Source organism: Kribbella sp. NPDC003505, assembly GCF_040610875.1.
In the GTDB taxonomy this organism is placed as follows: Bacteria; Actinomycetota; Actinomycetes; order Propionibacteriales; family Kribbellaceae; genus Kribbella.
Genome location: NZ_JBEXNA010000011.1, coordinates 225391 through 280719, shown reverse-complemented (window position 1 = coordinate 280719; position 55329 = coordinate 225391). Strand labels below are relative to the sequence as shown.

The 55329-nt window shown below is 69.5% G+C and carries 57 protein-coding genes (1 of these 57 only partly in view); 24 read left to right on the top strand and 33 right to left on the bottom strand.

Going from position 1 to position 55329, the window contains the following annotated elements; translation table 11 throughout:
- Nucleotides 1–1081: 1081 nt before the first annotated feature.
- Both ABZX12_RS32810 and ABZX12_RS32805 read right to left on the bottom strand, forming a co-directional pair.
- The gene (locus ABZX12_RS32810) at nt 1082–1714 is read right to left on the bottom strand and encodes a response regulator transcription factor (RefSeq protein WP_355699325.1); all 633 of its coding nucleotides are present in this window, start codon (nt 1712–1714) and stop codon (nt 1082–1084) included.
- Nucleotides 1711–2835: a DUF5931 domain-containing protein gene (locus ABZX12_RS32805; RefSeq protein ID WP_355699324.1), complete on the bottom strand. Its 1125-nt coding sequence runs from the start codon at nt 2833–2835 to the stop codon at nt 1711–1713. The genes ABZX12_RS32810 and ABZX12_RS32805 overlap by 4 nt, the downstream gene beginning before the upstream one ends.
- A 187-nt stretch (nt 2836–3022) precedes the next feature.
- Between ABZX12_RS32805 and ABZX12_RS32800 the strand changes: the two genes are divergently transcribed.
- On the top strand, nt 3023–5398 hold the full coding sequence (locus ABZX12_RS32800; protein ID WP_355699323.1) for an immune inhibitor A domain-containing protein: 2376 nt from the start codon (nt 3023–3025) through the stop codon (nt 5396–5398).
- 51 nt (nt 5399–5449) lie between these two features.
- On the opposite strand, the gene hflX is transcribed toward ABZX12_RS32800, so the two are convergent.
- Complete coding sequence (gene hflX, locus ABZX12_RS32795) at nt 5450–6928, bottom strand: GTPase HflX (protein WP_355699322.1); 1479 nt, start codon at nt 6926–6928, stop codon at nt 5450–5452.
- Nucleotides 6929–7001: 73 nt separating this feature from the next.
- Complete coding sequence (gene dapF, locus ABZX12_RS32790) at nt 7002–7844, bottom strand: diaminopimelate epimerase (RefSeq protein WP_355699321.1); 843 nt, start codon at nt 7842–7844, stop codon at nt 7002–7004.
- A 23-nt stretch (nt 7845–7867) separates the two neighbouring features.
- On the opposite strand from dapF, the gene ABZX12_RS32785 reads away from it, so the two are divergent.
- Entirely contained in the window at nt 7868–8143 is a 276-nt protein-coding gene (locus tag ABZX12_RS32785) for a hypothetical protein (RefSeq protein ID WP_355699320.1), read from the top strand.
- A gap of 74 nt (nt 8144–8217) precedes the next feature.
- Here ABZX12_RS32785 and ABZX12_RS32780 read toward each other — a convergent pair whose 3' ends face one another.
- From ABZX12_RS32780 to ABZX12_RS32765, 4 genes are read right to left on the bottom strand one after another with little or no spacing between them, the layout of a single operon-like run.
- Nucleotides 8218–9798: an amidohydrolase family protein gene (locus ABZX12_RS32780; protein ID WP_355699319.1), complete on the bottom strand. Its 1581-nt coding sequence runs from the start codon at nt 9796–9798 to the stop codon at nt 8218–8220.
- Nucleotides 9799–9802: 4 nt separating this feature from the next.
- Nucleotides 9803–10933, bottom strand: coding sequence for an o-succinylbenzoate synthase (gene menC / locus ABZX12_RS32775; RefSeq protein WP_355699318.1), 1131 nt, complete (start codon nt 10931–10933; stop codon nt 9803–9805).
- Nucleotides 10923–11567: an SIS domain-containing protein gene (locus ABZX12_RS32770; protein ID WP_355699317.1), complete on the bottom strand. Its 645-nt coding sequence runs from the start codon at nt 11565–11567 to the stop codon at nt 10923–10925. Before ABZX12_RS32770 ends, menC begins: the two co-directional genes overlap by 11 nt.
- Complete coding sequence (locus ABZX12_RS32765) at nt 11560–12222, bottom strand: hypothetical protein (RefSeq protein WP_355699316.1); 663 nt, start codon at nt 12220–12222, stop codon at nt 11560–11562. Before ABZX12_RS32765 ends, ABZX12_RS32770 begins: the two co-directional genes overlap by 8 nt.
- Before the next feature lie 69 nt (nt 12223–12291).
- On the opposite strand from ABZX12_RS32765, the gene ABZX12_RS32760 reads away from it, so the two are divergent.
- A complete protein-coding gene (locus tag ABZX12_RS32760; protein WP_355699315.1) occupies nt 12292–13374 on the top strand; it encodes a M20/M25/M40 family metallo-hydrolase in 1083 nt (360 codons plus the stop codon).
- On the opposite strand, the gene ggt is transcribed toward ABZX12_RS32760, so the two are convergent.
- From ggt to miaA, 4 genes are all read right to left on the bottom strand, one after another.
- Nucleotides 13361–15172 (bottom strand): gamma-glutamyltransferase, encoded by a 1812-nt coding sequence (gene ggt, locus ABZX12_RS32755; RefSeq protein ID WP_355699314.1) that lies wholly within the window; start codon nt 15170–15172, stop codon nt 13361–13363. The two genes, ABZX12_RS32760 and ggt, sit on opposite strands and share 14 nt — an antisense overlap.
- A 90-nt stretch (nt 15173–15262) precedes the next feature.
- A complete protein-coding gene (locus tag ABZX12_RS32750) occupies nt 15263–15955 on the bottom strand; it encodes a hypothetical protein (protein ID WP_355699313.1) in 693 nt (230 codons plus the stop codon).
- Nucleotides 15956–15962: 7 nt separating this feature from the next.
- Nucleotides 15963–16466, bottom strand: a complete 504-nt coding sequence (locus ABZX12_RS32745) for a SigE family RNA polymerase sigma factor (protein ID WP_355699312.1) — start codon at nt 16464–16466, stop codon at nt 15963–15965.
- Nucleotides 16453–17457, bottom strand: a complete 1005-nt coding sequence (gene miaA / locus ABZX12_RS32740) for a tRNA (adenosine(37)-N6)-dimethylallyltransferase MiaA (RefSeq protein ID WP_355699311.1) — start codon at nt 17455–17457, stop codon at nt 16453–16455. The genes ABZX12_RS32745 and miaA overlap by 14 nt, the downstream gene beginning before the upstream one ends.
- Before the next feature lie 121 nt (nt 17458–17578).
- Between miaA and ABZX12_RS32735 the strand changes: the two genes are divergently transcribed.
- The 6 genes from ABZX12_RS32735 (at nt 17579) to ABZX12_RS32710 (ending at nt 20308) form a co-directional block, all read left to right on the top strand.
- Nucleotides 17579–17815, top strand: coding sequence for a hypothetical protein (locus ABZX12_RS32735; protein WP_355699310.1), 237 nt, complete (start codon nt 17579–17581; stop codon nt 17813–17815).
- A 123-nt stretch (nt 17816–17938) separates the two neighbouring features.
- On the top strand, nt 17939–18181 hold the full coding sequence (locus tag ABZX12_RS32730; protein ID WP_355483677.1) for an antitoxin: 243 nt from the start codon (nt 17939–17941) through the stop codon (nt 18179–18181).
- A gap of 64 nt (nt 18182–18245) precedes the next feature.
- Nucleotides 18246–18992 (top strand): MBL fold metallo-hydrolase, encoded by a 747-nt coding sequence (locus ABZX12_RS32725; protein WP_355699309.1) that lies wholly within the window; start codon nt 18246–18248, stop codon nt 18990–18992.
- A gap of 45 nt (nt 18993–19037) precedes the next feature.
- On the top strand, nt 19038–19616 hold the full coding sequence (locus ABZX12_RS32720; protein WP_355699308.1) for a GNAT family N-acetyltransferase: 579 nt from the start codon (nt 19038–19040) through the stop codon (nt 19614–19616).
- Nucleotides 19617–19653: 37 nt separating this feature from the next.
- Nucleotides 19654–20106, top strand: coding sequence for an NUDIX domain-containing protein (locus tag ABZX12_RS32715; RefSeq protein WP_355699307.1), 453 nt, complete (start codon nt 19654–19656; stop codon nt 20104–20106).
- Nucleotides 20107–20170: 64 nt separating this feature from the next.
- Nucleotides 20171–20308, top strand: a complete 138-nt coding sequence (locus tag ABZX12_RS32710) for a hypothetical protein (protein WP_355699306.1) — start codon at nt 20171–20173, stop codon at nt 20306–20308.
- Nucleotides 20309–20312: 4 nt separating this feature from the next.
- On the opposite strand, the gene ABZX12_RS32705 is transcribed toward ABZX12_RS32710, so the two are convergent.
- Nucleotides 20313–20975, bottom strand: coding sequence for a phosphotransferase (locus ABZX12_RS32705; protein WP_355699305.1), 663 nt, complete (start codon nt 20973–20975; stop codon nt 20313–20315).
- Nucleotides 20972–22456 (bottom strand): tRNA (N6-isopentenyl adenosine(37)-C2)-methylthiotransferase MiaB, encoded by a 1485-nt coding sequence (gene miaB / locus ABZX12_RS32700; RefSeq protein WP_355699304.1) that lies wholly within the window; start codon nt 22454–22456, stop codon nt 20972–20974. Before miaB ends, ABZX12_RS32705 begins: the two co-directional genes overlap by 4 nt.
- A gap of 100 nt (nt 22457–22556) precedes the next feature.
- Between miaB and ABZX12_RS32695 the strand changes: the two genes are divergently transcribed.
- Nucleotides 22557–24077, top strand: a complete 1521-nt coding sequence (locus tag ABZX12_RS32695; RefSeq protein ID WP_355699303.1) for an amidohydrolase family protein — start codon at nt 22557–22559, stop codon at nt 24075–24077.
- A gap of 77 nt (nt 24078–24154) precedes the next feature.
- On the opposite strand, the gene ABZX12_RS32690 is transcribed toward ABZX12_RS32695, so the two are convergent.
- Entirely contained in the window at nt 24155–26830 is a 2676-nt protein-coding gene (locus tag ABZX12_RS32690; RefSeq protein WP_355699302.1) for a hypothetical protein, read from the bottom strand.
- Nucleotides 26831–27127: 297 nt separating this feature from the next.
- Here ABZX12_RS32690 and ABZX12_RS32685 point away from each other — a divergent pair, with 297 nt between their 5' ends.
- The 4 genes from ABZX12_RS32685 (at nt 27128) to ABZX12_RS32670 (ending at nt 30445) form a co-directional block, all read left to right on the top strand.
- Nucleotides 27128–27856 carry an amino acid ABC transporter ATP-binding protein gene (locus ABZX12_RS32685; RefSeq protein WP_355699362.1) on the top strand — a complete coding sequence of 243 codons (729 nt, stop codon included), beginning with the start codon at nt 27128–27130 and terminating at the stop codon, nt 27854–27856.
- Nucleotides 27857–27914: 58 nt separating this feature from the next.
- Nucleotides 27915–28841, top strand: coding sequence for a glutamate ABC transporter substrate-binding protein (locus tag ABZX12_RS32680; RefSeq protein ID WP_355699301.1), 927 nt, complete (start codon nt 27915–27917; stop codon nt 28839–28841).
- Between the two features lie 75 nt (nt 28842–28916).
- Nucleotides 28917–29564: an amino acid ABC transporter permease gene (locus tag ABZX12_RS32675; RefSeq protein ID WP_355699300.1), complete on the top strand. Its 648-nt coding sequence runs from the start codon at nt 28917–28919 to the stop codon at nt 29562–29564.
- Nucleotides 29564–30445, top strand: a complete 882-nt coding sequence (locus tag ABZX12_RS32670; RefSeq protein WP_355699299.1) for an amino acid ABC transporter permease — start codon at nt 29564–29566, stop codon at nt 30443–30445. The genes ABZX12_RS32675 and ABZX12_RS32670 overlap by 1 nt, the downstream gene beginning before the upstream one ends.
- Before the next feature lie 35 nt (nt 30446–30480).
- Here ABZX12_RS32670 and ABZX12_RS32665 read toward each other — a convergent pair whose 3' ends face one another.
- Nucleotides 30481–31134 (bottom strand): TetR/AcrR family transcriptional regulator C-terminal domain-containing protein, encoded by a 654-nt coding sequence (locus ABZX12_RS32665; RefSeq protein WP_355699298.1) that lies wholly within the window; start codon nt 31132–31134, stop codon nt 30481–30483.
- Between the two features lie 91 nt (nt 31135–31225).
- Between ABZX12_RS32665 and ABZX12_RS32660 the strand changes: the two genes are divergently transcribed.
- On the top strand, nt 31226–32710 hold the full coding sequence (locus ABZX12_RS32660) for an FAD-dependent monooxygenase (RefSeq protein ID WP_355699297.1): 1485 nt from the start codon (nt 31226–31228) through the stop codon (nt 32708–32710).
- Here the strand turns inward: ABZX12_RS32660 and ABZX12_RS32655 are convergent.
- Nucleotides 32694–33983, bottom strand: coding sequence for an aminotransferase class III-fold pyridoxal phosphate-dependent enzyme (locus tag ABZX12_RS32655; protein WP_355699296.1), 1290 nt, complete (start codon nt 33981–33983; stop codon nt 32694–32696). The genes ABZX12_RS32660 and ABZX12_RS32655 overlap by 17 nt on opposite strands.
- A 71-nt stretch (nt 33984–34054) precedes the next feature.
- Between ABZX12_RS32655 and ABZX12_RS32650 the strand changes: the two genes are divergently transcribed.
- The gene (locus ABZX12_RS32650) at nt 34055–35143 is read left to right on the top strand and encodes a Rossmann fold nucleotide-binding protein (protein WP_355699361.1); all 1089 of its coding nucleotides are present in this window, start codon (nt 34055–34057) and stop codon (nt 35141–35143) included.
- 11 nt (nt 35144–35154) lie between these two features.
- Nucleotides 35155–35862 (top strand): alpha/beta hydrolase, encoded by a 708-nt coding sequence (locus ABZX12_RS32645; protein WP_355699295.1) that lies wholly within the window; start codon nt 35155–35157, stop codon nt 35860–35862.
- A 6-nt stretch (nt 35863–35868) separates the two neighbouring features.
- Here ABZX12_RS32645 and pdxY read toward each other — a convergent pair whose 3' ends face one another.
- The gene (pdxY, locus tag ABZX12_RS32640) at nt 35869–36720 is read right to left on the bottom strand and encodes a pyridoxal kinase PdxY (RefSeq protein ID WP_355699294.1); all 852 of its coding nucleotides are present in this window, start codon (nt 36718–36720) and stop codon (nt 35869–35871) included.
- 77 nt (nt 36721–36797) lie between these two features.
- Here pdxY and ABZX12_RS32635 point away from each other — a divergent pair, with 77 nt between their 5' ends.
- Nucleotides 36798–37493, top strand: a complete 696-nt coding sequence (locus ABZX12_RS32635) for an alpha/beta fold hydrolase (RefSeq protein ID WP_355699293.1) — start codon at nt 36798–36800, stop codon at nt 37491–37493.
- On the opposite strand, the gene ABZX12_RS32630 is transcribed toward ABZX12_RS32635, so the two are convergent.
- The 4 genes from ABZX12_RS32630 to ABZX12_RS32615 all read right to left on the bottom strand — a co-directional run bounded on the left by ABZX12_RS32630 (nt 37477) and on the right by ABZX12_RS32615 (nt 40218).
- Nucleotides 37477–37989, bottom strand: coding sequence for a DivIVA domain-containing protein (locus ABZX12_RS32630; RefSeq protein ID WP_355699292.1), 513 nt, complete (start codon nt 37987–37989; stop codon nt 37477–37479). The genes ABZX12_RS32635 and ABZX12_RS32630 overlap by 17 nt on opposite strands.
- Nucleotides 37989–39107: a 23S rRNA (adenine(2503)-C(2))-methyltransferase RlmN gene (rlmN, locus tag ABZX12_RS32625; protein ID WP_355483639.1), complete on the bottom strand. Its 1119-nt coding sequence runs from the start codon at nt 39105–39107 to the stop codon at nt 37989–37991. Before rlmN ends, ABZX12_RS32630 begins: the two co-directional genes overlap by 1 nt.
- Before the next feature lie 41 nt (nt 39108–39148).
- Nucleotides 39149–39454: a SelT/SelW/SelH family protein gene (locus tag ABZX12_RS32620; RefSeq protein WP_355699291.1), complete on the bottom strand. Its 306-nt coding sequence runs from the start codon at nt 39452–39454 to the stop codon at nt 39149–39151.
- Nucleotides 39455–39537: 83 nt separating this feature from the next.
- Nucleotides 39538–40218 (bottom strand): C39 family peptidase, encoded by a 681-nt coding sequence (locus tag ABZX12_RS32615; RefSeq protein WP_355699290.1) that lies wholly within the window; start codon nt 40216–40218, stop codon nt 39538–39540.
- A gap of 302 nt (nt 40219–40520) precedes the next feature.
- On the opposite strand from ABZX12_RS32615, the gene ABZX12_RS32610 reads away from it, so the two are divergent.
- Complete coding sequence (locus ABZX12_RS32610) at nt 40521–41480, top strand: LLM class flavin-dependent oxidoreductase (protein WP_355699289.1); 960 nt, start codon at nt 40521–40523, stop codon at nt 41478–41480.
- On the opposite strand, the gene ABZX12_RS32605 is transcribed toward ABZX12_RS32610, so the two are convergent.
- The 6 genes from ABZX12_RS32605 to rpsB form a co-directional block, all read right to left on the bottom strand.
- Nucleotides 41470–42060 carry a GNAT family protein gene (locus tag ABZX12_RS32605; RefSeq protein WP_355699288.1) on the bottom strand — a complete coding sequence of 197 codons (591 nt, stop codon included), beginning with the start codon at nt 42058–42060 and terminating at the stop codon, nt 41470–41472. The genes ABZX12_RS32610 and ABZX12_RS32605 overlap by 11 nt on opposite strands.
- Nucleotides 42057–42905, bottom strand: coding sequence for a phosphatidate cytidylyltransferase (locus ABZX12_RS32600; RefSeq protein ID WP_355699287.1), 849 nt, complete (start codon nt 42903–42905; stop codon nt 42057–42059). Before ABZX12_RS32600 ends, ABZX12_RS32605 begins: the two co-directional genes overlap by 4 nt.
- Nucleotides 42905–43459, bottom strand: coding sequence for a ribosome recycling factor (frr, locus tag ABZX12_RS32595; RefSeq protein ID WP_355699360.1), 555 nt, complete (start codon nt 43457–43459; stop codon nt 42905–42907). Before frr ends, ABZX12_RS32600 begins: the two co-directional genes overlap by 1 nt.
- Before the next feature lie 94 nt (nt 43460–43553).
- Nucleotides 43554–44315, bottom strand: coding sequence for a UMP kinase (gene pyrH / locus ABZX12_RS32590; RefSeq protein ID WP_355699286.1), 762 nt, complete (start codon nt 44313–44315; stop codon nt 43554–43556).
- Nucleotides 44316–44364: 49 nt separating this feature from the next.
- Nucleotides 44365–45183, bottom strand: coding sequence for a translation elongation factor Ts (tsf, locus tag ABZX12_RS32585; RefSeq protein ID WP_355483623.1), 819 nt, complete (start codon nt 45181–45183; stop codon nt 44365–44367).
- Nucleotides 45184–45303: 120 nt separating this feature from the next.
- Nucleotides 45304–46248, bottom strand: coding sequence for a 30S ribosomal protein S2 (gene rpsB / locus ABZX12_RS32580; RefSeq protein WP_355699285.1), 945 nt, complete (start codon nt 46246–46248; stop codon nt 45304–45306).
- A gap of 285 nt (nt 46249–46533) precedes the next feature.
- Between rpsB and ABZX12_RS32575 the strand changes: the two genes are divergently transcribed.
- Nucleotides 46534–47127 (top strand): M23 family metallopeptidase, encoded by a 594-nt coding sequence (locus ABZX12_RS32575; RefSeq protein ID WP_355699284.1) that lies wholly within the window; start codon nt 46534–46536, stop codon nt 47125–47127.
- 3 nt (nt 47128–47130) lie between these two features.
- Here ABZX12_RS32575 and ABZX12_RS32570 read toward each other — a convergent pair whose 3' ends face one another.
- From ABZX12_RS32570 to ABZX12_RS32560, 3 genes are all read right to left on the bottom strand, one after another.
- Complete coding sequence (locus ABZX12_RS32570) at nt 47131–47529, bottom strand: VOC family protein (protein ID WP_355699283.1); 399 nt, start codon at nt 47527–47529, stop codon at nt 47131–47133.
- Nucleotides 47530–47580: 51 nt separating this feature from the next.
- The gene (locus ABZX12_RS32565; RefSeq protein WP_355699282.1) at nt 47581–48060 is read right to left on the bottom strand and encodes an Rrf2 family transcriptional regulator; all 480 of its coding nucleotides are present in this window, start codon (nt 48058–48060) and stop codon (nt 47581–47583) included.
- 84 nt (nt 48061–48144) lie between these two features.
- Nucleotides 48145–49086: a tyrosine recombinase XerC gene (locus ABZX12_RS32560; RefSeq protein ID WP_355699281.1), complete on the bottom strand. Its 942-nt coding sequence runs from the start codon at nt 49084–49086 to the stop codon at nt 48145–48147.
- Nucleotides 49087–49222: 136 nt separating this feature from the next.
- Between ABZX12_RS32560 and ABZX12_RS32555 the strand changes: the two genes are divergently transcribed.
- Nucleotides 49223–50851 (top strand): amino acid permease, encoded by a 1629-nt coding sequence (locus ABZX12_RS32555; RefSeq protein WP_355699280.1) that lies wholly within the window; start codon nt 49223–49225, stop codon nt 50849–50851.
- A 958-nt stretch (nt 50852–51809) separates the two neighbouring features.
- On the opposite strand, the gene ABZX12_RS32550 is transcribed toward ABZX12_RS32555, so the two are convergent.
- Nucleotides 51810–52409 (bottom strand): TetR/AcrR family transcriptional regulator, encoded by a 600-nt coding sequence (locus ABZX12_RS32550; protein ID WP_355699279.1) that lies wholly within the window; start codon nt 52407–52409, stop codon nt 51810–51812.
- Nucleotides 52410–52499: 90 nt separating this feature from the next.
- On the opposite strand from ABZX12_RS32550, the gene ABZX12_RS32545 reads away from it, so the two are divergent.
- Together ABZX12_RS32545 and ABZX12_RS32540 are read left to right on the top strand one after the other, a co-directional pair.
- A complete protein-coding gene (locus tag ABZX12_RS32545; RefSeq protein ID WP_355699278.1) occupies nt 52500–53309 on the top strand; it encodes a TIGR03620 family F420-dependent LLM class oxidoreductase in 810 nt (269 codons plus the stop codon).
- Nucleotides 53309–54049, top strand: a complete 741-nt coding sequence (locus ABZX12_RS32540) for an SDR family oxidoreductase (protein WP_355699277.1) — start codon at nt 53309–53311, stop codon at nt 54047–54049. Before ABZX12_RS32545 ends, ABZX12_RS32540 begins: the two co-directional genes overlap by 1 nt.
- 112 nt (nt 54050–54161) lie before the next feature.
- Here ABZX12_RS32540 and ABZX12_RS32535 read toward each other — a convergent pair whose 3' ends face one another.
- Nucleotides 54162–54374: a hypothetical protein gene (locus tag ABZX12_RS32535; RefSeq protein ID WP_355699276.1), complete on the bottom strand. Its 213-nt coding sequence runs from the start codon at nt 54372–54374 to the stop codon at nt 54162–54164.
- Between the two features lie 262 nt (nt 54375–54636).
- Between ABZX12_RS32535 and ABZX12_RS32530 the strand changes: the two genes are divergently transcribed.
- A protein-coding gene (locus ABZX12_RS32530; protein ID WP_355699275.1) for an NADP-dependent oxidoreductase crosses the window boundary here: on the top strand, nt 54637–55329 show its 5' portion. It continues 183 nt past the right edge of the window; the window shows 693 of its 876 coding nt (coding positions 1–693); its start codon is at nt 54637–54639; its stop codon lies off the right edge, out of view.

Sequence of the window (55329 nt, the reverse complement as noted above, 5' to 3'; positions counted from 1 at the left end):
GCTACCGCCGGGCGGTTACGGCTGCCGCCGGGCGGTTGCAGCTGGCGCCGTGTGGTTGCGGCTGGCGCCGAGTGTCTCGGCTGCCGCCGGGCGGTTACGGCTGCCGCCGGGCGGTTACGGCAGGCGCCGAGTGTCTCGGCTGCCGCCAGGCGGTTACGGCTGCCGCCGGGCGGTTACGGCAGGCGCCGAGTGTCTCGGCTGCCGCCAGGCGGTTACGGCAGGCGCCAAGTGTCTCGGCTGCCGCCGGGCGGTTACGGCGGGCGCCGTGTGGTTGCGGTTGGCGCCGCGGGTTCCGGCTGACGCCGGGCTTGTGGGCTGGCGCCGCGTGGTGCTCGCTGGCGCTCGCCTGCGACGCCCGGCTTTCGGAGATCCTGCCTGCGTGACGGGCGATTGTGGCGTGACGCCGCTCCTCGTCGGCCGCGTGCTGGAGTTAGGTCGTCGAGTCGTGGAGATTGGCTGTGAAATCCAACCGATATCCACGACTCGGCTCAGAGCCCGGGAGCCGAACGCCACGACTCGGGGTAGAAGGCCGCGACCAGCCAGACGCCGGCTCGACACGGGATCCGCGTTCGGCACCGCAGGGCTCAGGCCGTCCACCAGCGCCGGTGGGGACGTGGAGGTACACACGCGGTCTGACGCAGCGCTCCGCAGCTGACGGCGATCCAGCCATCTGCTCCGTCCGATCAGTTCCTCGAAGGGTGCGCAGCCTGCGGACGGTCGACCAGGTCGTCGCACACGAGCGCCAGCGGGCAACTCGCGGGCGCCAGCCCGCGCCGGTCCGCGGCACCCCGGATACGGTCGGCGCCAGCCCGCGCCGGTCCGCGGCAGCCGGATACGGTGGGCGCCAGCCCGCGCCGGTCGGCGGCAGCCGGATACGGTCGGCGGCAGGCGCAACTCCCCGACGGCAGCCGGAAGCCGATCTCCAACCGGGCGCGCGCGGTCTCCGCCCGCGACCTCACAGAGTCGCGTCGGAGCAGGATCTCGTCGGTCGCCTGTCTGTGCGCGCGCAGTGCCTCGAGGACGCTCCGGGCGCAAGCCCGGAGATGGGCGGGAGCGGGCCGTCTGAGGAGTGCGGGCCGGGCTACTCGCTGAATCCGTTTTCGATCGCGTACCGGACGAGTTCGGCGCGGTTGTGGAGTTGGAGTTTGCGGAGGGTGTTCTGGACGTGGTTCTCGACGGTGCGGTGGGAGAGGACCAGGCGGGTGGCGATCTGTTTGGCGGTGAGGCCGCGGGCGACCAGGCGGAGTACTTCGGTTTCACGGTCGGTGAGTCGGGGGACCTCGGGGCCGGCGCCGCCCAGGCGGCGGTACTCGCCCAGCAGCAGTCCGGCGAGGCCCGCGCTGAAGATCGCGTCGCCTTCGGCGGTACGGCGTACAGCGTCGTCGAACTCGTCCAGCGACGCGGATTTCACCAGGTAGCCGGATGCGCCGTTCTTCACGGCGGCGAGTACGTCGTCCTGCTCGGCGCTGGCCGACAGCACCAGGACGCGGGTGTCGGGGAGGGCCGTGGTGATCTCGCGGGTCGCGTCCACGCCGGAGCCGTCGCCGAGTTGAAGGTCCATGACGACCACGTCGGGACGGGTCGCCAGCGCGATCTTGACGGCGCCCGTGACGTCCGAGGCGGTCGCGCACACGTCGTACCCGCGACTGCCCAGGTCCCGGGCCACGCCTTCGCGCCACATCGGGTGGTCGTCGACGATCATCACACGCGTCATGCGGTCACCATTTTCAGTTCCCATTCGGTTCCTTCGCCGGGGGCGGTGCGGACGGTGACGGTGCCGCCGAGATCGGTGATGCGGCCGCGGATCGACTGGCTCACGCCGAGGTGCCCGTCCGCGTGGGCCTGCTCGAGGCGGGCGGGCGTCGTACCGATCCCGTCGTCGCGCACCGACACCACAACCTCCTCGCCGAGGTCCTCGACCACGACCCAGGACCGGGCCTGCGGGCCGGCGTGTTTCACCACGTTGCTCAACGCTTCTTTGACCGCGGCAACCAGTTCGGCGGCGGCCGGTGCGGGCAGCAGCACCGGTGCGGCCGGTACGACGACATCGACCCGGGTGGTGGCCAGCGGCAACAGGAGCCCGCACAGATCAACGCGATCCCCCTCGGCGACGGCCGGTCGTGTCGACATCAAGGTGCGGAGGGCAACTTCCTGTTCGGCGGCCAGCCGGGCCAGCTCGGTCGCCTCGCCGCCGATCGCCGTACCGCGCCGCTGTACCTGGGCGAGGACCTGCAGTACGCCGTCGTGGATCGAGCGACTGAGCCGCAGCCGTTCGGCGGTCGCGCTCTCCACGGCGATCGCCTCGCGCAGTCGCCGTCCCGCCTGCCGCAGGGTCGACGCGGCGTACCCGACAACCAGACCGGCCACCAGCAGCAGCTGAACATTGCTCAGGATCTTCGACGCGTGCTCGACACCGCGCAGCGAGAGCAGTGCCAGGCTGATCGTCGCCGCGCCGAGCAGGCCGCCGTCGCGTCCGCGGGAGATCGCCAGCGCGAGGACCGGCCCGGCGGCCCAGACCGACGTGAGCACGGAGGCGCCGGCGCGGATGTCGAGCAACGGTTGCGCCCACAACGTCGCGTACATGCAGCCGACCGTCACCACGAGATCCGCGAACGCGAGCCGGGTGTTGCGCCGGCCCCAGCGGCGGCTGTAGCCGTACGACGAGATCAGCGTCCAGGCGCCCATCACGGCCAGCTGGAGCACCGCGCCGTACGGGTGCACGATGCCGTCCCAGCGGGTCCAGACGCCGAAACAGGCGAACCCCCAGGTGAGGATGCGGAACACGACCAACGCTCGCCACAGCGGCTGCAGCAGGTCGACCGTCTCGCGTTCCACGCGCACAGTCTGCCAAGGCAAAGGGCTGGGAAGCGTGAGCGTTTCTACTCAGGCATGCAGGATTCCCCCCTGATTCACAGGTTTTTCTCAGGATCCACTTCAGCTGGGCGGATTTTCCCCGTACTGTCGCGCGCACACGCTCGGGGGAGCTACGAACACACTGCGTCATCACCAACGGAGGGGAATCGTGCGCAAGTTACCCGCCGGGCTGTTCAGCCTGGCCTTGGCGGCGACGACCGGGCTCGGCATCGCCGCGGCCTCGTCCGGGAACGCCGCCACACCGTCCACGCAGGGTTCGGCGCCCGCCGCCAGTGAGCCCGCACCGGTATCCGACGAGCTGCCCAGCCCGCTCGAGGACAAGCGTCGCGAGCTGCGGCAGGAGGCGCTCACCAAGGTCATCAACGGCCAGGCCACGCCTGAGCAGCGCAACGGCAGCACGGTCGTCAAGCTCGGCACCAAGGCTGCCGGCGCCAAGGGCGTCAAGAACGCGACGGGCAGGGTCGACCAGTACGTCGAGCTGTCCCGCGAGAAGACCGACAAGATCTTCGTCGTGCTCGCCGAGTTCGGCAACGAGCGGCACCCGAATTACCCGGACAAGGACCAGAACGCGAACATCCCCGGCCCGGCGACCTTCGAGGGCCCGCTGCACAACGCGATCCCGGCCCCGGACCGCTCGGTCGACAACTCGACCGTGTGGCAGGCGGACTACAACCGCCAGCACTACCAGGACATGTACTTCGGCGACGGCAACTCGGTGAAGAAGTACTACGAGAAGCAGTCCTCCGGCCGGTATTCGGTCGACGGTGAGGTCACCGAGTGGGTCAAGGTCAAGTACAACGAGGCCCGCTACGGCCGGTCGAACGGCTACCCGTGCGGGGGTAACGTCTGCAGCAACACCTGGGCACTGATCCAGGACGCGGTGAACCAGTGGGTCGTCGACCAGAAGGCGGCCGGCCGGACCACGGCGCAGATCGCGGCGGACCTGAAGTCGTTCGACCAGTGGGACCGCTACGACTTCGACGGTGACGGCAACTTCAACGAGCCCGACGGCTACATCGACCACTTCCAGATCGTGCACTCCGGCGGCGACCAGGCCGACGGCGACCCGCAGCAGGGTGAGGACGCGATCTGGTCGCACCGGTGGGCGGTGCAGGTGCCCGGCGGCCCGAGCAACAACCCGTCCGGCGGCGCCCAGATCGGCGACACCGGCATGTACGTGTTCGACTACACGATCCAGCCGGAGAACGGCGGCATCAGCGTCTTCGCGCACGAGTACGGTCACGACCTCGGTCTGCCGGACCACTACGACACCTCGGGCGCCGCGGTGGAGAACGGCGTCAACTGGTGGACGATCATGGCCCAGAGCCGGGTCGGCAAGCCGAGCGACGGCGGCATCGGCGAGCAGGCGGCCGACTTCGGCGCCTGGGACAAGCTGCAGCTCGGCTGGCTCGATTACGAGATCGTGGCGGCCGGTCAGAACCGGACCGTCGAGCTCGGCCCGCACGAGTACAACTCGACGAAGGCCCAGGGCCTGGTGGTGACGCTGCCGAAGAAGGAGGTCACACACCAGCTCGTCCAGCCCGCGACCGGGACCAAGTCCTGGTGGAGCGGCCAGGGCAACCAGTTCACGCACACGATGAGCCGCCAGGTGACGCTGCCGGCGGGTCAGCCCGCGAGCCTCACGTTCCAGGCGAACTGGGACATCGAGGACTGCGGCCCCGACGCGTGTGACTACGCCTACGTCGACGTGAACGACGGAACCGGCGCGAAGCCGATCAAGGGCAGCATCACCAAGGACGCCGAGGGCAACGGTATCGACGGCAAGAGCGCCGGTTGGGTGCCCGCGACGTTCGACCTGTCCGCGTACGCCGGCAAGACGATCACCCTGCAGTTCCGCTACGCCACCGACCCGGCGGCCGGCGGCATCGGGTTCTTCGCCGACGACATCAAGGTGACGTCAGGCTCCACCACGGTCGTCGACTCCGGTGCGGAGACCTCTCCCGAGGGCTGGACGCTGAACGGGTTCAGCTCGGTCGGCGCCTCGTACACGAGCCTGCACGACAACTACTACCTGGCGTCCAACATCAACTACGTCGCCTACGACAAGCACCTGCAGACCGGGCCGTACAACTTCGGCTGGGCGAGCACGCTCGGCGACAAGGTGGAGCACTTCCCGTACCAGGACGGCCTGCTGGTCTGGTACTGGGACACCTCGCAGGAGGACAACAACACCAACGAGCACCCCGGCGAGGGCCTGGTCCTGCCGATCGACTCGCACCCGACGCCGATCAACCGGATCGACGGTCAGCTCTGGCGTCCGCGGGTCGCCGGGTACGACGCTCCGTTCGGCCTGGAGAAGGCGGACTCGTTCACCCTGCACATCAACGGGCAGGCGAGCTACATCCGCGGCCAGAACGCCGTACCGACCTTCAACGACAGCAAGTCGTACTGGACCGCGGACCAGCCGACGAGCAGCGTGAAGATCCCCAACAACGGCGTCAACATCAAGGTCCTGTCGAAGACCGGCACCTCGATGACGGTCCAGGTGACCAAGCGCAAGTGACCGCATGACAACAGCCCCCGAAGTCACTGACTTCGGGGGCTGTTGCTTTGCTCAGACAGCCGCGTACGGCGTGAGGTCGCCGGCCAGGGCGGGATGGACCCTGGCGGTGATGCGGGTGCCGTCCGCGGTGTGCTCGAGGTGTTCGACCGAGCCTTCGGAGTGGATCCGGGAGACCAGGTCGCCGCGGTCGTACGGGAGCAGGACGTCGAGGGCGATGTGCGGCTGCGGCAGCGCGCCCTCGATCAGCTCGCGGAGCTTGTCGATGCCCTCGCCGGTGCGCGCGGACACGACGATCGCGTTCGGTTCCCGGTGCAGGATCGGGGCCAGCGCCAGCGGGTCGGCGGCGTCGGCCTTGTTGATCACCACGATCTCCGGCACGTCGGTCGCGTTGATCTCGGCCAGTACCTCGCGGACCGCCTGGATCTGCGCGATCGGGTCCGGGTGCGAACCGTCGACCACGTGCAGCAGCAGGTCCGCGTCGGTGACCTCCTCCAGCGTCGACCGGAACGCCTCGACGATGTCGTGCGGCAGGTGCCGGACGAACCCGACCGTGTCGGTCAGCGTGTACACGCGGCCGTCCGCGGTCGTCGTCCGGCGGGTCGTCGGGTCCAGGGTCGCGAACAGCGCGTCCTCGACCAGCACGCCCGCGCCGGTGATCTGGTTCAGCAGCGAGGACTTGCCGGCGTTGGTGTACCCCGCGATCGCCACCGAGGGAACCAGGTTCCGGCGGCGCTCCTGGCGCATCGTCGACCGGGTGCTCTTCATTTCCTTGAGCGTCCGGCGGAGCTTCGCGATCTTGGTGTTGATCCGGCGCCGGTCGGTCTCGATCTTGGTCTCACCGGGACCACGGCCGCCGATACCGCCACCGGCAGCACCGACGCGGCCACCGGCCTGGCGGGACAGGTTTCCACCCCAGCCACGCAGGCGCTGCTTCATGTACTGCAGCTGGGCCAGCTCGACCTGGGCCTTGCCTTCCTTGCTCTTCGCGTGCTGCGCGAAGATGTCCAGGATCAGCGCGGTCCGGTCGACGACCTTGACCTTGAGCTTGTCCTCCAGGTTGCGCAGCTGCGCGGGCGCCAGCTCGCCGTCGGCGATCACGGTGTCCGCGCCGAGCGACGCGACCAGGTTGCGCAGGTCGGCCACCTTGCCGGAGCCGATGAAGGTCGCCGGGTCGGGCTTCTTGCGGCGCTGGATCACGCCGTCGAGCACCTCGGAGCCGGCCGTCTCGGCGAGCAGCTTCAGCTCGGCCAGCGAGTTGTCCGCGTCCTCGGCGCTGCCCTCGGTCCAGACGCCGACCAGCAGCACCCGCTCCAGCAGCAGCTTGCGGTACTCGACCTCGCTGATATCGGTCAGCTCGGTCGACATACCGACCACGCGGCGCAACGCCTGGCGTTCCTCGAGCTCGAGGCCCTCGGTGGTCAGATCCTGGTCATACTCGTCGTGACCCGTCAACGAAGCGCCGGAGTCATCGCCCTCGATGAGGTCGGTTTCGACGTCGGTGGTCTCGTATGCCTGTGAATGGGTCGTCATATACCTTCCATGGTGGCACGGGCTCCTAAGTACAGGCGACCCGTTTACCAGGAGTCAACGCCCCACGCAGGAATCAGATTCCCAACCAGGCCCGATCGAACTCCCCGCGCGCGTGCAGCACTGCCGGCCCGGTCAGTTCCAGATGATTGTCGGCACGCCACGTGACCGACACTTCACCGCCTGGTACGCCGACGCGGTACGTCACCGGCAACTCGTCGCGCGCCGCCCGCGCGGCCGCCACCGTGACGGCACAGGTACCTGTCCCGCAGGACCGGGTCTCCCCGGCGCCCCGCTCGTGCACCCGCATCTGGACGTCGTGCGCGCCCCGGCGTACGACGAACTCCACGTTCACACCCTCCGGAAACGCCTCGGCCGGAGACCAGCCGGGCTGATCGCAGAGGTTGCCGGGCTCGTGGAGGCTGTCGACGAACGCGACGGCGTGCGGATTGCCCATGTCCACGGCCACAGCGGGCCACTGGTGACCGTTGGCCTCGACCACGATTCCGGCCGCGGCGGGGATCGTCGGTTCGCCCATGTCCGCGGTCAGCGTGCCGTCGTCGTTCTGCCGGACCTCCTTGACGCCCGCGCGGGTGCCGACCCGGACCGGTTTGCCGTCGATCAGGCCCGCCTCGGCCAGGTACTTCACGAACACCCGGACACCGTTCCCGCACATCTCCGCGATCGAACCGTCCGCGTTGCGGTAGTCCATGAACCAGTCGCCGCCGTCCGCGACGTACGACTGCTGGTCGCCCCGGATCACCCGCAGCACCCCGTCCGCGCCGAGCCCCGCGTGCCGGTCGCACAGGAACCGCACCACGGCCGCGTCCAGCTCGCCGTGCACGGAACCGTCCGGGTCGGGCAGGATCACGAAGTCGTTCTCCGTGCCGTGCCCCTTCAGCCAAGGAAACGTGCTCATGCGGACAGCGTACGGTGTCGTCCGTGCAGCTGATCGCATACTTCTGGGAGCGGGACGACGCCGTCGTGGTCGCCGACGAACTGGGCAGTGAGGTCGGCCGTGGGCGCTTCCACGGCGAGGACGACGACGAGGATCACCCGTGGGTCGTCGTGCTGGGGGACGTGGACCGGACCACGCTGGATGCGTTGCTGGCTGAGCACGACGGGTGGCTCGACACCGAGACGGACGAGGCGTCGTCAGCTCCTCCCCCGCTGCCGGAGGGCCCGAAGCGGTTCAAAGGTCGGCAGCTCGACGGGTAGAGCACCGGCGAGACGGTGTACGCGCGGACACGATCACGCTCAGGTGCACTATGTAGGCGCTTTGTACGTACTGTTCAGCTGCCGACAACCCGCCCGGCACGGCGACCGGTGGGTGTGCCGTTGGTGAAGGCCGACTGGCCCGCGATGAGGACGTGCCGTACGCCGACGGACAGCTGCCAGGGATCGTCGTACGTCGACTTGTCGGCGACCTGTGCCGCGTCGAGGACCACCAGGTCGGCGACAGCGCCGGGTCGGATCAGGCCGCGGTCGGACCAGCCGAGACGGGAGGCCGGGAGCGACGTCATCCTGCGGATCGCCTCAGGAAGCGTGAGGACACCCCGGTCGCGGGCGTAGTGGCCGAGCACGCGCGGGAAGGTGCCGAAGTTGCGGGGATGCGGGTGGCCCGGGCCGGTCGCGTCCATGATCCACCCGTCGCTGGCCACCGCGGTCCGTGGATGTCCGAGGACCGTCGTCACGTCGTCCTCGCTCATCGCATGGTTCACGACACTGACGGCGGCCTGGTGCGACTCGAGGATGCGGAGCACGATCTCGGCGGCGTCCACCCCGTCGCGCCGGGCGATCTCGGCCAGGCTCAGGCCGCGGCAGTCCGCGTAGCGCCCGGGTGGAAGGGATGCGATCACGACGGTGTCGGGTGAGAGCAGGACGTCGGCCCGCAGAGCGTCCGCGATCCGTGCTCGTACGGCGGGATCGGCGAGCCTGGCGAGCAGTGCGGGGCGACGAGCGCGGCCCCGCGCGGCTGCCGGAGGCGTCTCGTCGGCGAGCGCCCAGGCCGGCAGTCTGGTGGTCAGCGTCGTGCTCGTCGCCGTGTAGGGGTAGGCATCCCAGCCCAGGTCGACATCGTCGACCCGATCCAGCAGTTCGAGAGCCGCGGCGACCAAACCGTAGTTGGCCTTGCCGACGGCTTTCAGGTGCGAGATCTCCAGCCGTGCGCCGCCCGCTCGCGCGGCCGCGATCGCCTCGTCCAGTGCGGCCGGCAGGCCGGCGCCTTCGTTGCGGATGTGGGTCGAGTACAGCAGACCGCACTCGGCGGCGGTGCCGACGAGCGCGGCGACCTCTTCCGGTGATGCGTAGGTGCCTGGCGCGTAGATCAGGCCGGTGGAGAAGCCGACCGCCCCCTGGTCGGCGGCTGCTCGCAGGAGGTCCTGCATCGTCCGAAGCTCGGACGGCGACGGCGGTCGCTGCGCGCTGCCCATCACGGCGATCCGCAGCGTGCAGTGGCCGACCTGCAGGGCAAGGTTCACGGCCGGTTCCAGTGTCGCCGCGAAGCCGGCGAGGTCGTGCCACGACCAGTCGTGCCGGGGATCGAGGAACGCTGTGCCCGCCCGCAGGGCCTCGAGGTCGGTGATCGGGAACGGGGACCAGCCGCAGTTCCCGGCGACGAGAGTGGTGACGCCCTGGGTGAGCTGCGACGCTGCCGCCGGACTCGCGCCGAGACTGAAATCCGCGTGCGAGTGCAGGTCGACGAACCCCGGTGCCACAATGTTGCCTGTGGCATCGATGACCTCTGCGTCGGACACCGGCTCGCCGGGTGGCAGCACCGCGCTGATGCGCTCCCCCTCGACGAGCACCGTGCCGGGCCTGAGCTCGGCGCCGGTGCCGTCCGCGACCAGGCCGCCGGTCAGCGCCACGCGCATCGAATCACTCCTGTTCTGGTCCGAGGGACAGCTCCGCGACCGTACTGGCGGCGATCAGTTCGCGGTCGACGGCATGTCCGAGACCGGGCGCCTCGGGCACCCGGACGACGCCCCGGACCGCGGTCACGGCGGGTACGACGACATCCCGGGCGTAGTACTTCTCCGAGGCGGACACATCCGATGGGAGGGTGAACCCGGGGAGACCGGAGAGCGCGACGTTCGCCAGCCGGCCGATCCCGAACTCGTGCATGCCGCCGCACCAGACCGGGATCCCGGCGTCCCGCGCCCGGTCGTGCGCTTCACGCGCTGGGGTCAGCCCGCCCATCCGGGACACCTTGATGTTGAGGACCTGCAGCGCTCCTAGCGCGAGCGCGGTCTCCAGGTCGTCGACGGTCTCCACGCTCTCGTCGAGGCAGACCGGCGTACTGATCGCGCGCTGCAGCTCGGCGTGCGTGAGCAGGTCCCGCGGTGCGAAGGGCTGCTCGATCATCGTCAACCGATATTGGTCGAGCTTGCGCAGCCGCGGTAGGTCGTCCGCCGTGTAGATGCCGTTCGCGTCCACGTGCAGGTCCAGCTCGGGGTACGCCGTACGCACCGCCCGAACCGGCTCCACGTCCCAGCCGTGGGCGATCTTGAGCTTGATCCTGGGATACCCGGCCTCGACCTGCTGCTGCACCTGGGTCAGCAGCTCGTCGATCGTCGGCTCGATGCCCAGCGAGACGCCGGCGACGACCTCGGTCCGTGCTCCGCCCAGCGCCGTGGCGAGTGGCAACTGACGGGTCTCCGCCCACAGGACCCAGGCGGCGGTGTCCACGCCGGCCTTGGCGAACTGGTTGCCGCGGACCTTCGACCACAGACCGGCCAGGTCGTCAGGGTGTGACCACGGACGATCCAGGACGGCGGGCAGCAGGTACTTGGACGCGATGTGCCAGCAGGACTCGACGGTTTCCGGCGCGTAGTACGGGTCGGAGGAGGACGCGACCTCGCCCCAGCCGATCGCGCCGGACGCGTCCTCCAGCTCGACCAGGATGTGGTCGAGGAACGCCTTGCGGTGCGAGCTGGTCCGGAACTCGTGCACCAGCGGCATCCGGACCCGATGCAGCCGGGCGGCGACGATCTTCAGGTCAGTTGACATACAACCCCAGCTCCGTGTTCAACCGGTCGCGCTCCACCAGCCGCCGGCGCGCGCCCTTCGCGCTCGCCGTGGTCAGGGTCGCGAGGACATGCAGCACCGACGCGACGACGGTCGGCGAGTCGACGTACGACGCGCTACCGGTCGCGACGTAGATGCACTGGTCGGCGAGCTTCGCCAGCGGCGCGTCCTCGAAGTCGGTGACCGCGACGAGTTCACCGCCGGCCTCGACGAACCGGCGGGCGATCTCGACGGTGTCACGGCGGTACCGGCGGAACGAGAACGCCACCATCAGGTCGTTGGCCCGGACGTCGGCCAGCACGTCGACACCGCGCACCACGGTGCCGTCGATCAGCGTCACCTGGGAGAGCCCGACGCCGAGGTCGAACGCCAGCAACGACGCGTACGAGAACGACTTCGCCGAGCCGATGATGAAGCGCCGGCGGGCGGCGACGATCCGGGCCGCGGCCTGGGCGATCGACTCGTCGGTGAGGATCTGGTCCAGGGCCTCGTCGATCGAAGCGCGCTCCTGCTCGACGACGCGGCGCTGCAGCATCGTGGACGAGCGGCGCTGCAGCCGGGCGTCGTACCGCTCGTGAGGGCTGGCGAGTTCGCGGTTCAGCGGGTCGTCAGGCATCGTCGGCCGGTCCGAAGTAGTAGGCGCCGGTGCCGTCCGCGAGCCGGCGGCACGAAACGGCGATGAGCCCCTTCGCCAGTAGTTCCTCGAAGGACCGCCGCAGCTCGCCCGCATCGGCCGGCACGACCAGCTCGGTCAAGCCGGCCGGTACGGCGGGCTGCTCCCGCGTCAGGTCCCACTCGACGATCACGCGGTCGGTGCCCGGACCGTACATGTCGGGGGCGAACCAGCGGCCGCGGGCGCCGAGCACGTCGAGGTTGAAGTGCGCATTGCGGATCTGCGCCGGGTCGTAGGTCCAGCGCATCCGCGACATACCGTGGCTGAGGGCAACTTCGCGCTGGGCGTGCTTGAGCATCCGGCCGAGGCCGTGCCCTTGCTGGTCGGAGGCGACGACGGCCGACTGCGAGTAGTGGTAGAAACCGCGCCGGTCGGTGCCGCAGAAGCCGTACGCGAACGCGACCAGCAAGTCGTTCTCGTCGAGGATGCCGACCACCGAGCCGCCGTTGCTCGCCAGCGCGCCGAGCAGCCGCGGGTTCAGCCCGTACGCCGGGTCGAGGTAGCCGAAGACCTCACGGTACAGCGTCGAGGCCTCGGCGAACCTCGCCGCCGTGGTGAGCGAGACCGCGCGAAAGCTCACCTCAGAGATACGATTCATATTTTGATCCTAGCCCCGCTCGCTCGACGCTGGTCAATCGCCGATCGGATGATGATACGTTGACTATCCATGAGCATCGAGCGACTCAGGGAGTACGTCGCCGCGGAGACCCCGACCGGTGACGCAACCGCGCTGAACGCGTTCGCCGACCGGCTGGCGGCGCGCTACGCGGAGCTCGGCGGGACCGTCCGCCGGATACCCACGCCGACCGGCGACCATCTGGTGGCCGACTTCCCCGGGCGCGCCGGCGAGGCGCCGCTGCTCTTCCTGGCGCACCACGACACCGTCTGGCCGATCGGGCAGCTGACCGACGCGATGCCGTGGCGCGAGGCGGACGGGATCATCCACGGCCCCGGCGTGTTCGACATGAAGGGCGGCCTCGTCGTTCTCGAGACCGCGCTGGAGCAGGTCGCCGACCGCGACCACCGGCCGCTGCGGGTCGTGGTCGTCGCGGACGAGGAGATCGGTTCCCCGTCGGCCCGGGAACTGGTGACGGCCGAGGCGGTCGGCGTGTACGCCGCTTTCGGCTTCGAGCCGCCGCATCCGAACGGCGACCTGAAGACGTCCCGCTGGGGCAGCACGCGGGTCCGCATCGAGGTCACCGGCCGCGAAGCGCATGCCGCGCTCGACCCGGCCGGCGGGGTGTCCGCGATCGACGAGCTCGTCGACCAACTGGTCGCCGTCCGGCGGATCGTCGCCGCTCACGACCAGGTGCTGTGCAATGTCGGCACGATCGCGGGCGGCGGCCGCACGAACGTCGTACCGGGCTCGGCGGCGGCCGACATCGGGTTCCGTTTCGTCGATCCATCGACGGAGGAGTCGGTGCTGGCCGCCGTCACCGCATTGCGGCCGGTACGGGACGCTCAGCTGACGGTGCGGGTGATGTCGAACCGGCCGGCCTGGCAACCGTCACCCGCGACCGACGAGCTGCTGGCGAAGGTGGCCGCGGCCGGACGGGCCGTCGGCCAGGAGGTCGGCGGTGCGGCCGCGTCCGGCGCGGCCGACACCAACCTGACCGGATGGTTGGGGATCCCAACGCTGGACGGCCTGGGCCCGCTCGGCAAGGGGGCCCACGCCGTCCACGAACAGATCGTCGCGGCGACCCTGGCCGAGCGCGCCGGCCTGGTCGCCGCGATCATCACCGCACTCTGACGGGCCAGGCCGTTCCGGCCGCTCCCCCACCGCGCCGAGCCGGTTCCGCGGCCGCGAGGATCGCGCCGCCCGGCAGGAACTCCAGCGCCGCGACCGCTCCGATCTCGGAGGCCGAGCTTCCCGGTGCACCGGCAGGCGTGAACGTGTGACCGTACGGCGCGAGCGCCGCGCCGTACCGGTCGATGAACGCCTGCTCCGCGGTCACCGAGGCGGTGTTGCGCTGCGATGCCCGCGGCGCCGCGATCGCCTCCGGCAGCGTCATGCCGCGGTCGAGCCGGTTCGTCAGCGTCTGCAGGACGGTCGTGATGATCGTCGAGCCGCCCGGCGAGCCCAGCGCGATGTACGGCCGCCCGCCGCGCAGCACGATCGTCGGCGACATCGACGACCGCGGCCGCTTCCCGGCCTCGACCCGGTTCGGGTCTGCCGGGTCCGGTACGGCGGAGAAGTCGGTGAGCTCGTTGTTCAGCAGGAAGCCGCGCCCGGGCACGGTGATGCCGCTGCCGCCGGTCTGCTCGATCGTCAACGTGTACGACACCACATTGCCCCACTTGTCGGCCGCAACCATGTGCGTCGTCGACCGTCCCTCGGTGTCCGGACGCTCATCGACCGCGGCGCCCTTCGCGCAGTGCGAGTACTGGCCGTCCGGCGAACCCGCCTTGACCGGCTTGGTCGCCGCGTGCTCCGGGTCGATCAGGCAGGACCGCTCGGCCCCGAACCCCTTCGACAGCAGCTCCTTCAGCGGTACGTCGACGTACGCCGGGTCGCCGACGTACGCGCCGCGATCCGCGAAGGCCAGAGCGGACGCCTCGAGATAGGTGTGCAGCGCCTGCGTCGTCGACTGCTGCCGCAAGTGCTGCGGTTGCAGGATGTTCAACGCCTCACCGACCGTGCTGCCGCCCGAGGACGACGGCGGCATGCCGTAGACGTCCAGACCGTCGTACCTGACCTTGGTCGACGCACGGTCGATCGTCTTGTACGCCGCGAGGTCACTGGTCTGCAGGTATCCCGGGAAGAACGGCAGCGTGGCGTTCGGGGTCTTCGGCGGGTTCTTGGCGACAGCGGCCATCTCACCGGCCAGCGCTCCGCTGTAGAACGCCGACGGTCCCTGCTGACCGATCAGCTTGTAGGTGGCCGCGAGCTCGGGGTTCTTGAACAGTGCGCCGACCTGCGGCGCGTCACCGTTCGGCAGGAACAGCTTGGCGGTCGGCACGACCTGCGCGAAGCGGTCCTTGTTCTCCAGTGTCTGCAGGCGGAACGTCGGGTCCACCACGAAACCGCGGTCGGCCAGGTCGGCGGCCGGCTTCAGTGCCTTGCCGAGCGACAGCGAACCCCACTGCTTCAGGGCCCGGTCCCAGGTCGCGAGCGTTCCCGGTACGCCGATCGAGACGCCCGACGTCACGAGCTGCGCGAACGGATACGCCTGGCCCGTCGCGGGATTGACGAACGCGTTCGACGGCATCGTCGCGGGCGCGGTCTCCCGGCCGTCGATCGTGGACACCTTGTGGGACTTGGCGTTGTAGTACACGAAGTACCCGCCGCCGCCGATGCCGGCCGAGTACGGCTCGGTGACGCCGAGCGCGGCGGCGGTGGCGACGGCCGCGTCGACGGCGTTACCACCGCGACGCAGGACGTCGAGACCGATGTTCGTCGCGTCGGGGTCGACGGAGGATACCGCGCCCCCGTACCCGATCGAGGTCGGCTGCCTGGGTGGGGCCTGCGCCCCGGCGGTGGTCGGTGTTGCGGTGAAGGCAGTCAGGATCAGAGTGCCTGCGGACAGGGTTGCGACCAGCTTCTTCACGAACTTCCCCCACACGGACTCGGGGACAGGGACAAGCCCTGCCTATCCCACCTGCGGGTCGTGCGCCAGTCGTGGCGCGCCCAGACAGGCCTAGTTCACGGCGCAGGAGTTCATGAAGCGGCGCAGCACGTCGTCCGGCCACTCGACCGTGCCGGCCGGGAGCTCGACCAGCAGCCACTGGTCGGCGAGCTTCACCTGGCCGCTCAGCCGACCGCCGAGAGTACCGATGTGGAAGGTCTTGCCGCTCGCGTCGGTCACCCGGACCTGCGACAGGCTGCGGGCCTGCGGCGCGGTCTGCAGGATCACCTTGGCGGCAGCGTCCGCGGTCCGCAGCGTCGGCTGGGACAGCACCACCTGGTCGGCCGCGATCGGGGTCTCGGCGCTCCAGCCCTTCGGCGCCAGCGAGCAGGTGATCGTGCTCCAGGGCTGTTTGTTCGCCACCAGTTCGACGACGGACGCGCCGAACATCGACACCGGCTCGCTGCTCTGCGGCGTCACCGGCGGTGCCGTCGAGGGACTCGCGGCCGACGTCTCCGGCTCGACGGTGCCGGCGGTGCCGCCGGCTACCTCGTTGCCGCCGCCCCACCACTTCACCTGGTTGCCGATCGCGAGCACGAGGGCCGACGCCGCGGCGACGCACAGCACTCCGGTGACCCGGCGCCGGCGCTTGATCCTGCGCAGCGCGAGCCGGCCACGGCTGACGTCCGCGTCGATGTCCGCGTCCGGCAGCCCTTCGGCGGCACGGTCCGCGAACCCCTCCAGTAACTTCTTGACCTCGTCCACTGTGCTCTCAGCTACTCCCCGTCTCTTCCGTCATCAGTTCCTTGAGGCGCTTCAGCGCCTTGGCCGTCTGGCTCTTCACCGTGCCCTCGGTGCACTCCAGGATCCGCGCGCAGCTCGCGACGTCGAGATCCTGGAAGTACCGCAGGACCAGGACTGCCCGCTGCCGCGGCGCGAGGTCCAGCAACGCGCCCCGGACGGCGAGGGTGTCCGCCTGGTCCGGTACGTCGGTCAGTCGCGGCTCGACCGCCTCCGCGGTCACCACCTCCGGGTGGCGGCCGGCGCGGCGGCGCTCGTCCAGGAAGGCGTTGACCAGGATGCGGTGCGCATACGGGCCCGCGCCTTCGTGCTTGATCCGGTGCCAGTGCACGTACACCCGGGTGCAGGCGGTCTGGACCAGATCTTCGGCGGTGTGCACATCCCCCGCGGTGAGCAGCAACGCCGTACGCATCAGCCTCGTGCGGTCCGCGAGCAGGTACTCACGGAACTCGGCCTCACGGTCACCCCCTCGCATCGACGGCCCCAGTGTCGTTGCCCGGGCCTGTTGTCACCTCGACTACGCCGGGGACGGCTTCGCGGTTGCCTTGGGCCACATCGGTTCTACTGAGCACTTCGAGTGCCTTCTCCACCAGGTCGTCGGCGTCGTACGGGAGCCAGGTGATGCGTTGGTCCTTACGGAACCACGAGTCCTGCCGGCGCGCGAACCGGCGGGTCGCCTGGGCGGTCCGCTCGCGGGCCTGCGCTTCGTCGATCTCACCGTTCAGCAACGCGATCACCTGCGAATACCCGAGGGCGCGGTTGGCAGTCTTGCCTTCAATCAAACCCTTGTTCAGCAGACCTCGCACCTCGGCCACGAATCCGGCGTCGAACATCCGGTCCACCCGGCGGCCGATCCGCTCGTCGAGAACCGGCCGCGGGACGTCGAGACCGAGCTGGATCGCGCCCGGGTAGACGTAGCGGTGCTCGGGCAGCGTGGCGACGTACGGGCCCTGGGTGATCTCGATGACCTCCAGCGCGCGGACGATCCGGCGGCCGTTGCTGGGCAGGATCTGGTCGGCGGCCTTCGGGTCCCGTCGGCGCAGCTCCGCGTGCAGGGCGCCGGAGCCGTGGGCCTCGAGCTCGGCCTCGAGGCGGGCGCGAACCACCGGGTCGGTGCCGGGGAAGACGAAGTCGTCGAGGATCGCGCGGACGTAGAGCGCCGAGCCGCCGGCCAGTACCGGGACCTTCGAGCGCGCGACGCAGTCGTCGATCGCCTGCCGGGCGAGCGCCTGGAACTCGGCCACGGTCGCCGTCTCGGTCACGTCGAGGATGTCCAGCAGGTGGTGCGGTACGCCGGCGCGCTCCGCGGTGCCGATCTTCGCCGTACCGATGTCCATCCCGCGGTACACCTGCATGGCGTCCGCGTTCACCACCTCGCCACCCAGGCGTTGCGACAGCGCGACGGCAAGGTCGGATTTCCCGGCCGCGGTGGGGCCGACGACCGCGACGACGAGGGGAGCAGACATCGCTCCAGTCTGGCAGCACCGTGATGAAGAGTTCGCCAAGAGGTCCGGACCGGCCTTGTGGATGACCCGGAAAGTTCGGTAGGAACGCTGCAGTTCGCAACATTTCTACGGGAGGAACGAAGTGACGAATCCGTTCGAGGAAGAGTCGGACGCGGCCAAGGACGCGCTCGGCCTGGGGGACGAGGCGGACAACGTGTCCGCGGCCAAGCGCAGTGGTGGTGACGTCGAGTTCAGCGCCGGCGATGTCGAGCCCGGTGGCGACTCCGGCGGCGACGTGGAGTCCGGCGGGGACGTGGAGTCGGGCGGCGACGTCGAATCCGGCGGTGGCACGACGGACAGCGGCGGCGACGTCGAGTAGGAGCCTGTCCGGCATCGATTTGGGTACGGCGCTCACGGAGATCCCACAGTTCCGGCGTTCGGGGTGCGAAGATCGCGCTAGCTGTCTGTAAGCACTCAACTACGCAGGAATGGGAGCCCCGAGATGGGCATCTTCGACAAGTTCAAGGGCAAGGCCGAGGACCTGAAGGACAAGGCCACCGACTTGGTCGACAGCCACGGCGACAAGGTCGGTGAAGGTCTGGACAAGGCCGGTGACTTCGTCGACGAGAAGACGGGCGGCAAGTACGGCGACAAGATCGACACGGGCGTCGACAAGGCCAAGGAAGGGTTGGACAACCTGGACGGCCAGAACGACGACATCCCCGATCGGCAGAACCCCGCCTGACGCACACCCACGAAGGGTCGCAAGCACCCCGCTTGCGGCCCTTCGTCACGTTTAGGGTTTGCGCATGAGTGTTCGGCTCACGGTGCTCGGGTCCGCGACGCCGTACCCAGCGCCGGACAACCCGTGTTCCGGATACCTGGTGACGGCAGGTGGTACGCGGATCTGGATGGATGCGGGCAGCGGGACGCTTGGCGCGCTGCAGGAGCACGCGCGGCTCGACGAGCTCGACGCGATCTGGATCTCGCATCTCCATGCGGATCACTGCGCCGATCTGCTGACGGCGTACTACGGGGCGCTGTACGCCGACATCACCTTGCGTGCGCCGATTCCGCTGTACGGCCCGCCGGGGATCGCCGATCGGCTCGCGGGCTTCCTCACCAACGGTCCGACGCGGAGCCCGATCGAGTCCGCGTTCGAGATCATCGAACTGTACGACGGACAGGTTGCAGCCGTCGGCTCAGTCCGGCTCACCAGCCGCGCGGTCGAGCACGGCATGCCCGCGTACGCCGTACGTGTCGAGGCCGGCGGACGTTCACTTGTGTACTCCGGTGACAGTGCGCCCTGCGACAACTTGACCGCGTTGGCGAGCGACTGCGACGTACTGCTGTGCGAGGCGGACACCGCGACCGAGGACCCGGCGCACCACACCCCTGAACAAGCCGGCGACACGGCGGCAGCGGCACAGGCCAGGCGCCTGATCCTCACGCATATCGGTCGCTCGCTGACGCCATCGGTCGCAGTTGCGCGCGCCTCCGAGAGGTTTTCGGGGCCGATCGACCAAGCCTCGCCCGGAACGACGTACACCGTCTGAGGATCCCGGACGGGGATCGTCCGGAACGCCTCGTACGCTCGGCTCATGGGCGAGCTAGTGGTACGGGCGTTGGCGCCTGAGACCTGGGACGGGTTCGCGGCGCTCGCGGAACGGCACAACGGGGTGTGGGGCGGGTGCTGGTGCACGTATTTCCACACGATGCACGACGAGAAGACGTTCGACGCCGAGAGCAACAGGGACCTCAAGCACCGCCTGGTCCTGGAGGGGCGGGCACATGCGGCGCTCGTGTTCGACGGCGAGCGGGCGGTCGGATGGCTCGAGTACGGGACGCCGGCCGAGCTGCCGAACATCTACCACCGCAAGGAGTACGAGGCCGGGCTGGAGCTGCTGCCGGACTACCGCCTCACCTGCTTCTTCACCGACCGCAACTACCGCCGCCAAGGCGTCTCGTCCGTCGCCCTCCAAGGGGCCCTGGCCCTGATAGGCGAGTCCGGCGGCGGCCTCGTCGAGGCCTACCCCCAGGACACCGCAGGCAAGAAGATCACCGCCTCTTTCCTCTACAACGGCACCCGCACCCTCTTCGAAAAAGCCGGCTTCACCTACGAACGCCCCAAAGGCAAGAACCACTGCGTGATGTCCAAGACCGTCGCCCCCAGCCCGTGACCGCCGCGGAGTCGGCGGGGGTGATTAGGGTGCGAGTATGGATCGGTTTGTGGTGGTGCCGGCGGCTTATGTGATTGTTCGGCGGGGGGACGAGGTGTTGTTGTTGCTGCGGGCCGACACCGGATACATGGATGGGTACTGGGCAGTGCCCGCGGGGCATGTGGAGCGGGGTGAGTCGGTGCTCGCGGCGGCGGTGCGGGAGCTCAAGGAGGAGGTCGGGATCGACGTCGACCCGTCGGACCTCCAACCGGTCACGGCGATGCACCGCACGGGCGGCAACGGGGATCCGATCGACGAGCGGGTCGACTTCTTCTTCGTCACCGAGAAGTGGAGCGGTGAGCCGCGGCTGATGGAGCCGGACAAGGCGGCCGATCTCGACTGGTATCCGTTGGACCGGTTGCCGGATCCCGTCGTCCCGCACGAGGCGCGGGTGCTCGCGTCGTTGACCGGTGACGCGCTTCCCGCCGTGATCGCCCAGGGTTTCGCCTGAGTTCACCGCCGGGCCCCCGCCGTGAGGTTCGCTGCGGTGTCAGCGAGCACAGGAGCGTGGGGCGATGAACGAGCCGTGGTTCCACCTGGCGATCGTGAACGACGGCCGGCACAGCGTCGTGTACGTCGACTCCTCGGAGCTGCTCCGCAACCCGGCGAACTCCGCATCGTCACCCGTCCCCTCGAGCCGTCGCAGTTCCTGAACGCCTAGAGATGTGAGCGGATCAGGGCTTCCTGGGCGGGGAGGAGGGCTAGCTCGGCGGGTGTGAGTGTGCGGTTGTTGCCGCGGCGGCGTAGTGCCTCGGGCAGGCCTGGTGTGGGGTCGATGGAGTTGGCGAGGTAGGTGGCCAGCGCGTCGCGGAGGAGGTCGGTGAGGGCCTCGTACGTCGGGTCGAGGGCGACCTGGGCGAAGATGATCGCGGTCATCGCGACGTCGAACTCTGGTGTGCCCTCTTCTGCGTTGCGCCAGTCGATGACGACCGGGCCGTCGGCGGTAGAGATCACGTTCAGCGGGTGCAGGTCGCCGTGCACGACGACCAGGCCCGGCGTACCGCTAGGGGCAGGGATTGCCTGCAGGCAGTGGTGCAGGTCGGCGTGGATGCGGCCGATCTCGACGGCGCCGAGCTCACCGGCCATCGCGGCGTCGCCGAGCGTCGGTCCGTCGAGGCGCTGGATGACCATGTCCGCGCCATCGACGTCGCGGACCGCGGGCACCGGATACCCGTGCTGCGCGACGTGCCGCATGAAGTCGGCCTCGTCGCGGACCGGGTGACCGTTGCGGTACCGCCGCAGCACCCAGTCGTCGTCGATCGCGTAGATGTCCGCGTCCCGGCCGAACGCGAACGGCTCCGCGTCCGCCGGGAGGTTCATCCGGCCTGGCAGCCGCCCACTGCCGGCTCCATCGGCTGCGCGCCGATCGTCGGCATCCCGAGCATGACGCCCGGGGCAGAGCCCGGTGAAGGAGCCGGCGCGCCCTGCGCCCGCTCCCAGGCATCCCCGGCGCGCGTCCGGCGGACGGCGCCGAACACGTCCGCGACCAGGTGGTGCGGCGCGGCGTACGTGACCTCGACCGTTGCCATGTCACCCGGTCGCGGCGTCTCGGCGCCTTCCGGTACGGCGAAGTGCACCAGGCGGTTGTCCGCGGCGCGACCGCTGAGCCGGTGGGTGGCGGCGTCCTTGCGCCCCTCCCCCTCGGCCACGAGCACCTCGACGGAGCGGCCGACGATCTGCTTGTTCTCGGCCCAGGCCATGTCGTCCTGCAGGGCGACCAGCCGCTCGTACCGCTCCTGGACGACGTCGCGCGGGACCTGGTCGGTCATCGACTCGGCCGGCGTGCCGGGACGCTTGGAGTACTGGAAGGTGAACGCACCCGCGAACCGGGCCTGCCGGACCACGTCGAGCGTGCCCTGGAAGTCCTCCTCGGTCTCCCCCGGGAACCCGACGATGATGTCGGTGGTGATCGCCGCGTCCGGCATCGCCGCGCGCACGTCCTCGATGATCTTCAGGTAGCGGTCCCGCCGGTACGACCGGCGCATCGCCTTCAGCACGGTGTCCGACCCGGACTGCAGCGGCATGTGCAGCGAGGGCATCACGTTCGGCGTCTCGGCCATCGCCTCGATCACGTCCGCGGTGAAGTCGCGCGGGTGCGGCGAGGTGAACCGGACGCGCTCCAGCCCGTCGATCTCCCCGCACGCCCGGAGCAGCTTCGAGAACGCGTACCGGTCGCCGAACTCCACGCCGTACGAGTTCACGTTCTGGCCGAGCAGCGTCACCTCGAGCACGCCCTCGCCGACCAGCGCCTCGACCTCGGAGAGGATCTCGCCCGGCCGGCGGTCCTTCTCGCGGCCGCGCAGCGCCGGCACGATGCAGAACGTGCAGGTGTTGTTGCAGCCCACGCTCACCGACACCCAGGCCGAGTACGGCGACTCGCGCCGGGTCGGCAGCGTCGACGGGAAGACCTCGAGCGACTCGAGGATCTCGACCTGCGACTCCTGCTCGATCCGGGCCCGCTCCAGCAGCACCGGCAGCGAGCCGATGTTGTGCGTCCCGAAGACCACGTCCACCCACGGCGCCTTGCGCGTGATGGACGCCTTGTCCTTCTGCGCCAGGCAGCCGCCGACGGCGATCTGCATGCCGGGTTTGCGGGCCTTCACCGGCGCCAGGTGACCGAGGTTGCCGTACAGCTTGTTGTCGGCGTTCTCCCGGACCGCGCAGGTGTTGAAGACCACCACGTCGGCCTCGTCGCCCTCGGGCGCACGGACATAGCCCGCGTCCTCCAGCAGCCCGCGCAGCCGCTCGGAGTCGTGGACATTCATCTGGCACCCGTAGGTGCGGACCTCATAAGTACGCATGACAGCCACCAAGAGTACGTGCCGCGGTGGAGGTTTCCCTACCTGGGCCAGCGGGCTGGCACCCCTGACCGCCGGTCACCCGGCGACAATAGTGAGGGGCATGAACAGTTCTCGCCGTCAGTTCCTCGCCCGTACCGCCGCCGGCGCCGTCGTCCTCGCCGCAGGCGCGTTCCCCACGACCCCCGCGTTCGCAGTACGCGGTACCGGCATCACCGGCATCACCGCCCTCACCGACGTCACCGTCGTCGACGTCGCCACCGGCCGGAAGAACCCGCACCGGACCGTGCTGATCAGCGGCGACCGGATCATCGGCGTCGGGCGGCTCCCGGTGCCGCGCGGGGCCGCGGAGATCCGCCTGAGCGGGAAGTACGTCATCCCGGGCCTCGCCGACCTGCACGTCCACAGCCTCGGGGACGAGCGGGTGTCGCCACCTCTCTATCTGGCCAACGGTCTGACCACCGTCCGCGAGATGGCCGGCACGAACCCGATGCTGTACGACTGGCGCGACCGGATCGAGGCGGGCACCCTGCTCGGCCCGCGGATGGTGGTCGCGAGCAACATCATCGACGGCGACCCCACCCTGTGGGACCCGAACCTGATCCAGGTCATCGTCGTCGACGACGCCGCCGCGGCCCGGGCCGCCGTACGGCGGGTCAAGTCCGAGGGCGCCGACTTCGTCAAGGTCTACTCGCGGCTGAGCCGGGAGTCCTGGCGCGCGATCGTCGACGAGGCCCGCAAAGTCGGTCTGACCGTCCACGGTCACGGCCCCGACCAGGTCACCTCGAAGGAGGTCAGCAACGCCGGCCAGCGCAGCATCGAGCACATCCACTCGCTCGGCCTGGCGGTCTCGACCCGCGAGGCCGAGGTACGGCGGATGCTGCGCGCGATCACCGTGCCGACCGGCGACTACAACGCATGGTTCCGGCAACTGCACCCGATCGAGTGGATCGCCGCGAACACCTACAGCCCGGCGCGCGCCGCCGACGTGTTCGGAACGCTCCGCCGGAACCGGACCCGGGTCACGCCGACGCTCACCATGCACAACGTGCTCGATCAGATCGACTACACACAGCTCGACCCGGCGCTCGCGAAGTACCTCAGCGCAGACTCGATCGGCACCTACGACTACGTCATCGAGAACCTGTACGCCGCCAACCGCACCGCCGAGGAGATCTCCCACCAGCGGCAGATGTGGGCGTGGCGGCAGCGGTTCGTCCGGGAACTGTTCGCGCACGACGTACCGATCCTGGCCGGCACCGACACCGGTACGCCGTACTCCGTGCCGGGGTTCGCCCTGCACGACGAGCTCGAGCACCTGGTCGGCGCCGGCGCCACGCCGCGCCAGGCGCTGTACGCCGCCACCGCCGAGCCGGCGAAGTTCCTCGGCCTGAACACGGGCGCGGTCGAGCCACGCAAGATCGCCGACCTGGTCGTCCTGGACGCCGATCCGCTCGCCGACATCCGCAACACCCGCCGCATCCACACGGTCGTCGCCCGCGGCCGCGTCATCTCCCCCGCCGAGCGCGAGCGGATGCTCGCCGCCGTCGAGGCAGCCGTGAAGGAACCCGCCGCCCCGACGCTCGCCGCCGGCGCCTGCTGCGGCGCCCACCGCCCCGCCTGACCCCTGCTTTGTGCACCCACCAACCAAAATCCTCGTCGAGTATTGGTTGGTGGGTGCTCAAAGTCAGGCTGGAGGGATCACGCGGGCGGCGTGATGCTCCAGATGCCGCGGCCGTGGGTGGCCGCGTAGATGTTGCCGTCGGGGCCGGACTCGATGTCCATCACCGTGGTGGTCGGCAGGCCGGAGCCGAGCACCTGCCAGTTGGTCGCCCCCGGAGCCCGGTAGAACGTGGCCAGGTCCGATCCGACGACGAGCGCTCCGTTCGCCAACTGCTTGACGGCGCTCGTCGGGACGTCCGGCAGGTTCGCCGAGATGTCCGACCAGGTGGCGCCGCCGTCCTTGGTCTCGTAGACGTGGCCGACACCCGCACCCGGGCCCTCGGTGAAGCGGCGCGAGAAGCCGTTCACGGCGACGTACGCGTGCTGTCCGTTGGCCGGGTCGATGCCCACGCCCGCGAGGTACCGGTTCGGGAACTCCGACGGCAAGGTCACCTGGTGCCAGGTGCCGCCGGCGTTGGTGGCCAGGCCGCGGGTGAAGCCCGCGTTGTTGCACGGGCCGCACCAGCTGACCCAGCCGACGCCGCCGCGCATCGCGACCGCCGTCGCCGAGTGCCCCGCTCCGAGATCGAACGCCTTCGTCCACTCGGACGCGCTGCGCATGCCCCAGCCCTTGGTGGAGGTGTAGACGTACTGACCACCCGCGATGAAGCCGTTCGAGTTCGCCGAGTCGATCGCGATCGGTGCGATGAACCGCGGGCTCGGGTCACCCGGGTCCAGACTCCACGAGCTCGCCTCGGCCTCACTCAGCGCACCCTTGTTCAGCGCGCAGTTGTTGGTGATCTTGACCGCGAGCGCGACGTACTCCTGCAGCTGGTTGCAGCCGTTCTGCGGATCGGCCGCCCCGTCGCCGCCGTCACCGCCGAAGTTGGAGCCCATCTTGGTGTCACTGTTGCTGCCGTTCGGCTGGACGGCGAACAGGTTCGAGACGCCGTTGTCCTGCAAGCCGCCGGACACCACGACGCCGCCGTGCTCGGTGTCCTTGCCGACCGACACCGAGTAGTACTGCAGGGCGTCCATGGTCCCGTCGGTGGTCAGCGACTTCCAGTCGGTGCCGTTGTTGTTCGCGTTGACCTGGCCGTTGACCGGCCGCTGGTAGATGCCGCCGTCGTTGCCGACGAAGACGACCGGCTTGCCGCCCGAGGTACCGACCGCGACCGAGTGCTGGTCGGAGTGCGGCGCCATCGGACAGGTGTTCTTCGAGTCGTCGATGTTCCAGCAGGGGAAGCCGAAGTTCCAGTACGGCCCGACGGTAGCCCAGTGCGAGCCGGCGTCGGTCGTCTCGAACACTTCTTCCAGCCCCGCCCAGACGTGGTCGGCGTTGGCCGGATCGACGGTCAGGAACTGGTTGTACCAGGCCTGGACGCCGACGGCGTACCCCTTGCGGTCCAGTGCGGAGCCGCTGTTGTGCAGGATCTGCGGGTCGGCGATCTTGTTCCACGGACCCGACGGACTGCCGGTCTTGGAGACGAAGATGCCGGCCAGGCTGGTGCTGCCGTTGATCTTGCTCGGCTGCTGCACCATCGCGTACAGACGATCGCCGGTCTTGCTGAACGCGAACGTCGTGTAGCCGACGTCGGTGCTGTTCTTGATACCACCGAGCACCACGTTGAGCCGCTTCCAGCTCGACGGACCCGCGGTGTAGTCGTTGGTCTCGTAGAACCCGTTGTAGGTGTCGCCCGATCGCCAGCCGATGGCGGCGATCACGTGCTTGGGGTTCTTCGGGTCGATCGCGATGTCGTTGACGATGTTCTTGTACGCCGCGTTCGTCGCACCGCCGGTCTGGCTGCCGGCCGGCACCAGCACGTTGCCGGCGTCGTCCTTGATCTCCGGCATGAAGTCCGGGTTCGGGTAGAAGGCGACCTTCCAGGCGCCGGCGGTCGTCGACGCGTCGTGGTACCAGACGCCGCGGTTGGTGGCCGCGAACACCTGCCCGCCACCCCAGCGCAGCCGGCCGACGGTGGTCGATTCCAGTTCCTTGCCGCCGACCCGGTCGGACGGCGAGTAGGTGCCGGTCGTGGGATTCGCGAGGCGGTAAACGCCCGATCCGACGTACGACGTACCGCCGGTGTTCGCCTCGCCGGTCGCGTACCACAGCGAGCCGTCGCCGGCGAGCTGGAGATCACCGCCGCTCAGGGACGGCAAGGTGTCGCTCAGCGGTGTCCAGTTGCCGCCCCCGGTGCTGGAGCGCCACACGCCGCCGTTCGCGCCGGCGGCGTACACGTGGTTGGCGTTGTCGGCGGCAAGGCCGGTGATCCGGCCGGTGACATAGCCGGCGCCGCCGCTGGAGTTCGAGTACCAGTCGCGGTACCGGGCGTCGTCCGCGTCGTACGGCACCTTGGTGACCTCACGCCACGCGCCGGCGGTGTGCGGCAGGGCGGTGAGCTGGGCGAAGGCGGCCGAGTACGCGCCCGGTGCGACGATGCCGCCCGGCGCGGTCCGGGCCTGCTCGAACTCGTCGGCGATCGTGAAGGCTTCCTTCGACTCGCTCTGCATCTCGGCGGGGTTGCCGCCGGCGATCATCAGCGCCTTCTCCATCACGGCGGCGTTGTAGTGCCGCCCGGCCCACTGATGTTTGAGCCACTCTTCCTTCAGCTCGTAGCGGCCGGCGTAGGCGCCGATACCGGCAGCGACGAGGGCGGTCCCCAGACCGCCGGCGATGACTTGACGACTGCGTTTGGTCAGCGAGATCCGCATGACGTACTCCGGTGTGGTTCTTGGCGGGTCGCCGTCGACGTGGCGGCGCTCCCGTAGCCCTGTCGTGCGAGGGCCGCAGGGACCATACGTCCACTTCCGCAGGCGTGGAAGTGATTGTCCTCCGACGATCAGTTACATAGGGAAAACATGCATTTCGGCGATCCGTGACGACCGTCGCACGGAGCGTGCCTTTATTGCAGATCGTTACCACCGTGGTACCACCCAGCGCTGCGACCGGGCCCCCGGCTCCGCTAGGTTCTGGCCATGAGCGATTCCGACACGCTGACGCAAACCGGTCTGGTCGCGCTGACCGGCGTCAACAAGCATTTCGGCGAACTGCACGTCCTGAAGGACATCAACCTGTCCATCGACCAGGGCGAGGTCGTCGTGGTGATCGGCCCGTCCGGGTCCGGCAAGTCGACGCTCTGCCGTGCGATCAACCGGCTGGAGCCGATCGACTCCGGCACCATCACGCTCGACGGGCAGCCGCTGCCCAGCGAGGGCAAGGACCTGGCCAAGCTGCGCGCGGACGTCGGCATGGTCTTCCAGTCCTTCAATCTGTTCGCACACAAGACGATCCTGCAGAACGTCACCCTCGGTCCCTGCAAGGTCCGCAAGACGGACCCGAAGCAGGCCGAGAAGCGGGCGATGGAACTGCTGGAGCGGGTGGGGGTGGCCTCGCAGGCCGCGAAGTACCCGGCCCAGTTGTCCGGCGGCCAGCAGCAGCGCGTCGCGATCGCGCGGGCCCTGGCCATGGACCCGAAGGTGATCCTCTTCGACGAGCCCACCTCGGCGCTCGACCCGGAGATGATCCAGGAGGTCCTCGAGGTGATGATCGACCTCGCCAAGCAGGGCATGACGATGGTCGTCGTCACGCACGAGATGGGCTTCGCCCGGACCGCGGCGAACCGGGTGGTGTTCATGGCCGACGGCGAGATCGTCGAGCAGGCCGACCCGGAGACCTTCTTCACGAACCCGACCTCGAGGCGGGCCCAGGACTTCCTCGGCAAGATCCTGAAGCACTGATCCGGCAGTCACACCGCCCGCGGGCTGTACCAGCAACGAAACGAAGGGGAACCTGATCATGAGAATGCGCACCCTCGTCGCCACGTTCGGCGTCGCAGCGCTCGCGCTGACCGCCGCCGCGTGTGGCAAGGACGAGCCGAGCGCCGGCGGCGGCAACAGTGGCGGCAACGCGTCCGACTCCTGCGGCGAGCTGCACAAGTTCACCGCCGCGAGCGGCGTGGACGTGGCCGGCAGCCAGACCTTCACCAAGGCGAAGTCCCGCGGCAACGTGATCGTCGGCGTCAAGGCCGACCAGCCGAACCTCGGGTACAAGGACGCCGACGGCAAGCGCTGCGGGTTCGACATCGAGGTGGCCCGGATGGTGTCGGCCGGTCTCGGCTTCGACCCGGACAAGATCGAGTACAAGGAGATCCCGTCGGCGAACCGCGAGACCGCGATCGCCGGTGGTGAGATCGACTACTACGTCGGCACCTACTCGATCACCGACAAGCGTAAGAAGCAGGTCTCGTTCGCCGGCCCGTACTTCATCGCCGGTCAGGACCTGCTGGTCCGCAAGGACGACACCTCGATGGACGCCGGCAAGACCGCCCTGAAGGGCAAGAAGGTCTGCTCCGCGACCGGCTCGACCCCGATCCAGCGGGTCAAGGACGAGCAGCTGACTGAGGCGAGCAACATCTCCGAGTTCAAGACCTACTCGGAGTGCGTCTCCCAGCTGCTGGACAAGAAGGTCGACACGGTCACCACCGACGACGCGATCCTCAAGGGGTACGCCGCCACGGCGCCCGACGAGCTCCGCGTGGTCGGCAAGCCGTTCAGCACCGAGAAGTACGGTATCGGCCTGCCGCTGGCCGACAAGGCGCTGCGGGACAAGGTGAACTCGATCCTCGAGACCTCGGCCTCCGACGGCACCTGGAAGGCGATCTACGACGAGACGCTCGGCAAGTCGGGTTCGGACTCGACGCCGCCGCCGCTCGAGAAGTACTGATCCATCAGCCGGCCGCGGTGTCCGCTTCGGGCGCCGCGGCCGGATTCTGTTCCTGAAGGCAAGAGGAAGGTCGCGATGTTCTCGGTCCTCACCGACAACTGGCCGCTGTTCCGGGACGGCTTCTGGCTGACGATCCGCCTGTTCCTGGTGTCCGGTGTGCTCAGTCTGGTGTTCGGCACGATCCTGGGCGCGTTCCGGGTCTCCCCGGTGCCGGCGCTGCGCGGTATCGGCACCGGCTACGTGAATGTCCTGCGGAACACTCCGCTGACGCTGGTCTTCGCGTTCCTGTTCTTCGGCGCCGCGAAGATGCAGCTCGCGCTGCCGAACCCGTTCTGGACCGGCGTCGGCGCGCTGACGATCTACACGTCGGCCTTCGTCTGCGAGGTGGTCCGGTCCGGCGTCAACACGATCGCTCCCGGTCAGGCCGAGGCGGCCCGGGCGATCGGCATGTCGTTCAACCAGGTGCTGTCGATCGTCGTCCTGCCGCAGGCGTTCCGCGCGATCATCCCGCCGCTGATGAGCGTGTTCATCGCGTTGCTGAAGAACACCACGATCGCGGCCGGGTTCTCGGTCGCGGAGGCCGGCTCGATCCCGGCCGCGATGTCCGAGCGCGGCGAGAACCAACTGCTCACCCTGCTGTGGATCACGATCGGCTTCCTGATCCTGATCGTGCCGCTGATCTTCCTGCAACGATGGGCCGAACGACGGACGGCGGTGGCCTGATGAGCACAGTCCTGTACGAGACCCCGGGCCCGCGGGCGAAGGCCCGCAACCGCATCACCAACATCCTGGTGATCGTCGTGCTGGTCGGCGCGCTCGCCTGGCTGATCAACCGGATGTACCAGAACGGCCAGTTCGAGGGCCGGCTCTGGCGGCAGTTCCAGTACTCGTCGATCCAGCAGCAGCTGCTGGACGGTCTGCTGAACACGCTGCGGGCGGCCGGTCTCGCGGCGGTGCTCGCGCTGCTGTTCGGCGCGGTCTTCGCGGCGGCGCGGATCAGTGACCACAAATGGGTCCGGACCCCGGCGACGCTGATCGTCGAGCTGTTCCGCGCGGTCCCGCTGCTGATCCTGATGTTCTACTTCTACTTCGGCAACATCCAGTTCCAGCTCGGGCTCAGCCCGTTCTGGGCGGTCGTGTTCGGCCTGACGCTCTACAACGGCTCGGTGCTCGCGGAGATCTTCCGCGCCGGCATCGCCGCCGTGCCGAAGGGCCAGCGCGAGGCGGCGTACGCGCTCGGGCTGCGGAAGAACCAGGTGGTCCGGCTCGTGCTGTTGCCGCAGGCCATCAGTGCGATGCTGCCGGCGATCGTCAGCCAGCTGGTCGTGCTGCTGAAGGACACCGCGCTCGGCTTCATCATCACCTACGCCGAACTGCTGTACGTCGCGAAGCAGATGGGCGGCCGGTTGACCTACGGCTTCCCGTACATCCCGACGTACATCGTCGTCGCGCTGATCTACATCGGGCTGTGCTCGCTGCTGTCCCTGCTCGCCCGCTACCTCGAGGGCCGTTCCCGGCGGCGCCGCAAGATCACCGGCGCCCCGCCGCCGATGACCGAGGCACCGGACGCCGCCAGCACGCTGGACGCCGACGACAAGATCTGACCCGAAGGTCCCTCCTCGCACGAGGAGGGACCTTCTCAGTTTCCGGGGCCGAGGTCGTACGTCGCGCGGACGCCGGCCAGGATCACCCGGACGCCGTGCTCGAACTCCGCGTCGGGGTCGGCCGCGAACAGGTCGACGACCATCCGCGCCGTCAACGGGTAGCGCTCGGCGTCGACGGACTGCCTGATCTCGTCGCTCTGGTACGGATTGCCGTCCGGGTAGTCGACACCGGTCTGCGCCTGCTCCTCGATCACGTAGCCGATCGTGTAGTGCAGCAGGAGCGGGAACACCCGCGCGACGTCGCGCGCCGAGAACCCGGCGTCCTCCAGCGTGCGCAGCGTCAACTCGGTCACCCGCCACATGGAGTCGTCGCTGACGTTGGTGCCGGCGAGCACGCGAGCGCCGTCCCGGTACCGCAAGAGGGTCTTGCGCAGCCGGCCCGCCAGCTCGGCCAGCCAGTCCTGCCAGTCCGTCCCTCGTCTGGGCGCCTCCAGTCCGTCGACGGCGCTGACGAACAGCACGCGCGCCATTGCGTCGAGCAGCTCACGCTTGTTCTTGACGTGCCAGTAGAGCGCCGGCGCCTGGACGCCGAGCGCGGCGGCCACCTTGCGCATGGTCAGACCGTCGACCCCGCCGTCGTCGAGCAACGGCAGCGCCGCGGTGGCGATGGTCCTGGCGTCGAGCTTCACGTCGATCTCCTGTTCGTCCTTGACAAGCTTAACAACGTTTTGCTCTCCTTAACAGCGTTAAAGGAAATCGAAGGACGTTAAGGAGAAGCTCATGGATGTGGTGATCGCCGGCGCCGGGCCGACCGGGCTGATGCTGGCCGCCGAGTTGCGGCTCGCCGGGATCGACGTGGTGGTGGTCGACGCGCTGCCGGCCCGGACGGGCGAGTCGCGGGCGGGCGGCATTCACGCCCGCACGATGGAGATCTTCGACCAGCGCGGCCTGATGGACCGTCTGCGGCCGCTGGGACGGCCGATCCCGGCGGGCCACTTCGGCGGGCTGCGGATGGAGTTCGGCGACTTCCCGACCCGCTTCCCGTTCACGCTCGGCATCGTGCAGGCGGTCATCGAACGCGAGCTCGAGGCCCACGCGACCGAGCTCGGCGCCGCCGTCCGCTGGTCCTCGCCGGTGGTCGGGATCCGTCAGGACGACGACGGGGTCGAGGTCGAGGTGGGCGGCCCTGACGGCGGTGTGATCCGCTGCTCGTACCTGGTCGGTTGCGACGGCGGGCGCAGTACCGTCCGCAAGCTGGCCGGCATCGGGTTCGACGGCACGGACGCGACGATGGTCGGCATGCTCGCCGATGTCGAGCTGGCCGAGCCGCCGGCCGGCACGGTCTTCGGGCAGCGGCGCGGTCCTGGCGACTTCTCGGTGATCCAGTTCCAGCCGGGCTGGCACCGGCTGATGGTGCAGCGGTACGACCGGGTCCAGGATCGTGCGCACGAGCCGTCGTTCGAGGACTTCCGGGACTCCTTCCGCGAGGTCGCGGGCACCGACTTCGGGATGCACAGCCCGCGGTGGGTCTCGCAGTACGGCGACGCGGCACGACAGGCCGACCGGTACCGCGAGCGGCGGGTGTTCCTGGCCGGGGACGCGGCGCACATCCACTTCCCGGCCGGCGGCCAGGGGCTGAACCTCGGCGTACAGGACGCGGTCAACCTCGGCTGGAAGCTCGCCGCCGTCGTACGGGGCCAGGCGCCGAGCGGACTGCTGGACAGCTACGAGGCCGAGCGATTCCCGGTCGCTGCCCGCGTGCTGCAGAACACCCGGGCGCAGACCGCCCTGTCACGCCCTGGCGCGCACGTGAACGCGTTGCGCGACACGTTCACCGGGCTGCTCGACGTCGACGACGTTCGCTTCCGGATCGGCCTGATGATCACCGCCCTCGACCTCGAGTACGACGTGAAGGGCGATCATCCGCTGACCGGACGTCGTGTCCCGGACGCGGACCTCACTGTCGGAGGCGAGGCCACCCGCGTCCATCGCCTACTGACCGCCGGCCGGCCCGTTCTGTTGGCCTTCGACGACGGCGTCGTACCGTCCGTCGACGGGTGGGTGGACCGCGTCGACCGCGTCCAGGCGCAATGCGGCCCCAAGCGCTGGACGATCCCCGGCGTCGGCGACGTGCCCGCGCCGGCCGCGGTACTGATCCGGCCGGACGGGTACGTCGCCTGGGCCACGGACGGGCCGGCCGCCGAAGGGCTGGACGAGGCGATGACGACCTGGTTCGGCCCGGCGACCGTCAGCGCAGCGTGTTGAACGAGTCGCGGATGATCTCCAGCGCCTCCGTGGCTTCTTCCTCGGTCAGCGTCATCGGCGGAGCCATCCGAAGCACGTTGCCGTACAGACCGCCCTTGCCGACCAGCAGACCGCGGTCCTTGGTCTCCTGCTGGAGTTTGGCGGTGGCGGCCGCGTCGGGGGCGTTGTCGTCGGGCTTGACGATCTCGGCCGCGAGCATCAGGCCCTTGCCGCGGACGTCGCCGAGCTCGGGGAACTCGTCGGAGATGCCGCGCAGGCCGTCGGCGAGCTGCGCGCCGCGCTTGGCGGCGTTCGCCTGCAGGTCCTTGTCCAGCAGGTAGTCGATGGTGGCCTTCGCGGCGCTGGTCGAGATCGGGTTGCCGCCGAAGGTCGACAGCGAGTTCGCCTTGATGCTGTCCATCAGGTCGCCGCGCGCCACCACGCCGCCGATCGCGAACCCGTTGCCGAGCCCCTTCGCGAACGTCATCGCGTCCGGGACGACGCCGTGCGCCTGGATCCCCCAGAAGTGGTCGCCGGTCCGGCCCCAACCGGTCTGCACCTCGTCGGAGATGAACAGGATCCCGTACTCGTCCAGGACCTCCTTGAACGCGGCGTACAGGCCGTCGGGCGGCGAGGAGAACCCGCCGACGCCCTGGATCGGCTCCGCGATCAGGCACGCGACGTCACCCGCGGTCGTGGTCTCGATGACGTTGCGCAGGTCGTCGACGCAGACCTTGACGTAGTCGGCCTCAGGCAGGTCCCGGAACGGGCTGCGGTAGCGGTACGCGCCCTGCACATACTGCACGTTCACCGGCGACAGGCTGCTCGCGGACCAGCCCCGGTTGCCGGTGATCGCGACGGTGCCGAACGCGCGGCCGTGGTACGAGTTGCGCATCGCCAGCACCTGGTTGGAGCGGCGGTTCTGGGTGGCGAGCAGCAGGGCCGTCTCGTTCGCCTCGGTGCCCGAGTTCGCGAAGAACACCTTGGCGTCCGGGATCCCGGACAGCTCGGCGATCTGCTCGGCCAGCTCGATCTGCTTGCGGATCAGGTACACGGTCGAGGTGTGCGCGATCCCGGACCCGAGCTGCTCGCGGACCGCGTCGGAGATCTCCGCGATGTCGTACCCGATCGCGTTGGTGAGGATCCCCGCGAAGAAGTCCAGGTAGGTGTTCCCCTCACCGTCGGTGACCCGGCGGCCGGACCCCTGCACGATCTCGATCGGCTCCTCGTAGTACAACGCGAGCCAAGCCGGCATAACGGCCTTGTGACGCTCCCAGAGCTCCGCATGTGTCATGTCCAACCATTACCTCACCTGATAGAGCACGTCTATCGGGCCACACAATCGCTAGTCTGCTCAGCGTGACGATGCCGAGCATTCCGCATGTGGACATCGAGTCCCTGGAGCAGTTCGACCGGCTGCTGGCCGCCGGCGCCACCGCGATGGCCGGGTGGCGGGTGCAGTCGGTGGACCTGACCGGGCGGACGGCGGAGCTGCTGATGCTGAAGCCGGCCGGATCGGTGTTCCTCGGCTGCGCACTCGAGGACAAGGCCGAGCTGTGGATCCGGGACGGCGGCGGGCTGCTGTTCCCGGCGATCCCGGCGCTGCCGTTCGACGCGTACCGCGGGCGGCTGTACGACGCCGACGAGCTGTACGCCGGGATCGAGCACGGGTACGCCGCCACGCCCGACGCGCGGATCTACGCGTGGTCCCGCCAGCACGACGAGCGGGGCGACACGAGCCGCACGCTCGCTGCCGCGCTGCACGACCACGCGATCGCGGACGCCCTGGCGGAACTGCCCGACGACAAGCCGTGGGTCGGGGTGATGGGCGGTCACGGCGTGCTGCGCGGCGACGACAACTACCGGGCGGCGGCGCTCCTCGGCCGTACGCTTGCCCGCCGCAACCAGATGGTCGTCACCGGCGGTGGGCCGGGCGCGATGGAGGCCGCCAACCTCGGCGCGTCGCTCGCGTCGTACGACGAGGTGGAGGTCGACGCCGCGCTGGCCGAGCTGGCCGCCGTACCGTCGTTCCGGCCGTCGATCGGTGCCTGGGCCGCGGCCGGGCTCAGCGTGCGCGCCCGCTTCCCCGGCGACGGCGGCGTGTCGATCCCGACCTGGTTCTACGGCCACGAGCCGCCGAACGTGTTCGCCGGCTCGATCGCGAAGTACTTCTCGAACGCCCAGCGTGAAGACGTCCTCCTCGGCCGCGCCCGCGGCGGCATCATCTACCTCCCCGGCGCCGCCGGCACCGTCCAGGAGGTCTTCCAGGCCGCCACCCCCAACTACTACGGCGACGCCGCCACCCAGATCCCGCTGATCCTGGTCGGCATCGACCACTGGACGGTGCGACTCCCCGTCTGGCCGCTCCTGGAGTCCCTCGCCGCCGGCCGCCCACTCGCACGGTCGATCCACCTCGTCGACACCATCGACGCCGCCGCCGCCCTCGTCGGCTGAAAATGGTCTCCATGGGTGAGTTCGTGTTGGTACCGGGGGCTCGGCTGGGAGCCTGGGCTTGGGACGCCGTCGCGGAGAGGCTGCGGGACGCCGGGCATGCGGTGTACGCGGTGACTCTGAGCGGACTGGCGGAGCGGCAGGGGCCGGGCTGGGAGCGGGTCGGGCAGCAACAACACGTCGACGACATCGTCTCGGTGATCGAGGGCAACGACTTGTACGACGTGGTGCTGGTCGGCCACAGCTACTCGGGGATCCCGGTCGGGCAGGCAGCCGGGCAGATCGGAGACCGGCTGCGCCGTGTCGTGTACGTCGACTCAAGCATTCCGGCTGACGGCCTCTCGTTCGCCGACGGGTGGTCAGACGACGACAGGGCCTGGCTGGAGGAGCAGCTGCTCGAAGGCGACGGCACCTGGCTGCCGGCCGGAGCGGAGCACTTCGTCGACCAGGACCTGTCCGACGAGGCTGTCAGCCGGCTCGTGTCGCGCAGTACGCCGCACCCCGGCCTGACGCTGACGCAGCCCGCACGGCTGGCCAGGCCGATCGGCGAGCTGCCGACGACGTACGTCAAATGCCTCATGGCAGGTGACGAGCCCGCTCCCGACGTACAGCAGCAGCTGAAGTCACCGCAGTGGCAGCTGGTCGAGATGCGGACCGGTCACTGGCCGATGCTCTCTCAGCCGGCCGAACTGGCGAGGATCCTCGCGGCGGTCTGGTCGTAGGGCGAGTCAGGCGACCTGGCGTGGCGTGAACTGCATCTGCGGGGCGGCGTACGCGTCCTGTGACTCGACGAGCTGCAGTTCGCGCTCCCCCGACTCGTGCGTACGCGTGAGCAGGTCGAAGACGCTGGAGGTCGTCCGGGCGAGCGCTTCGGACAGATCACCGGTCCGGCGGTAGTGCGCCGTGAAGAGCGCTGCCGTCACGTCGCCCGAACCGTTCGCCTTCATCGGGATGTGCGGCGTCTGCACGAGCCAGGCGCCGCTGTCGTCGACGGCCAGCATCTCGATCGTGCCGTCCTCGCGGTCGGGGCGCTCGACGCTCGTGACGAGCACCGTCCGCGGCCCGGTCGCGCGCACCAGCTCCACCGAGGCCAGCGTGGACTCGAGGGTGTCCGGCTCGGTGCCGGTCAGGAAGCCCAGCTCGAACTGGTTGGGTGTGATGATGTCGGCCGCCGGCACCACCCGGTCGCGCAGCAGCACCGGGATCGCGGGAGCGACGAAGCAGCCGGACTTCGCGTTCCCCATCACCGGGTCGCACGAGTAGACCGCCGCCGGATTGGCCGCCTTGACCCGCTTCACCGCCTCCAGGATGACGTCGGCGATCCCCTCGCCGCCCTGGTAGCCCGACAGGACCACGTCGATCTGCGGCAGGACCCCGCGCTCCTCGATCCCGAGCAGGACCTCGCGCACGTCGTCCGGACTGATCAACGGGCCCCGCCACGCGCCGTACCCGGTGTGGTTCGAGAAGTTCACCGTGTAGACCGGCAGCACCTCCACGCCGATGCGCTGGAGCGGGAACACAGCGGCCGAGTTGCCCACATGCCCGTACGCGACCGCGGACTGGATCGAGAGAATCTTCACCGCTCGATCATGCCCGTTCGGACCGGCGCCCGTGCAAGCGGGTCGGTTTGTCGGTGGGGTGGTTTACGGTGCGCAGCATGGCGAACTTTGTGTTGGTGCCGGGGGCGTGGCTCGGGGCGTGGGCCTGGGACGAGGTCGCGGGGATCCTGCGAGCCGAGGGCCACGACGTGTATGCGGTGACCCTGAGCGGGCTGGCTGAGCGGCACGGCGAGGACGCGGGGCAGCAGCAGCATGTCGAGGACGTCGTGGCCGTGGTCGAGGACAACGACCTGCGCGACGTCGTGCTCGCCGGGCACAGCTACTCCGGGATCCCGGTGGGGCAGGCAGCGGGCCTGATCGGGGACCGGCTGCGCCGGGTGGTGTACGTCGACTCGAACATCCCGGCCGACGGGCAGTCGTTCGTGGACGGCTGGTCGGCGGAAGGTCAGGCCTGGGTGCGCGGCCAGATGGAGGGCGCCGACGGTTTCTGGCCGCCGCTGACGGCGGAGGACTACGTCGGCCAGGACCTGTCCGACGAGAGCATCGCGTTGATTCTGAAGCGCGGTACGCCGCATCCCGGCCGATCGATCACCGAGCCGGCCCAGCTGACCAAGCCGATCGGCGAGCTGCCCACGACGTACGTCAAGTGCCTGATGGACGGAGCGACGCCCTCGTCAGCCGTGGTGGAGCAGCTCTCGTCCCCATCCTGGGAGCTGCTGGAGCTGGATACGGGCCACTGGCCGATGTTCTCCCAGCCGGCCGCGCTCGCGAAGCTCCTCACCGAGCTCCGCTGAGCCATGCCTCCGCTGTGTCGAGGAACGCGTCGACCTCTTCGATGTCGTACCCCTCGGAGAGCCGCGTCGGGCTGAACTGCACCCGGCGGACTTCCTGCGCCGTCACCGGCCGGCTGACCGGGCGGCCGTTCACAGTCGCCATCACGCGGTCGACGAAATCGTCGACCTCGTCCACGGCGTACCCCTCACGCAGCCGGACCGTGGTGAACTGCGGCGCCGGACGTCCTCCGGTCTCCGGCGCGACCGCGGGCTCGGTCGCCGGTTGCCCGGGCAACCAGCGTTCTGCCTCGGCGAGGAAGTGGTCGACGTCCTCGACCGGATACCCGGGGCCGAGCAGCGGCGTCCGGAAGGCAGCACCGCGGATCTCGTCGCGGGTCACGTCCGGCCCGACGGACCGGCGTTCGGCCGTCGCGAGGATGCGCGCCACCAGGGCGTCCACCTGTCCGCAGTCGTAGCGCTGCCCGAGCCGGCGCACCCGGAACTCGGGCTTCAGCATCAGGACTCGCTCGCGGCGAGCTGACCGCAGGCGCCGTCGATCTCCTGACCACGGGTGTCGCGGACGGTGACCGGGATCCCGCCGGCCTCGAGGCGGCGGACGAACTCGCGCTCGTCGGCCGGGTCGGACGCGGTCCACTTCGAGCCCGGCGTCGGGTTCAGCGGGATCAGGTTGACGTGCACCCAACCCCAGTCGCCGCGGGCGTTGAGCTTCTCGGCGAGCAGATCGGCCCGCCAGGCGTGGTCGTTGATGTCGCGGATCATCGCGTACTCGATCGAGACCCGCCGCTTGGTCTGCCGCGCGTACCCCCAGGCCGCGTCCAGCACCTCGTCGACCTTCCAGCGGTTGTTGATCGGCACCAGCTCGTCACGCAGCTCGTCGTCCGGCGCGTGCAGCGACAGCGCGAGCGTGACCGGGATCCCCTCGGTCGCCAGCTGGTTGATCCGCGGCACCAGCCCGACCGTCGACACGGTCACGCCGCGCGCGGAGATCCCGAGGCCTTCGGGCGACGGGTCCGTGAACCGCCGGACAGCGCCCATCACGGCCTTGTAGTTCGCCATCGGCTCGCCCATGCCCATGAAGACGATGTTCGACACCCGGCCCGGGCCGCCGGCGATCTCGCCGCGGGCGAGCGCCCGCGCGCCGTCGACGACCTGCTCGACGATCTCGGCGGTCGTCATGTTGCGGGTCAGGCCACCCTGGCCGGTCGCGCAGAACGGGCACGCCATCCCACACCCGGCCTGCGAGGACACGCACATCGTCGCGCGGCCCGGATACCGCATCAGGACGGACTCGACCAGCGAGCCGTCGAGCAGTTTCCAGAGCGTCTTGCGGGTCTCCCCGTTGTCGCACTCCAGGTCGCGGACCCGGGTCAGCAGCGGCGGCATCAGGTCCGCCACCAGCTTGTCGCGGGTCGCGGCCGGCAGGTCGGTCATCTCGGCGGGGTCGGACACCAGCCGGGAGAAGTAGTGGTTGGACAGCTGCTTGGCGCGGAACGCGGGCTCGCCGAGCGCGGCCACCGCCGTCCGCCGTTCCTCCCCGGTGAGATCGGCCAGGTGCCGCGGCGGCTTCTTGGCACGGCGCGGCTCATCGAAGACAAGAGGCAGGGAGGTAGACATAACCGACCTATTGTCGCCCGCCGGCGGGACGCTTCACAAATTCACATCCCATGACCCGCGTCACCCGGCTTACGGTCGGAGTGCCCGAGTTTGCGGTCCGGAGCGATCCGGTCCCGCACCAACTGCTTCAAGTACGGGATCTCGGCGAACCCGCCCTCGGCCTTCCGCGACCACAACAGCTCCCCGTCGAGGCTGACGTCGAACACTCCCCCGGTCCCCGGCACGAGCGCCACCTCACCGAGCTCCTTCGGGAACGTCGTCAGCAGCTCCTGCGCGGTCCACGCCGCCCGCAGCAACCACCGGCACTGCGTGCAGTATTCGATCTCCAACCGCGGCGCTCGACTCACGCCCTCACCGTACCGGCCGACGTTGTGCACCAGATCCGTGTCTCAGCGCGATCGCCGTACGGATCTGGTGCACAAAGCGGGCGTCAGGCCGAGTAGCCCTTCGGCGGGATGAGGGTGGCCAGTTGGTTGAAGGTCAGCCAGTACGTCGCGGTGGGCGCGAAGCCGGCCGGGTCGGCGATCAGGACGGTCTGGTCACTGTCGTCGTACCCGATCACCGTGAAGTAGTGGTAGATCGTGTAGTTCGGGTAACCCGGCGGGTGGTTGCTCGCCGGGGCGACGATGTTGGCGACGATCGGGTAGTTGTTGTTGATGTCGAGGACGACGTCGCGCCAGAGCAGGTCACGCTGCGCCTGGGTGGGCGGGTCGTTCGGCATCTCCTTGGTCTCGTACCAGCCGGTGCCGAGGTGGTTGTTGAGCACCCGGGTGACCTGACCGATCCAGTCGGTGCCGTTGGTCGTGGTGGGCAGCTCGTTGGCCAGTTGCTGCTGGCTCGGCGGGGAAATCCGGGCCGAGAGCGCGATCCGGGTCGCGGCCGGGCCGCACCAGTAGCCGGTCTGCTGGTACTGGAAGTCGATGTTCAGCGTCTTGAGGGTCTGCGTCGAGTAGCCGAGCTTCGGGACCGGCTTGCTCGCCGCGATCGCTTCCGCGGACACAGCCTGTGCTGCAGCTTGCGGTGCGGCGGTGGCCGCGTTCACCGGAAGCGCTGCGGCCGTTATGAGGGCGAGACCGCACAGCGCGGCCTTGAACTTCGTCGTGGGAATCATGTCAGCTCCTCACTGGACGACCGGGGCGGATCGTCCGGTTTGATCCTGACACGACGTGTTGTGCTGTGGTGAAAAGATCACCAACCCTTTCCAGGTCAGTCGAAAGGCTCGATGAACTCGCGGACCAGCCGGCGCACGGCCCGCTCCGGGTACGGCCGGGTCGACGTTCGCTTCGGCCGAGCGGATCCGCCTGGAGGTGGAACGGGAGTTCCTCACTCCCCTCCCGGACGGCGCGCGGTTCCGGGAAGAGTTGCGGCTGCTGCTGGGGGAATGACGGCTCCGGCGCGTCAGTTGGACTCTGCATGCTCTCCGTGCCGCTGTCAGTCCTGGACCGCTCACGGACGCGGGCCGGGGAGTCCGAGGCGGAGACGCTGCGGGCGACCGTCGATCTCGCTCAGCAGGTGGAAGAGCTTGGTTACCAGCGTTTCTGGGTGTCGGAGCACCACAGCGTGCCAGGAGTGGTCGGCTCCGCGCCGACAGTGCTGGCCGCGGCTGTTGCCGCCCGCACGGATCGGATCCGGGTCGGCACCGGCGGCGTGATGCTGCCGAACCACAATCCGCTCGTCGTGGCGGAGCAGTTCGGCGTCCTGGAGTCGTTGTTCCCGGGCCGGATCGACATGGGGCTCGGGCGCTCGGTCGGCTTCACCAACGGCGTACGGCGGGCGCTCGGTGTCGGCAAGGACGCGGCGGAGGACTTCACCGCGCAGGTGCAGGAGCTCCTCGGGTACCTCGCCGGCACGTCGGACGTCCACGCCCGACCAGGCGAAGGGCTACACATCCCGCCGTTCATCCTGGCCGTCGGCGAGGGCGCCTCCATCGCGGCGGCGCTGGGCCTGCCGTTGGTGCTGGCCGCGCGCCCCGACTCGGCCGCGCTGCTCGAGGACTACCGGAGCACGTTCCGGCCGTCCGCGTGGGCGTCCGAGCCGTACGTGATTCTCGCTGTCACCGCGGCGATCGCCGATTCCACCGAAGCGGCGCGGCAGCTCTTGTTGCCCGAGGCGTGGTCAGCGGCGTACTCGCGGACCCGTGGCGTGTTTCCCCCGCTGCAGCCCGACGTGCCGGAGTCGATGACCGCGCGGGAGCAGGAGTTCTTCGAGAACGCGCTCCGCGGCCAGATCTACGGAACGCCCGCGGAGGTCGACGAAGCGCTCGGCGACCTGGTACGACGGACCGCGGCGGACGAACTGCTGATCACCACGAACACCTTCGACCGTGGCGCGTTGCTGGCGAACTACGCCGCGCTGGCGAAGCTCACCGGCTGATCCGGTCCTCCAACCGCTTCCGCACATCCGGCCACTCGTCGGCCAGGATCGAGAACACCACCGTGTCGCGGAACGAGCCGTCGGCCATCAGCATGTGCCGGCGCAGCACGCCCTCCCGGGTCGCGCCGAGCTTGGCGATCGCCGCCTGGGAGCGGGTGTTCTTCGAGCCGGTCTGGATCTTCACGCGACCGAATCCGCAGACCTCGAAGGCGTGCTCCAGCAGCAGGAGTTTCGTGGCCGGATTGACCGCCGTACCCCAGACGGCCGGCGCGTAGCCGGTGTAGCCGAGGTGGATTCGCTCGTTCACGAGATCGACGTCGGTCAGGCTCGACGTCCCGACGACGGTGCCGTCGGCAACCAGGCGGACGACGTACGCGAACCGCTTGGCCGCGGCCGGGATCCACTTCGCGCGCATCTCGTCCGCGCTCGCCGGCATCGCGGCCGGCCCGCCGCCGAACCCACCGGCGTACACCTGCTCGTTGCCGATCGCGGCATACAGCTCGTCGATGTCGGACTCCTGCATCCGATCGAGCCGCACGATGTCGCCGACCAGCGGCCGTCCGTCCGGAGCAACGGTCATGGTTTCACCAGCAGATGAAGGAGGAGCCAGACGATCGGCGCCGTCGCGAGCAGGGAGTCCAGCCGGTCCATCACGCCGCCGTGACCGGGCAGCAGGTTCGACATGTCCTTGATGCCCAGGTCGCGCTTGATCATCGATTCGCCGAGGTCGCCGACCGTCGCGGTCACCACCGCGACCGCGCCGACGATCGCGCCGGCCCACCAGTCACCGTCCAGCAGGAGGACGACGGACGCGATCCCGGCCCCGATACACGCGAGCGTCGAGCCGGCGAAGCCCTCCCAGGACTTCTTCGGGCTGATCGCCGGCGCCATCGGATGCTTGCCGAACAACACGCCCGCGACGTAGCCACCGACGTCGCTGGCGACCACGACCAGGAAGAACGTCACCACGCGCCCCGGTCCGTCCGCCTCCGGCTGCACCAGCAGGATCGCGAACCCGGCGAGCAGCGGAACGTAGCCGATCAGGAACACCCCGGCACTCACGTCCCGGACGAACCCGACCGATCCACCCGGCATCCGCCAGAAGATCGTCCCGAGCACGGTGATGCCGAGCGCCACGAGCAGCGCCATCGGTCCACCGAAGTACGCCGCCACGAGCATGGCCGCCGTACCGGCGAACAGCGGGACCCGCGGGATCACCGCGCCGCCGGTGCGCAGCGCCTTCATCATCTCGTCGACCGCGACCAGGACGACCATCAGCACGAGAACGACGAACAGGACCTTCTGCCAGTACAGCGATCCGAGGATCAGGGCGCCGAGCCCGACCCCCACCGCGATCGCCGCGGGCAGGTTACGCCCGGCACGGCTCGGGCTGGGGCTCGGCGCAGGCGTGCTCTCGACGCCCATCACACCTCGAGCAGTTCGGCTTCCTTGTGCTTGAGCAGCTCGTCGATGGAGTCGACGTACTTCTTCGTCAACCCGTCGAGCCGCTTCTCAGCACTCTTGCCCTCGTCCTCGCCGGCGTCGCCGTCCTTGACCGTCTTGTGCACCTGGTCCATGGCGTGCCGGCGGATGTTGCGCATCGAGACCTTGGCTTCCTCGGCCTTGGTCTTCGCGACCTTGATGTACTCCTTGCGCCGCTCCTCGGTCAGCTGCGGCATCACCACCCGGATCACCGCGCCGTCGTTGCCCGGGTTCACGCCCAGGTCCGAGTCGCGGATCGCCTTCTCGATCGCCGCCATCGCGCCCTTGTCGTACGGCGAGATCAGCACGGTCCGGGGCTCCGGCACCTGGAAACCGGCCAGCTGCTGCAGCGGGGTCGGGCTGCCGTAGTAGTCGGCCAGGATGCTCGCGAACATCTGCGGGTGCGCCCGGCCGGTGCGGATCGCGGCGAAGTCGTCCTTCGCAACCTCCACGGCCTTGGCCATCTTCTGCTCGGCATCGCGGAGAGCTTCGTCGATCACGACATTCCTCGCTTCCTCAGGCCGCATCGGCGCGGCCGGTCCTACATCGCCTGTGTCCAACGATCCTAGTGGTACGCCGTGCTACGCCCGGTTATTGCCCCCGGGAGACGACAGTACCGATCTTCTCGCCGTGGATCACCCGGGCGATGTTGCCCTCCTCGAGACCGAAGATGACGATCGGCAGCGCGTTGTCGCGGGCCAGGCTGATCGCGGTGGCGTCGGCGACCCGGAGCCCGCGGGCCAGGAAGTCGTCGTACGACAGCTGGTCGAACTTCACCGCGTCCGGATTCTTCTTCGGGTCGGAGTCGTAGACGCCGTCGACACCCTGCTTGCCCATCAGCAGGGCCTCGGCGCCGACCTCCAGCGCCCGCTGGGCGGCGACGGTGTCGGTGGAGAAGTACGGCATGCCGGAGCCGGCGCCGAAGATCACCACGCGGCCCTTCTCCAGGTGCCGCTCGGCCTTGCGCGGGATGTACGGCTCCGCGACCTGGCCCATCGTGATCGCGGTCTGCACCCGGGTCTCGATACCGAGCTTCTCCAGGAAGTCCTGCAGCGCCAGGCAGTTCATCACGGTGCCGAGCATGCCCATGTAGTCGGCGCGGTTGCGCTCCATCCCGCGCTGCTGGAGCTCGGCGCCGCGGAAGAAGTTGCCGCCGCCGACCACCACGGCGACCTGGACGCCGGACCGGGCCACGTCGGCGATCTGCTTGGCGATCGAGTTCACCACGTCGGGATCGACGCCGAGCTTGCCGCCGCCGAACACCTCACCCGAGAGCTTCAGCAGCACCCGGTGATAGGCGGGCGAGAACGGCGAAGAGGCCGGACTCGTCTCGGTACCCAGGGTTTCCGTCACGATTCCGGCCTCCTCGTTCGTTGACTGTGTGCTCAGATCCTTCGCGGGATCAGGCGCCGACCTCGAAGCGGGCGAACCGCTTCACGGTGACACCGGCCTCGTCGAGCACAGCCTTCACGGTCTTCTTGTTCTCCGTGACCGACGGCTGCTCCAGCAGCACGACGTCCTTGAAGAACCCGTTCACCCGGCCCTCGACGATCTTCGGCAGGGCGCCTTCCGGCTTGCCCTCCTCGCGCGCGGTCGCCTCGGCGATGCGCTTCTCGTTCTCGACCGTCTCGGCCGGGACCTCGTCGCGGGTGGTGTACAGCGGGCGCATCGCGGCAGCCTGCATGGCGGCGCCACGAGCGGCCTCGACGTCGTCGCCCTCGAACTCGACGAGCACGCCGACCTGGGCCGGCAGGTCCGCGGCGCGCTTGTGCATGTAGGCCGTGACCTTGCCGTCGAAGACGGCCACCTTGCCGAGCTCCAGCTTCTCGCCGATGACGGCGGCCAGCGCCTCGATGTTCTCGGCGACCGACTTGCCGTCGGTGAGCTTCTCGTTGAGCAGGCCCTCGACGTCCCCGACCTTGCTCGCCGCAGCGTGCGCGACGATGTCGGCGGCGAGCTGCTGGAACTGCTCGTTCTTGGCGACGAAGTCGGTCTCGCAGTTCAGCTGGACCAGCGCGTTCTCCGCCGCGGCCACCAGGCCGTTGGTGGCGGACCGCTCGGCGCCACGCTTCTGGGCCTTGGCCGCGCCCTTGATGCGCAGCTCCTCGATCGCCTTCTCGAAGTCGCCGTCGGTGGCCTCGAGCGCCTTCTTCGCGTCCATCATGCCCGCGCCGGTGGTGTCGCGGAGCTTCTTCACGTCAGCGGCGGTGTAGTTCGCCATTCCTCGTTCTCTCGTCTTGTCTGGTGCGGCTGGGTGGACGGGCTGCCCGCACGGCCCCGCTTCGAGGCCTCGCGGCGTAGCCCGGCGCCGCCCGGCGTGAACCGGGCGGCATGCGGGCTGTCAGGCCTCGTCGGCCTTCGGCGCCTCGGCGGCCGGGGTCTCCTCGGCCTTGGCCTCGGTCACCGCGGCGTCGGTCGCGACCGGCTCGGTCAGCACGTCGGTCGCGGGGGCGGCCTCAGCGGCGTCGGTCGCCGGGGCGGCCTCGGCGGCCTTCGCCTCGGCGGCGCCGTTCTGGCTCTCCAGCAGCTCGCGCTCCCAGGCGGCCAGCGGCTCCTCCTGGCCCAGCTCCTCACCGGCCGCGGCGGCGCCCTGGCCCGAGCGGGCCATCAGGCCGTCGGCGACGGCGTCGGCGACCACGCGGGTCAGCAGGCCGACCGAGCGGATGGCGTCGTCGTTCCCCGGGATCGGGTAGTCGACCTCGTCCGGGTCGCAGTTGGTGTCCAGGATGCCGATGATCGGCAGCTTCAGCTTGCGCGCCTCGTCGACGGCGAGGTGCTCCTTCTTGGTGTCCACGATCCACACGGCGGCCGGAACCCGGGCCATGTCGCGGATACCGCCCAGGGTCTTGAGCAGCTTGTCGTGCTCGCGACGCTTCTGCAGCAGCTCCTTCTTGGTGACACCGGAGGCGGCGACGTCGTCGAAGTCGATGAGCTCGAGCTCCTTGAGGCGCTGGAGCCGCTTGTTCACGGTCTGGAAGTTCGTCAGCATGCCGCCCAGCCAGCGCTGGTTCACGTACGGCATCCCGACCCGGGTCGCCTGCTCGGCGATCGCTTCCTGCGCCTGCTTCTTGGTGCCGACGAACAGGATCGCGCCGCCGGACGCCACGGTGCTGCGGACGAACTCGTACGCGCGGTCGATGTAGGACAGCGACTGCTGCAGGTCGATGATGTAGATGCCGTTGCGCTCGGTGAGGATGTAGCGCTTCATCTTCGGGTTCCAGCGCCGGGTCTGGTGCCCGAAGTGCACGCCGCTCTCGAGCAGCTGCTTCATGGTCACGACGGCCATGAGGTGTCTCCTTATTGCGACCCGGGTCGTCCCGGGTCTACTCGGTTGTCTCGCCGCGGATCGGATGATCCGCAGCTCCTGATGCCCGTCGCGCGACTCCGCCCGGATCACTCCGGGACCGCTGGAACCGACGCACTCGTGCGGGCATGCGTAGTCGCCCCACCTAGGTGTGGCGCCACCGGAAGTGTACGGGACCACGGCCGCCGGACGCGAACCGGCCCCCGTTGTCCACAATTCCGGATCCGGCCGGTCGAATCCGGCCCCGATCACGGCATCTTCCCTGGCATGACCCTCGCCGTCCTGACCCTCGCCGCCCTCCCACCCGCACCCCCTGCGACCTGGCCGTTACAGCCGCGTCCCGAGATCGTCCGCGGCTTCGAGCTACCCCCGAAACCCTGGCTCCCCGGCCACCGCGGCGTCGACCTCGCCGGCCGCATCGGCCAGCCCGTCCTCGCCGCCACCCCCGGTCGCGTCACCTACGCCGGCCCGCTCGCCGGCCGTGGCGTCGTCACGATCACGACCGGCCCCCGCCGTACGACGTACGAACCGGTCGTTCCCGAAGTCATGGTCGGAGCCACCGTCACCACCGGCACCGTCGTCGGCCGCCTGTCCGCCGCGGGCTCGCATTGCCTGCCCCGAGCCTGCCTGCACTGGGGCCTCCTGCAGGGCAAGCGGTACCTGAATCCCCTCACCCTGCTCCCCCGTCGCCCGGTCCGTCTGCTTCCACTCACCGCCCAACCGGCCGACGACGCGGTCGGCAACCCAGCTGACACACCGGCAGGCGAGCCGCCCGCCGGCAGCCCGCGCGCGGCCAAGCTCATCATCGCCGCGACGGCAGCGCTCACGCTGACCGCCGGCCTGCTGATCAGGCGTGAATGAGGCTCATTCGTGCGGCAGGTTCAGCTGCCACGACACCCCGTAGCGGTCGTTCACCCATCCGAACTTCTTGCTGAACCCGTAGTCCCCCAGCGGCATCAGCTCGCCGCCGCCCTCGCTCAGCGCGCCGTACAACCGCTCGAGCTCTGCCTCGTCCCTGCAGTCCACGAACAACGACATCGACGGAGTGAAGGTGAAGCCATGATGCTGATAGCTGTCACTGCACATGAACTCCTGCCCGGCCAGCCGGAAGACGGCAACCATCACGGAGCCCTCGGGCCCCGGCCCCTCGGCGCCGTACTTGACCATCGACACGACCTCGGCATCGTCGAACAGCGACTGGTAGAAGCTCATCGCCTTCTCCGCGCCGCCCTCGAACATGAGGAACGTCTTGATCTGCTGCATCGCCCATCTCCTTCAGTCGCGGCTTATATAAGCCACGACTGTAGCACTGGATCAGCTCCCTGGGACCCGGGCCTGCCAGGCGTCCTCGTCGCGCGAGCGGCGCTCCACGCCGGCCGGCAGCTTGTTCTTGGCGAGATCGACCAGCGTGGTGTTCTCGAGGACGTCCCGCAGACTGGCGCGCGCCGCGATCCAGACGCGCTGCAGGACGACCGCATGCTCGTTGTACGTGACGCTTTCCGGCCGGACGCCGGAGATGCTCACGATCGGGCCGTCGACCGCCCGCATCACGTCGGCGACGGAGATCTCGTTCGGGTCGACGGCCAGCCGCCAGCCGCCCGACTGCCCACGCTGGCTCGACAGCACGCCGGCCCGGCGCAGGTCGGCGAGGATGCCCTGGAGGAACCCGTGCGGAATGCCCTGCGCCCGGCTCAGTTCCTCGGCCGACACCACTGCCGCGTCGCCCGCGACCCATCGCTGGGTGATCTCGATCAGAGCTCGCAACGCATAGTCAGACTTCGCCGAAACCCGCATGTCCCGCAGTCTGCCGCATCCCGGCGCCCCCACGCCGCATCACCCGCGAACATCCCCCGGCCCGAACCGCCCGAGCGCGTGTCCTCAGGCCCGCGGATGGGCCTGCTGGTAGGCCTGCCGAAGGCGATCGGTGGAGACGTGGGTGTAGATCTGCGTGGTCGCGAGCGACGCGTGCCCGAGGAGTTCCTGGACGCTCCGCAGGTCCGCGCCGCCCTCGAGAAGATGCGTGGCCGCGGTATGACGCAGTCCGTGCGGACCGAGATCGGGCGCGTCGACGACAGCGATCCGCTGGTGCACCATCCGCCGTACGGTCCGCTGGTCGATCCGGCCGCCACGCGCCCCGAGAAAGGCCGCCGGCCCACTTCCCTCGCGCGCCAGTTTCGGCCGCGCCTCGGACAGCCACCGCTCGAGCGCCTGCCCGGCCGGCACCCCGTACGGGACCGACCGCTCCTTCCGCCCCTTGCCGAAGACTCGTACGACGCGACGTTCCCGGTCGACGTCATCGACGTCGAGGGCGCACAGTTCGCCGACGCGAATACCCGTTGCGTAAAGCAACTCCATGATCGCGAGATCCCGCAGCCCGACCGGACTGCCGTCGTCCGCCGCGACTCCGGCTGCGTCGAGCACGGCCCGGGTGTCGGCCTCGCCGAGCACCCCAGGAAGAGTCTTGTGCGCCTTGGGGCTCGCCAGCAGCGCTCCCGGATCCGTGTCGATCCGCCCGGTCCGCTGGGCCCACGCCGTCAACACCCTCGCGGCCGTCGCACGGCGAGCCATCGTGCTGCGGGATTTCCCCAGACTTTGCTGTTTGGCCAGCCAGGACCGTAATCCCCGGATGTCCAACTGCCCGAGATCATCGTGACCAAGCCGAATCAAATGTTCGAGTAAATCTGCGACGTCTCCGATGTAGGCTCTCACCGAGTGAGTGCTGAGGTCTCTTTCCGCCGTCAGATGCCTTTCGTAGTCAGCGAGTAACACAGCGAAACCCTCCGGCCAGGAACGGTTTCCGCTGACTTCGTCCGGCGTCATGCCTCGACGATGCGTGAGGTGGCCCGGCATCGCAAGCCACCGCGCGGACGCCGAGGAGAGGAGGTCTGGTCGATAGCCCGACGGTCGACTACTGTTCGGCCCGATTGCCCTAGTAGCAACGGAGGCACCCCTGACCATGGCCCCCTCAGCGAACGGACAGACCGTAGGCCGGCGCCTGCCGGTCGAGTCGGCGTTCACTCGAGTCGAGGATGCGCGGCACCGTCTGCCGCGCCTGTTCGGTCGTCGCGACCTGGTCGTACTCGGCCTGGGCGTGATGATCGGTTCCGGCATCTTCAGTATCAGCGGCGTTCAGGCGGCGAATGTCGCCGGACCGGCAGTGATCCTGTCGTTCGTCATCGCCGCGATCGTCTGTGTGCTGGCCGCGGCCTGTTACGCCGAACTGTCCTCCACGATCCCGGTTTCCGGTAGCGCTTACACGTTCAGCTATGTCACCTTCGGCGAGGCGTGGGCGTGGCTGGTCGGCTGGGCGCTGGTGCTCGAGCTCGTCACCGCGGCGGCGATCGTCGCGCGCGTCTGGTCGGCGTACTTCCTGGCCACCCTCGACGGGTTCGGAGTGACGCTGCCCGAAGGCGTGGCGCAGTTCTTCGGCCCCGAGGCCAAGGTGAACCTGGTCGCCCCGCTGCTGCTGCTGATCCTCACCGCGCTGATCGTGACCGGCACCAAGCTCTCGGCCCGGGTGCTGACCGTCGTCGTGATCGCGAAGGTCGCGGTGATCCTGCTGGTGGTGATCGTCGGTGCCGCGCACATCAACATGGACAACTACCACCCGTTCGTCCCGCCGGCCCGGGCGGCGCCCGCGACCGCGAGCCCGACGTTGCTGGGCTGGATCCTGGACTCCTCGTTCGGTTCGTTCGGCACGATGGGTATCTTCACCGCCGCGAGCACGATCGTGTTCGCCTACATCGGTTTCGACCTGATCGCGACCGCGTCCGAGGACGCCCGCAGCCCGCGCAAGACCGTCCCGCAGGGCATGCTGCTCGGCGTCGGCGCCGTGACGATCCTCTACATCGCGATGGCCGTCGTCCTGGTCGGCATGCGCCCGTACGGCAAGCTCGGCGGTGGCGCACCCGTCTCCGAAGCCCTGGCCGCGGTCGGGGTCGGATGGGCCGCGAAGGTGGTCAACCTGGGCGCCTTGCTCGCGTTGATGACCGTCATCATGGTGGTCCTCATCGCGCAGAGCCGGGTCCTGTTCAACATGGGCCGCGACGGCCTGCTTCCGAAGAGCCTCGGCCGGGTCAGCCGGGTCTACTCCTCCCCCGCCCGCGCCGCAACGGCTGCCGGCATCGCCGCGCTGGCCCTCACGCTCTACCCGAAGGTCCTGGAGCTCGAAGAACTGCTGGTCATCGGAGCCCTGTTCTGCTTCGCGTTCTGCGCCATCGGCGTCCTCACCCTGCGCCGGTCCGAGCCCAACCTGGAGCGCGGCTTCCGGGTGCCGATGGTCCCGCTGATCCCGCTCCTGTCGCTGGCCGCCACGCTCTGGCTGATGCTCAACCTGAAGACGAGCACCTGGACCAAGTTCGGCGTCTGGATGGTCATCGGCATCGCGATCTACGGCCTCTACGGCCGCTGGCACAGCCGCCTCGCCAACGAGGACAGCTGGGACTTCGACCTCGGCGACACAGACCCCGGCACCGGCGGCTTCCAAGCCATCCGCGACCACGACCGCCCCACCGAACTCCGAGCCATCCGCACCCCACCCGAAACACCCCAAAAACCCTCCCGCGGCAAACACATGCGCAACTAGGTCGTCTCTGGTAACTCAGCGCCGCAGCGAGGAGGTGCTCGGTGCGGTGCATCGGCGTGCGGCGGCGAGGTGCCGTGCCGAGTGCGCCGCAGTAGGCGATGGATTGCCAGACAGGGCCTAACCATCCATCCCCCACCGCCACGCATCCGCAGACAGTCGGGCCGACGCACCCACCGGTGACCGCGTTGGCCGTGCGCGCAGCCACGACGCAATCCCGGCCAGACCAGGCCACCGACCAACCTGCCACGCCAGAAGCGCCCGGCGGCCAGAGACGAACCGCCAATCCTCACGCGCACCTCGAACACACCGTCACAGGCGCCGAGCGTGACGCTCGCCCCGCACCTCGGTGCCGCACCGAGCCCTTCCCCTAGCCAGGCCCCGCCTAGCCACACCCTTCAGCTCGCCACGGCCTGCCCGGCCAACGCCCCGCCCGGCTTAGCCACCACCTCGCCCGACACCCATTACCTGGCCACGCCCGGCCCGCCCACCTCCCCGGCCTCTACCTTTCGCCTCCCCCACACCCTTCACCTGGCCACACCCCGCCCGGCCACCACCCCGCCCGGGCCCAGCCGCCGCCTCCCCACACCGTCACCTGGCCACGGCCCGCCCGGCTACCGCCCCGCCCCCACCTTTCACCTCCCCCGCACCCTTCACCTGGCCACCCCGCCCGGCCACCACCCCACCCGGGCCCAGCCACCGCCTCACCCCCACACCGTCACCTGGCCACGGCCCGCCCGGCCACCCCCACACCGCCCGGCCACCACCGCCCCGCCCGGCCACCACCCCGCTTCGCCTGGTCACGGTCGGCCGGGCCGCCCGGTAGGTGCGGATGTTGGACTGCTCGCCCCGGCCGTCGACGTGCACCGCCGTCTCGCGGGCTGCTCACTAAGCCCGAATGCACCGCCCAGGTCCTGGGAAAGGCGCTCGCCACCCAGCTACTGGGAAGGACGCCCAGCGGTCAGGGTTTGGGAATGGCGCGCAGGGCGATCTCCACCGTGGCGTACAGGCTTGCACGGTCAGCCCCGGCGGCGGCGTGGACCGCGTTTCCCTCGCTCACGGTCATCACGTAGCGCGCGAGGTCGACCGGGTCTGTGTCGGCGGGCAGGTCGCCTTCGTCGACCGCGCGGGCCAGGCGCTCGGCCAGCTGCCGCTCGCCGGCCATGCGGCTCGCGGCCAGGAACTGCGCCACCTGACCGTTGTCGCTCCCGCCGGCCAGGCCGCCCTGGATCGACAGACACCCGGCGGGCCGGCCGGGCTGTGTCAGTGCGTCCGCGTTCGCCTTCAAGAACCTTTCGACGGTCGCGTACGCGGTCGGCTCCGCGAGCGCCTCCCGGGCGTACGCCATGTCGTGCTCCGCGTAGCGCGCAACGGCCCGGCGGAACAGCTCCTCCTTGTTGCCGTAGGCCGCGTACATGCTCGGGCGGTTGATCCCCATCGCGTCGGTCAGATCGGCCAGCGATGCGCCCTCGTAGCCGTGCTCCCAGAACACCTCGATGGCCCGGTCGAGCGCCGCGTCCGCGTCGAAGGCCCGTGGCCGTCCTCGCGTCTTCACCGTCACACCACTGATTCTAACCGTTCGGTACAGAAATATCCCGGAAGGTGCTAGTGTTCCTTTCCATACCAAGCGGTACATAATTGGAGGATCGCCATGAAACACGTAGGGCTCTGGAGCATGCGGTTCCGGGGCCACCCGGCGCTGCCCGATCTCGAGGCCGCCGGCTGGGACACCTTCTGGATTCCGGGTCTCGACGGCACGGGCGCCCTGGACGACGTCGAGCACCTGCTCGAGGCCGCGCCGCACAGCACGGTCGTCACCGGCGTCCTGAACATCTGGGGGCAGTCACCGCGAGAGCTGTCGAACAGGGTCGCCGAACTCGATGCCTCCCGGCTGCTGGTTGGACTGGGCGTCGGCAACGCGGCCGGCGCTGCCGCGCGTGGCCAGGACTACGGCAACCCCATCACGTCGTTGAGTCGCTACCTCGATCAGCTCGACATCCCCGCTGACCGCCTGCTGCTCGGCGCGCTCGGGCCCAAGATGATCGATCTGGCGGTCGCCCGCACCGCCGGCTGGCACCCGTTCCTGGTCACGCCCACCTATGTGGCCCGCGAACGTGCTCGCGTCGGCAAGGGCCCGCTGATCGCACCGCACCAGGCCGTGGTGCTCGAAACCGATCCGGACAAGGCGCGGGCGACCGCCCGCGCGGAGATCGGGATGTTCATCGGGTTCCCGGCGTACCGCAACAACCTGCGTCGCCTGGGCTTCACCGACCAGGACCTGGTCCCCGGCGGCAGCGACCGGCTGATCGACGCTCTGGTCGCGCACGGCGGCGTCGCCGAGATCCGCGACCGCGTCCGCGCACACGTCGAGGCCGGCGCCGACCACGTGGCTCTGCACGTCCTGGGGTCCGATTCCTTCCTTCCCACCCACCTTTCCGAACTCACCAAGGAGAACTTCTGATGGGACAGCTCGACGGCAAGACCGCCCTCGTCACCGGCGCCACCTCCGGCATCGGTCTCGCATCCGCCCGTTTGCTGGCCACCGAGGGCGCGCACGTCTTCGTGACCGGCCGACGGAAGGAGGCCCTGGACGCCGTGGCCTCCGACAGCATCACCCCGATCCAGGCCGACGTGTCCAACCTCGACGACCTAGACAGCGTCTACGCCGCGATCTCTGCCCGCGGCCAGGGCCTGGACATCCTCTTCGCCAACGCCGGCGGCGGCGAGTTCTCGGCCCTGCCCGATGTCACCTGGGACCACTATGCAACGACCTTCAACACCAACGTGGGCGGCACGATCTTTACCGTGCAGAAGAGCTTGCCGCTGCTCAACCCCGGTGCGTCGGTGATCCTGACCAGCTCCAACATCGACATCAAGGCCGCGCCCGCCTTCAGCATCTACGCCGCCACCAAGGCCGCCATCCGCTCGTTCACCCGCAGTTGGGCGGCCGAACTGGTCGAGCACGGCATCCGCGTCAACGCCATCGCACCCGGCCCGATCAACACGCCTGGCCTCTCGGGCCTGGCCGCCAGTCCCGAGGACGCCGCCCAACTCCTGAAGGGGCTCGCGTCAGGCGTCCCGATGAACCGCCTGGGCGCCCCCGAGGAGATCGCCACCACGGTGCTCTTCCTGGCCACGCCGGCCAGCGCCTACATGACCGGCGCCGAGATCTACGTCGACGGCGGCGCCAGCCAGGTCTGACCCTGACGACAGCCCTGCCGCCCGGAACGCCCGCCGTGAGCTCTTGCGGAACAACCGCCGGCGGCGAACCGCGTACGCAACAGCTGCCAACTGCGAAGCCACTGCGTGGACGTCAGCTGGTGACGGGCCACCGCCGCCGACGACGAACCCGCTGCGGGGGCGTCAGTTGGCGGCGGGCCGCCGCCATCGGCGCCGCGACGCCGGCCGGCAACTCGTCCGGATAAGTCACCCCGGTGAAGATCACCAGGCCAGGAGCACGGGCGCAGGCCGGCCGGGAACGTTCCACCGCCACGACGTGGCTGGTCGGCGGGAGGATGTCGATCACTCACACTTCAGCTTCGGGTTTCAGCATTCGAGGGCCGCGCGCTCGCAGCCGAGGCTTTCGGTCGTCGGGTGAACGACGGGGGAACGCGGCGAACACCTCGAAGAACCTCGTATTCGGCCAGAGGCAGTCTGCTGTTGGCCAGCGGTCGGCGGTTGGCTTGGGAGGTCATCGGCTGCCGTCACCGTAGGAGGGCCAGTCAGGTCCGCTGCTGGCCGAGTTGACCAAGAACTCACATTGAACGATTTGTCACCAAGGAGAGAGCATGTCGAACGCAGTTGTGTTGACTGACTTCGGGACGCCCGAGGTATTGCGCTGGCAGGAGGTCGCGCCGCCTGAGCCAGGTCCGGGGCAGGTACGCCTCAAGGTGGCTGCGGCCGGTGTCGGTCCCACCGACCTGGCGATCCGCTCCGGTCATCTGCGGGCATTCGGAGCGGCGCCGGGCGGCGTACTTGGCTTCGAGGCGGCGGGCACCGTGGACAAGGTCGGGCCGGGCGTCACCGGGGTCTCGGTGGGCGACGAGCTTGCCGTGCAGCTGCTGAACCTGGGTGGCTATGCCGAGTTGGCGATCGCCGAGATCTGGACCGCCAAGCCGGCGGGCGTGTCATGGGAAGACGCCGCCGCGTTGCCCGCGTCGGCCGAGGCGGCTGTCCGGGTACTCGACGACGTCCGGCTGGAACGGGGGCAGACGCTGCTGCTGTTCGGCGGCGGTGGCTCCGTCGGAATCATCGCGACCCAGTTGGCGGTGGCCCGGGGCGCTCGGGTGCTCAGCGTGGTCCGCGGCCACGACGAGCGACTGGTCGGCGAACTGGGCGCCGAGCCGGTGAAGCCCGGCGACACGGTCCGGGCCGACGCGGCGATCGATGCGGCCGGAACGGGGGTGCTTGGACAGGCTCTGGCCGCGGTCGGCGATCCCGGGCGGGTGGTCAGTCTCTCCGATCCGCGGGCGGCCGATTTC

Bases quoted from the DNA above. Each gene is read 5' to 3' on its own strand.
- ABZX12_RS32745 (WP_355699312.1), bottom strand. From the start codon at position 16,466: ATGCGAGGGGGTGACCGTGAGGCCGAGTTCCGTGAGTACCTGCTCGCG.
- miaA (WP_355699311.1), bottom strand. From the start codon at position 17,457: ATGTCTGCTCCCCTCGTCGTCGCGGTCGTCGGCCCCACCGCGGCCGGG.
- ABZX12_RS32675 (WP_355699300.1), top strand. From the start codon at position 28,917: ATGTTCTCGGTCCTCACCGACAACTGGCCGCTGTTCCGGGACGGCTTC.
- ABZX12_RS32610 (WP_355699289.1), top strand. From the start codon at position 40,521: ATGCTCTCCGTGCCGCTGTCAGTCCTGGACCGCTCACGGACGCGGGCC.
- ABZX12_RS32605 (WP_355699288.1), bottom strand. From the start codon at position 42,060: ATGACCGTTGCTCCGGACGGACGGCCGCTGGTCGGCGACATCGTGCGG.
- ABZX12_RS32660 (WP_355699297.1), top strand. From the start codon at position 31,226: ATGGATGTGGTGATCGCCGGCGCCGGGCCGACCGGGCTGATGCTGGCC.
- tsf (WP_355483623.1), bottom strand. From the start codon at position 45,183: ATGGCGAACTACACCGCCGCTGACGTGAAGAAGCTCCGCGACACCACC.
- ABZX12_RS32670 (WP_355699299.1), top strand. From the start codon at position 29,564: ATGAGCACAGTCCTGTACGAGACCCCGGGCCCGCGGGCGAAGGCCCGC.
- dapF (WP_355699321.1), bottom strand. From the start codon at position 7,844: ATGAGCACGTTTCCTTGGCTGAAGGGGCACGGCACGGAGAACGACTTC.
- ABZX12_RS32630 (WP_355699292.1), bottom strand. From the start codon at position 37,989: ATGCTGAAGCCCGAGTTCCGGGTGCGCCGGCTCGGGCAGCGCTACGAC.
- ABZX12_RS32565 (WP_355699282.1), bottom strand. From the start codon at position 48,060: ATGCGGGTTTCGGCGAAGTCTGACTATGCGTTGCGAGCTCTGATCGAG.
- ABZX12_RS32615 (WP_355699290.1), bottom strand. From the start codon at position 40,218: ATGATTCCCACGACGAAGTTCAAGGCCGCGCTGTGCGGTCTCGCCCTC.
- ABZX12_RS32540 (WP_355699277.1), top strand. From the start codon at position 53,309: ATGGGACAGCTCGACGGCAAGACCGCCCTCGTCACCGGCGCCACCTCC.
- rpsB (WP_355699285.1), bottom strand. From the start codon at position 46,248: ATGGCCGTCGTGACCATGAAGCAGCTGCTCGAGAGCGGCGTGCACTTC.
- ABZX12_RS32695 (WP_355699303.1), top strand. From the start codon at position 22,557: ATGAACAGTTCTCGCCGTCAGTTCCTCGCCCGTACCGCCGCCGGCGCC.
- ABZX12_RS32600 (WP_355699287.1), bottom strand. From the start codon at position 42,905: ATGGGCGTCGAGAGCACGCCTGCGCCGAGCCCCAGCCCGAGCCGTGCC.
- ABZX12_RS32710 (WP_355699306.1), top strand. From the start codon at position 20,171: ATGAACGAGCCGTGGTTCCACCTGGCGATCGTGAACGACGGCCGGCAC.
- ABZX12_RS32650 (WP_355699361.1), top strand. From the start codon at position 34,055: ATGCCGAGCATTCCGCATGTGGACATCGAGTCCCTGGAGCAGTTCGAC.
- miaB (WP_355699304.1), bottom strand. From the start codon at position 22,456: ATGCGTACTTATGAGGTCCGCACCTACGGGTGCCAGATGAATGTCCAC.
- ABZX12_RS32560 (WP_355699281.1), bottom strand. From the start codon at position 49,086: ATGACGCCGGACGAAGTCAGCGGAAACCGTTCCTGGCCGGAGGGTTTC.
- ABZX12_RS32545 (WP_355699278.1), top strand. From the start codon at position 52,500: ATGAAACACGTAGGGCTCTGGAGCATGCGGTTCCGGGGCCACCCGGCG.
- ABZX12_RS32705 (WP_355699305.1), bottom strand. From the start codon at position 20,975: ATGAACCTCCCGGCGGACGCGGAGCCGTTCGCGTTCGGCCGGGACGCG.
- ABZX12_RS32725 (WP_355699309.1), top strand. From the start codon at position 18,246: ATGAGTGTTCGGCTCACGGTGCTCGGGTCCGCGACGCCGTACCCAGCG.
- ABZX12_RS32760 (WP_355699315.1), top strand. From the start codon at position 12,292: ATGAGCATCGAGCGACTCAGGGAGTACGTCGCCGCGGAGACCCCGACC.
- ABZX12_RS32810 (WP_355699325.1), bottom strand. From the start codon at position 1,714: ATGACGCGTGTGATGATCGTCGACGACCACCCGATGTGGCGCGAAGGC.
- menC (WP_355699318.1), bottom strand. From the start codon at position 10,933: ATGTCAACTGACCTGAAGATCGTCGCCGCCCGGCTGCATCGGGTCCGG.
- ABZX12_RS32655 (WP_355699296.1), bottom strand. From the start codon at position 33,983: ATGACACATGCGGAGCTCTGGGAGCGTCACAAGGCCGTTATGCCGGCT.
- ABZX12_RS32690 (WP_355699302.1), bottom strand. From the start codon at position 26,830: ATGCGGATCTCGCTGACCAAACGCAGTCGTCAAGTCATCGCCGGCGGT.
- ABZX12_RS32780 (WP_355699319.1), bottom strand. From the start codon at position 9,798: ATGCGCGTGGCGCTGACCGGCGGCCTGGTCGCGGACGGCACCGGCGCC.
- ABZX12_RS32720 (WP_355699308.1), top strand. From the start codon at position 19,038: ATGGGCGAGCTAGTGGTACGGGCGTTGGCGCCTGAGACCTGGGACGGG.
- ABZX12_RS32570 (WP_355699283.1), bottom strand. From the start codon at position 47,529: ATGCAGCAGATCAAGACGTTCCTCATGTTCGAGGGCGGCGCGGAGAAG.
- ABZX12_RS32645 (WP_355699295.1), top strand. From the start codon at position 35,155: ATGGGTGAGTTCGTGTTGGTACCGGGGGCTCGGCTGGGAGCCTGGGCT.
- ABZX12_RS32765 (WP_355699316.1), bottom strand. From the start codon at position 12,222: ATGAATCGTATCTCTGAGGTGAGCTTTCGCGCGGTCTCGCTCACCACG.
- hflX (WP_355699322.1), bottom strand. From the start codon at position 6,928: ATGACGACCCATTCACAGGCATACGAGACCACCGACGTCGAAACCGAC.
- ABZX12_RS32770 (WP_355699317.1), bottom strand. From the start codon at position 11,567: ATGCCTGACGACCCGCTGAACCGCGAACTCGCCAGCCCTCACGAGCGG.
- ABZX12_RS32635 (WP_355699293.1), top strand. From the start codon at position 36,798: ATGGCGAACTTTGTGTTGGTGCCGGGGGCGTGGCTCGGGGCGTGGGCC.
- ABZX12_RS32555 (WP_355699280.1), top strand. From the start codon at position 49,223: ATGGCCCCCTCAGCGAACGGACAGACCGTAGGCCGGCGCCTGCCGGTC.
- ABZX12_RS32575 (WP_355699284.1), top strand. From the start codon at position 46,534: ATGACCCTCGCCGTCCTGACCCTCGCCGCCCTCCCACCCGCACCCCCT.
- ABZX12_RS32730 (WP_355483677.1), top strand. From the start codon at position 17,939: ATGGGCATCTTCGACAAGTTCAAGGGCAAGGCCGAGGACCTGAAGGAC.
- ABZX12_RS32680 (WP_355699301.1), top strand. From the start codon at position 27,915: ATGAGAATGCGCACCCTCGTCGCCACGTTCGGCGTCGCAGCGCTCGCG.
- rlmN (WP_355483639.1), bottom strand. From the start codon at position 39,107: ATGTCTACCTCCCTGCCTCTTGTCTTCGATGAGCCGCGCCGTGCCAAG.
- ABZX12_RS32715 (WP_355699307.1), top strand. From the start codon at position 19,654: ATGGATCGGTTTGTGGTGGTGCCGGCGGCTTATGTGATTGTTCGGCGG.